59 protein-coding genes and 1 pseudogene (2 of these 60 running past the window's edge) are annotated in these 54849 nt (G+C 61.4%); 25 read left to right on the top strand and 35 right to left on the bottom strand.

What is annotated here, in order from left to right:
* The 3 genes from EXW71_RS15150 to EXW71_RS15140 all read left to right on the top strand — a co-directional run.
* A protein-coding gene (locus EXW71_RS15150) for a hypothetical protein (RefSeq protein ID WP_134659135.1) crosses the window boundary here: on the top strand, positions 1-955 show its 3' portion. Its footprint begins 128 nt before the window's first position; the window shows 955 of its 1083 coding nt (coding positions 129-1083); the start codon falls outside the window, past its left edge; its stop codon occupies positions 953-955.
* A gap of 63 nt (positions 956-1018) precedes the next feature.
* Positions 1019-1804 carry an ABC transporter substrate-binding protein gene (locus EXW71_RS15145; RefSeq protein WP_134659137.1) on the top strand — a complete coding sequence of 262 codons (786 nt, stop codon included), beginning with the start codon at positions 1019-1021 and terminating at the stop codon, positions 1802-1804.
* A gap of 239 nt (positions 1805-2043) precedes the next feature.
* Positions 2044-3921: a DEAD/DEAH box helicase gene (locus tag EXW71_RS15140; protein WP_134659139.1), complete on the top strand. Its 1878-nt coding sequence runs from the start codon at positions 2044-2046 to the stop codon at positions 3919-3921.
* 67 nt (positions 3922-3988) lie between these two features.
* On the opposite strand, the gene EXW71_RS15135 is transcribed toward EXW71_RS15140, so the two are convergent.
* Both EXW71_RS15135 and EXW71_RS15130 read right to left on the bottom strand, forming a co-directional pair.
* Positions 3989-4585, bottom strand: coding sequence for a YceI family protein (locus EXW71_RS15135; protein ID WP_134659141.1), 597 nt, complete (start codon positions 4583-4585; stop codon positions 3989-3991).
* 32 nt (positions 4586-4617) lie between these two features.
* The gene (locus EXW71_RS15130) at positions 4618-5169 is read right to left on the bottom strand and encodes a cytochrome b (RefSeq protein WP_123717201.1); all 552 of its coding nucleotides are present in this window, start codon (positions 5167-5169) and stop codon (positions 4618-4620) included.
* Positions 5170-5441: 272 nt separating this feature from the next.
* Here EXW71_RS15130 and EXW71_RS15125 point away from each other — a divergent pair, with 272 nt between their 5' ends.
* Both EXW71_RS15125 and EXW71_RS15120 read left to right on the top strand, forming a co-directional pair.
* Positions 5442-6848 carry an adenosylmethionine--8-amino-7-oxononanoate transaminase gene (locus EXW71_RS15125; protein WP_134659143.1) on the top strand — a complete coding sequence of 469 codons (1407 nt, stop codon included), beginning with the start codon at positions 5442-5444 and terminating at the stop codon, positions 6846-6848.
* A 30-nt stretch (positions 6849-6878) separates the two neighbouring features.
* Positions 6879-7598, top strand: coding sequence for a 16S rRNA (uracil(1498)-N(3))-methyltransferase (locus tag EXW71_RS15120; RefSeq protein ID WP_134659145.1), 720 nt, complete (start codon positions 6879-6881; stop codon positions 7596-7598).
* Positions 7599-7732: 134 nt separating this feature from the next.
* Here EXW71_RS15120 and EXW71_RS15115 read toward each other — a convergent pair whose 3' ends face one another.
* The 3 genes from EXW71_RS15115 to EXW71_RS15105 are packed head-to-tail and all read right to left on the bottom strand — an operon-like array spanning position 7733 to position 10262.
* Entirely contained in the window at positions 7733-8635 is a 903-nt protein-coding gene (locus tag EXW71_RS15115) for a transporter substrate-binding domain-containing protein (RefSeq protein ID WP_134659147.1), read from the bottom strand.
* A gap of 25 nt (positions 8636-8660) precedes the next feature.
* Positions 8661-9011: a RidA family protein gene (locus EXW71_RS15110; protein WP_123717197.1), complete on the bottom strand. Its 351-nt coding sequence runs from the start codon at positions 9009-9011 to the stop codon at positions 8661-8663.
* Positions 9012-9020: 9 nt separating this feature from the next.
* Complete coding sequence (locus EXW71_RS15105) at positions 9021-10262, bottom strand: D-amino acid dehydrogenase (protein ID WP_134659149.1); 1242 nt, start codon at positions 10260-10262, stop codon at positions 9021-9023.
* A gap of 106 nt (positions 10263-10368) precedes the next feature.
* Between EXW71_RS15105 and EXW71_RS15100 the strand changes: the two genes are divergently transcribed.
* A complete protein-coding gene (locus EXW71_RS15100; RefSeq protein ID WP_134659151.1) occupies positions 10369-11271 on the top strand; it encodes a LysR family transcriptional regulator in 903 nt (300 codons plus the stop codon).
* Positions 11272-11285: 14 nt separating this feature from the next.
* Here the strand turns inward: EXW71_RS15100 and EXW71_RS15095 are convergent, their stop codons facing one another.
* Entirely contained in the window at positions 11286-11903 is a 618-nt protein-coding gene (locus tag EXW71_RS15095; RefSeq protein WP_123717194.1) for a hemolysin III family protein, read from the bottom strand.
* Positions 11904-12047: 144 nt separating this feature from the next.
* Here EXW71_RS15095 and EXW71_RS15090 point away from each other — a divergent pair, with 144 nt between their 5' ends.
* Entirely contained in the window at positions 12048-12968 is a 921-nt protein-coding gene (locus EXW71_RS15090; protein ID WP_123717193.1) for a LysR substrate-binding domain-containing protein, read from the top strand.
* A gap of 49 nt (positions 12969-13017) precedes the next feature.
* Here EXW71_RS15090 and madM read toward each other — a convergent pair whose 3' ends face one another.
* The 19 genes and pseudogenes from madM to pilG all read right to left on the bottom strand — a co-directional run bounded on the left by madM (position 13018) and on the right by pilG (position 33132).
* Positions 13018-13782: a malonate transporter subunit MadM gene (madM, locus tag EXW71_RS15085; protein WP_123717192.1), complete on the bottom strand. Its 765-nt coding sequence runs from the start codon at positions 13780-13782 to the stop codon at positions 13018-13020.
* A 1-nt stretch (position 13783) separates the two neighbouring features.
* Positions 13784-14188: a malonate transporter subunit MadL gene (gene madL / locus EXW71_RS15080; protein WP_123717191.1), complete on the bottom strand. Its 405-nt coding sequence runs from the start codon at positions 14186-14188 to the stop codon at positions 13784-13786.
* Positions 14189-14255: 67 nt separating this feature from the next.
* The gene (gene mdcH / locus EXW71_RS15075; protein WP_134659153.1) at positions 14256-15155 is read right to left on the bottom strand and encodes a malonate decarboxylase subunit epsilon; all 900 of its coding nucleotides are present in this window, start codon (positions 15153-15155) and stop codon (positions 14256-14258) included.
* Positions 15152-15748 carry a malonate decarboxylase holo-ACP synthase gene (locus EXW71_RS15070; RefSeq protein WP_134659155.1) on the bottom strand — a complete coding sequence of 199 codons (597 nt, stop codon included), beginning with the start codon at positions 15746-15748 and terminating at the stop codon, positions 15152-15154. Before EXW71_RS15070 ends, mdcH begins: the two co-directional genes overlap by 4 nt.
* The gene (mdcE, locus tag EXW71_RS15065) at positions 15742-16512 is read right to left on the bottom strand and encodes a biotin-independent malonate decarboxylase subunit gamma (protein ID WP_134659157.1); all 771 of its coding nucleotides are present in this window, start codon (positions 16510-16512) and stop codon (positions 15742-15744) included. Before mdcE ends, EXW71_RS15070 begins: the two co-directional genes overlap by 7 nt.
* A complete protein-coding gene (locus tag EXW71_RS15060) occupies positions 16509-17351 on the bottom strand; it encodes a biotin-independent malonate decarboxylase subunit beta (protein WP_134659159.1) in 843 nt (280 codons plus the stop codon). Before EXW71_RS15060 ends, mdcE begins: the two co-directional genes overlap by 4 nt.
* Positions 17344-17643: a malonate decarboxylase subunit delta gene (locus EXW71_RS15055; protein WP_134659161.1), complete on the bottom strand. Its 300-nt coding sequence runs from the start codon at positions 17641-17643 to the stop codon at positions 17344-17346. The genes EXW71_RS15060 and EXW71_RS15055 overlap by 8 nt, the downstream gene beginning before the upstream one ends.
* Positions 17643-18476 (bottom strand): triphosphoribosyl-dephospho-CoA synthase, encoded by an 834-nt coding sequence (locus tag EXW71_RS15050; RefSeq protein WP_134659163.1) that lies wholly within the window; start codon positions 18474-18476, stop codon positions 17643-17645. Before EXW71_RS15050 ends, EXW71_RS15055 begins: the two co-directional genes overlap by 1 nt.
* On the bottom strand, positions 18477-20147 hold the full coding sequence (gene mdcA, locus EXW71_RS15045; RefSeq protein ID WP_123717184.1) for a malonate decarboxylase subunit alpha: 1671 nt from the start codon (positions 20145-20147) through the stop codon (positions 18477-18479).
* Positions 20148-20473: 326 nt separating this feature from the next.
* Positions 20474-20767 carry a hypothetical protein gene (locus tag EXW71_RS15040; protein ID WP_256657128.1) on the bottom strand — a complete coding sequence of 98 codons (294 nt, stop codon included), beginning with the start codon at positions 20765-20767 and terminating at the stop codon, positions 20474-20476.
* A gap of 103 nt (positions 20768-20870) precedes the next feature.
* Positions 20871-21254 carry a polymorphic toxin type 44 domain-containing protein gene (locus tag EXW71_RS15035; RefSeq protein WP_134659167.1) on the bottom strand — a complete coding sequence of 128 codons (384 nt, stop codon included), beginning with the start codon at positions 21252-21254 and terminating at the stop codon, positions 20871-20873.
* 255 nt (positions 21255-21509) lie between these two features.
* A pseudogene (locus EXW71_RS15030) lies at positions 21510-22107 on the bottom strand (nucleotidyltransferase domain-containing protein).
* A gap of 61 nt (positions 22108-22168) precedes the next feature.
* Positions 22169-22408 carry a DUF6124 family protein gene (locus tag EXW71_RS15025; protein WP_134659169.1) on the bottom strand — a complete coding sequence of 80 codons (240 nt, stop codon included), beginning with the start codon at positions 22406-22408 and terminating at the stop codon, positions 22169-22171.
* A 964-nt stretch (positions 22409-23372) separates the two neighbouring features.
* Positions 23373-23828 (bottom strand): chemotaxis protein CheW, encoded by a 456-nt coding sequence (locus EXW71_RS15020; RefSeq protein ID WP_134659170.1) that lies wholly within the window; start codon positions 23826-23828, stop codon positions 23373-23375.
* Positions 23821-29622, bottom strand: coding sequence for an Hpt domain-containing protein (locus tag EXW71_RS15015; protein ID WP_134659172.1), 5802 nt, complete (start codon positions 29620-29622; stop codon positions 23821-23823). The genes EXW71_RS15020 and EXW71_RS15015 overlap by 8 nt, the downstream gene beginning before the upstream one ends.
* Positions 29623-29727: 105 nt before the next feature.
* Positions 29728-31779, bottom strand: coding sequence for a methyl-accepting chemotaxis protein (locus EXW71_RS15010; RefSeq protein ID WP_134659174.1), 2052 nt, complete (start codon positions 31777-31779; stop codon positions 29728-29730).
* On the bottom strand, positions 31776-32300 hold the full coding sequence (locus tag EXW71_RS15005; protein ID WP_134659176.1) for a chemotaxis protein CheW: 525 nt from the start codon (positions 32298-32300) through the stop codon (positions 31776-31778). The genes EXW71_RS15010 and EXW71_RS15005 overlap by 4 nt, the downstream gene beginning before the upstream one ends.
* A 12-nt stretch (positions 32301-32312) precedes the next feature.
* Complete coding sequence (gene pilH / locus EXW71_RS15000; protein ID WP_003234583.1) at positions 32313-32678, bottom strand: twitching motility response regulator PilH; 366 nt, start codon at positions 32676-32678, stop codon at positions 32313-32315.
* A 46-nt stretch (positions 32679-32724) separates the two neighbouring features.
* Complete coding sequence (gene pilG, locus EXW71_RS14995; protein WP_134659178.1) at positions 32725-33132, bottom strand: twitching motility response regulator PilG; 408 nt, start codon at positions 33130-33132, stop codon at positions 32725-32727.
* A gap of 239 nt (positions 33133-33371) precedes the next feature.
* Between pilG and gshB the strand changes: the two genes are divergently transcribed.
* From gshB to EXW71_RS14960, 7 genes are all read left to right on the top strand, one after another.
* Positions 33372-34343 (top strand): glutathione synthase, encoded by a 972-nt coding sequence (gene gshB, locus EXW71_RS14990; protein ID WP_123717177.1) that lies wholly within the window; start codon positions 33372-33374, stop codon positions 34341-34343.
* 142 nt (positions 34344-34485) lie between these two features.
* The gene (locus tag EXW71_RS14985) at positions 34486-35391 is read left to right on the top strand and encodes an energy transducer TonB (RefSeq protein ID WP_134659180.1); all 906 of its coding nucleotides are present in this window, start codon (positions 34486-34488) and stop codon (positions 35389-35391) included.
* Positions 35392-35458: 67 nt separating this feature from the next.
* Positions 35459-36028 (top strand): YqgE/AlgH family protein, encoded by a 570-nt coding sequence (locus EXW71_RS14980; protein WP_123717176.1) that lies wholly within the window; start codon positions 35459-35461, stop codon positions 36026-36028.
* Entirely contained in the window at positions 36028-36465 is a 438-nt protein-coding gene (gene ruvX, locus EXW71_RS14975; RefSeq protein WP_003195067.1) for a Holliday junction resolvase RuvX, read from the top strand. Before EXW71_RS14980 ends, ruvX begins: the two co-directional genes overlap by 1 nt.
* Positions 36466-36537: 72 nt before the next feature.
* On the top strand, positions 36538-37044 hold the full coding sequence (gene pyrR, locus EXW71_RS14970) for a bifunctional pyr operon transcriptional regulator/uracil phosphoribosyltransferase PyrR (RefSeq protein ID WP_025857711.1): 507 nt from the start codon (positions 36538-36540) through the stop codon (positions 37042-37044).
* 24 nt (positions 37045-37068) lie between these two features.
* Positions 37069-38073, top strand: a complete 1005-nt coding sequence (locus tag EXW71_RS14965) for an aspartate carbamoyltransferase catalytic subunit (protein ID WP_123717175.1) — start codon at positions 37069-37071, stop codon at positions 38071-38073.
* Complete coding sequence (locus EXW71_RS14960) at positions 38070-39341, top strand: dihydroorotase (RefSeq protein WP_134659182.1); 1272 nt, start codon at positions 38070-38072, stop codon at positions 39339-39341. The genes EXW71_RS14965 and EXW71_RS14960 overlap by 4 nt, the downstream gene beginning before the upstream one ends.
* A 140-nt stretch (positions 39342-39481) precedes the next feature.
* On the opposite strand, the gene EXW71_RS14955 is transcribed toward EXW71_RS14960, so the two are convergent.
* The gene (locus EXW71_RS14955; protein WP_123717173.1) at positions 39482-39910 is read right to left on the bottom strand and encodes a TM2 domain-containing protein; all 429 of its coding nucleotides are present in this window, start codon (positions 39908-39910) and stop codon (positions 39482-39484) included.
* A 250-nt stretch (positions 39911-40160) separates the two neighbouring features.
* Between EXW71_RS14955 and EXW71_RS14950 the strand changes: the two genes are divergently transcribed.
* Entirely contained in the window at positions 40161-40796 is a 636-nt protein-coding gene (locus tag EXW71_RS14950) for a C40 family peptidase (protein ID WP_134659184.1), read from the top strand.
* 77 nt (positions 40797-40873) lie between these two features.
* Here EXW71_RS14950 and EXW71_RS14945 read toward each other — a convergent pair whose 3' ends face one another.
* Positions 40874-41905 (bottom strand): type IV pilus twitching motility protein PilT, encoded by a 1032-nt coding sequence (locus tag EXW71_RS14945; protein ID WP_134659186.1) that lies wholly within the window; start codon positions 41903-41905, stop codon positions 40874-40876.
* A 57-nt stretch (positions 41906-41962) separates the two neighbouring features.
* On the opposite strand from EXW71_RS14945, the gene EXW71_RS14940 reads away from it, so the two are divergent.
* The 9 genes from EXW71_RS14940 (at position 41963) to EXW71_RS14900 (ending at position 48614) form a co-directional block, all read left to right on the top strand.
* Positions 41963-42649 (top strand): YggS family pyridoxal phosphate-dependent enzyme, encoded by a 687-nt coding sequence (locus EXW71_RS14940; RefSeq protein ID WP_134659188.1) that lies wholly within the window; start codon positions 41963-41965, stop codon positions 42647-42649.
* A 33-nt stretch (positions 42650-42682) separates the two neighbouring features.
* A complete protein-coding gene (gene proC, locus EXW71_RS14935; RefSeq protein ID WP_134659190.1) occupies positions 42683-43501 on the top strand; it encodes a pyrroline-5-carboxylate reductase in 819 nt (272 codons plus the stop codon).
* 24 nt (positions 43502-43525) lie between these two features.
* On the top strand, positions 43526-44113 hold the full coding sequence (locus tag EXW71_RS14930) for a YggT family protein (RefSeq protein ID WP_060753465.1): 588 nt from the start codon (positions 43526-43528) through the stop codon (positions 44111-44113).
* 144 nt (positions 44114-44257) lie between these two features.
* Positions 44258-45397 (top strand): homoserine O-acetyltransferase, encoded by a 1140-nt coding sequence (locus EXW71_RS14925; protein WP_123717168.1) that lies wholly within the window; start codon positions 44258-44260, stop codon positions 45395-45397.
* 7 nt (positions 45398-45404) lie between these two features.
* Positions 45405-46025: a methionine biosynthesis protein MetW gene (gene metW, locus EXW71_RS14920; RefSeq protein ID WP_123717167.1), complete on the top strand. Its 621-nt coding sequence runs from the start codon at positions 45405-45407 to the stop codon at positions 46023-46025.
* Positions 46026-46046: 21 nt separating this feature from the next.
* Positions 46047-46481: a DUF4426 domain-containing protein gene (locus EXW71_RS14915; RefSeq protein WP_134659192.1), complete on the top strand. Its 435-nt coding sequence runs from the start codon at positions 46047-46049 to the stop codon at positions 46479-46481.
* Positions 46478-47074 (top strand): RdgB/HAM1 family non-canonical purine NTP pyrophosphatase, encoded by a 597-nt coding sequence (gene rdgB, locus EXW71_RS14910; RefSeq protein ID WP_134659194.1) that lies wholly within the window; start codon positions 46478-46480, stop codon positions 47072-47074. Before EXW71_RS14915 ends, rdgB begins: the two co-directional genes overlap by 4 nt.
* On the top strand, positions 47071-48273 hold the full coding sequence (hemW, locus tag EXW71_RS14905; RefSeq protein WP_134659196.1) for a radical SAM family heme chaperone HemW: 1203 nt from the start codon (positions 47071-47073) through the stop codon (positions 48271-48273). Before rdgB ends, hemW begins: the two co-directional genes overlap by 4 nt.
* 17 nt (positions 48274-48290) lie before the next feature.
* The gene (locus EXW71_RS14900; protein ID WP_122716594.1) at positions 48291-48614 is read left to right on the top strand and encodes a DUF3392 domain-containing protein; all 324 of its coding nucleotides are present in this window, start codon (positions 48291-48293) and stop codon (positions 48612-48614) included.
* Positions 48615-48693: 79 nt separating this feature from the next.
* Here EXW71_RS14900 and trmB read toward each other — a convergent pair whose 3' ends face one another.
* The 4 genes from trmB to EXW71_RS14880 all read right to left on the bottom strand — a co-directional run bounded on the left by trmB (position 48694) and on the right by EXW71_RS14880 (position 50941).
* Positions 48694-49419, bottom strand: coding sequence for a tRNA (guanosine(46)-N7)-methyltransferase TrmB (gene trmB / locus EXW71_RS14895; RefSeq protein WP_123717164.1), 726 nt, complete (start codon positions 49417-49419; stop codon positions 48694-48696).
* A gap of 9 nt (positions 49420-49428) precedes the next feature.
* Positions 49429-50223, bottom strand: coding sequence for a thiazole synthase (locus tag EXW71_RS14890; RefSeq protein WP_123717163.1), 795 nt, complete (start codon positions 50221-50223; stop codon positions 49429-49431).
* A 65-nt stretch (positions 50224-50288) separates the two neighbouring features.
* The gene (thiS, locus tag EXW71_RS14885) at positions 50289-50489 is read right to left on the bottom strand and encodes a sulfur carrier protein ThiS (protein WP_031320180.1); all 201 of its coding nucleotides are present in this window, start codon (positions 50487-50489) and stop codon (positions 50289-50291) included.
* Positions 50490-50560: 71 nt separating this feature from the next.
* Positions 50561-50941 carry a DUF423 domain-containing protein gene (locus EXW71_RS14880; RefSeq protein WP_134659198.1) on the bottom strand — a complete coding sequence of 127 codons (381 nt, stop codon included), beginning with the start codon at positions 50939-50941 and terminating at the stop codon, positions 50561-50563.
* Positions 50942-51015: 74 nt separating this feature from the next.
* On the opposite strand from EXW71_RS14880, the gene mtgA reads away from it, so the two are divergent.
* Positions 51016-51738 carry a monofunctional biosynthetic peptidoglycan transglycosylase gene (mtgA, locus tag EXW71_RS14875; protein WP_134659200.1) on the top strand — a complete coding sequence of 241 codons (723 nt, stop codon included), beginning with the start codon at positions 51016-51018 and terminating at the stop codon, positions 51736-51738.
* A 117-nt stretch (positions 51739-51855) separates the two neighbouring features.
* Here mtgA and rpoH read toward each other — a convergent pair whose 3' ends face one another.
* From rpoH to ftsY, 4 genes are all read right to left on the bottom strand, one after another.
* On the bottom strand, positions 51856-52710 hold the full coding sequence (gene rpoH / locus EXW71_RS14870) for an RNA polymerase sigma factor RpoH (RefSeq protein WP_123717160.1): 855 nt from the start codon (positions 52708-52710) through the stop codon (positions 51856-51858).
* A 129-nt stretch (positions 52711-52839) separates the two neighbouring features.
* On the bottom strand, positions 52840-53865 hold the full coding sequence (gene ftsX / locus EXW71_RS14865; RefSeq protein WP_134659202.1) for a permease-like cell division protein FtsX: 1026 nt from the start codon (positions 53863-53865) through the stop codon (positions 52840-52842).
* On the bottom strand, positions 53862-54533 hold the full coding sequence (ftsE, locus tag EXW71_RS14860; RefSeq protein WP_003176700.1) for a cell division ATP-binding protein FtsE: 672 nt from the start codon (positions 54531-54533) through the stop codon (positions 53862-53864). Before ftsE ends, ftsX begins: the two co-directional genes overlap by 4 nt.
* A protein-coding gene (gene ftsY, locus EXW71_RS14855; RefSeq protein WP_134659204.1) for a signal recognition particle-docking protein FtsY crosses the window boundary here: on the bottom strand, positions 54530-54849 show its 3' portion. 1081 nt of this gene lie beyond the right edge of the window; the window shows 320 of its 1401 coding nt (coding positions 1082-1401); its start codon lies off the right edge, out of view — the gene reads right to left on this strand; its stop codon occupies positions 54530-54532. Before ftsY ends, ftsE begins: the two co-directional genes overlap by 4 nt.

Here is a 54849-nt window from a genome sequence, read left to right as displayed (position 1 = left end):
GGCCGTGGACATCCAGGTCTTCAGTGACAACCCCGAGCCCTATCGATTGCTGCCGGTTCGCGTGCGCCCACTGGACGAAGCCACCCGCAAACGCTGGAGCGAGCCCTACGGCTATCACTTTCGCACCAAGCATGTGGTACTGCGCCAGGTACTGCAGGAATCGCCGGTGGCGCTGCTGATCGACACCGATACGTTCTTTCACCAATCGCCCATGACCCTGTTCGAACGCGTACAGCCCGGCACCCTCCTGTGCAACGCCTTCTACACCAAGTATGGCGATAACCACGAAAGCATCCTCTACACCGCGCTGTACCAGCGCCTGCTGGACATGGGCGTGGCCGACGACGACATGATGACCCTCAACTCCGGCGTCATGGGCCTGACACAACAGGATGCGCACATCCTCGATCGCTCGATCGAACTGATGGATGAACTGTTCCCCCACGCCCAAGGCGCCTACACCCTGGAAGAGTTCTGCCTGTCCATCGCCGCCTACCGCACCGTCAAGGTGCGCGAATGCCCGGACCTGATCCACCATTACTGGAGCCGCAAACAGCTGTTTCGTGCCAAGGTCAAGGCGTGGATCGCCAAGCACGCGGCGGCCCCTACCAGCGCACAAGCCCTCGCGGACACACGGCAGGTCTCCTCCCACTTGCCGCGCCCACCGCGCTTGCAGCGCTTGATGTACAAGCTGATTACGCTGCTGCTGCCCAAGCACCAGCAGCAGTTCATCCGCGAAATCCTCTACGGCTGCTATGAGCACGAGAACGAGTTTGACCAGGCGTGCGGCCCGGTTTGGTGGGACAAGGCGCGACAAAATCAGGAAGAACGCCAGAACCGTCCATTCGATGCCCACCAGTTGGAGCACTGGTTCGCCAACCCGGTGGTGCGGCTGATTCTCGGCGAGCGACGCGCTGCGATCCATGCCCACTTGATGGACGCACCGGCGAAATAGCATCCGCCGCCAATGCGCGTACCAGAGCTTCTCTTTAGGGCTGGGGCGTCGTAATCTCCAGGCATGCCTGTCTTTTTAAAGCTGTTGACCGTTGCGCTTTTCACTTGCCTGAGCCTGGCTGCTTATGGCGAGAAGTTGCGCATTGTCACCGAGCCCTGGACGCCCTACGTCTACGACGACAACGGCACCATGCGCGGGCTCGATTACGAAACCACCGTGACCGTGTTCCAGCGCCTGGGGGTTGATGTGCAATGGCAGTTCCTCCCCTGGAAGCGCTGCCTGGCAATGCTCGACCAAGGCCACGCCGATGGCGCGCTGGATATTTTCCACAGCCACGACCGCGATACCTTGTTGCTTTACCCCAGCGAGCCGCTGTCGGAGGTCGAGTTCGTGCTGTTCTACGCCAACGAACGCCCTCACCCCGTCAAGACCCTGGACGCCTTGAGTGGACTGACAGTCGGCATCTCGCCGGGTTACCTCTATGGCAACGCGTTCAGTGACTCCACGGCTTTCGACCGCGAACCAGCCCCCAGCCACGAAGCCAACTTCGGCAAACTCATGCTGGGGCGCATCGACATGCTGATCACGGATCGCCGGGTGGGCCAGCATGTGATCAAGGACCTGGGCCTGGAGGGCAAGGTCAGCCAGGCGCCACTCGTGGTCAGCCGCCAGCCGCAATTTTTGGCCGTGCGCCGTGGTGCGGGCATGGACTTGCTGGTGCAGCGCTTCGCCGCCGAGCTCAAGCGCTTCAAACAAGAGCCCGCCTATGCCGTATTGAGCGCCAAATACGGCGATGCCCACGTGCACACCACCCCCATTACAACCTCCGCAGGCACCGTTGAGCAGTAGGAAAGCAGCGCGCGGTGATTGCTCTGTTATACTCCGGCCTTTCCGCCAGGCTTACGCCCGGCCGCTGAGGTCTTGAAAAAGGCACCTAACCCAGCTACTGCGCAGCTTTCAGCCCGCGCGAGCCGGTGGAGTGCCCGCCAGACGCAGCAGGACCGGACGGGATTGCGCTCCCCTAAGCGCCATTCACGCCCGGCAAGATTATCCCTTTGGGCCAAGCCCTAACTAAAACAGGATTACTCATGTCCTTTGCTTCCCTCGGTCTCTCCGAGGCTTTAGTCCGCGCCATCGAGGCAGCGGGCTATACCGAGCCTACTCCGGTGCAACAGCGGGCCATTCCCGCCGTGTTGCAAGGTCGCGATCTGATGGTTGCGGCTCAGACAGGTACTGGTAAAACCGGTGGTTTCGCCCTCCCGATTCTGGAGCGGTTGTTTCCCAACGGTCATCCGGACAAATCCCAGCGTCACGGCCCGCGCCAACCGCGCGTACTGGTCCTGACCCCAACCCGCGAACTCGCCGCCCAGGTGCACGACAGCTTCAAGCTGTATGCCCGCGACTTGAAGTTCGTCAGTGCCTGCATCTTCGGCGGCGTCGGCATGAACCCACAGGTTCAGGCCATGTCCCGTGGTGTTGACGTGCTGGTAGCCTGCCCGGGTCGTTTGCTCGACCTGTGCGGCCAGGGCAGCGTCGACTTGTCCCACGTGGAAATCCTCGTGCTGGACGAAGCCGACCGCATGCTCGACATGGGCTTTGTCCATGACGTGAAAAAAGTGCTTGCCCGCCTGCCGGCCAAGCGCCAGAACCTGCTGTTCTCGGCCACGTTCTCCCAGGACATCACTGCCCTGGCCGGCAAGCTGCTGCACAACCCGGAGCGCATCGAAGTCACGCCGCCGAACACCACGGTCGAGCGTATCGAACAACGCGTATTCCGCCTGGCCGCCAGCCACAAGCGTGCATTGCTGGCCCACCTGATCACCGCCGGCGCCTGGGAACAGGTACTGGTGTTCACCCGTACCAAGCATGGCGCCAACCGCCTGGCCGAGTACCTGGACAAGCACGGCCTCACCGCCGTCGCCATCCACGGTAACAAGAGCCAGAACGCACGCACCAAAGCCCTGGCCGATTTCAAGGCCGGCACCGTGCGCATCCTGGTCGCCACCGACATTGCCGCACGCGGCCTGGACATCGACCAGTTGCCACACGTGGTCAACTTCGAGCTGCCGAACGTCGACGAAGACTATGTGCACCGTATCGGCCGAACCGGCCGTGCCGGTCGCTCGGGCGAGGCCATTTCCCTGGTCGCTCCGGACGAAGAAAAACTGCTGAAAAGCATCGAGCGCATGACCAAGCAGAAGATCGCCGACGGCGACCTGATGGGCTTCGATGCCAGCGCCGTGGAGGCTGAAAAGCCTGAAGCGCGCGAGCGTCCGGACGTGCGCAACCCACGCAACCCACGTGGTCCCAAGGGCGACGGCCCGAATGGCGGCGGTGGTGGCGGTGGTCGTCGCGACAAGGGCAAAGACAAGGGCAAGGAAAAATCCGCGACCACCGGCCGTGGCGAACGCCCGGCCCGCGAGCAGAAGCCTCGTGAAGGCACTCCGGCCCGCGAACAGCGCCAGCCAAGCCAGCCGCCACGCGCCGCTGCCGACCGTGCCCCGGACGAGTTCCTGGACGACGATATCGATAACTTCGGTAACCGCGTCGACTACGTGCCTCAGGCCAAACCGGCCCAAGGCCGTGGCCGCCGCCCAGGTGCTCCGGCACCGGGCGCAGGCACCGGCGCCCCACGCAGTGGCCAGCCACAGGGCGGTCGCCAGAACGGACCGCGCAACAGCAGCGGCGGCACCACCGGTACCCCACCAGCCAAGCGCACTGGCGGCCGTAATGGCGCGCCACGCGATGGCCAGGCCCGTCGCGAAGACTCACGTAACCGACGCCCGGCCCGTGATGACCAGCAACGTTCGTCCGAGCCGGCGGTGCAAAACCCGCGCGGTGGGCCGGCGCCGAAGATCATCCACAAGGAGTCGAAAGCGGATCGCTTCCCGACACCCGAGCAGTTGGACCAACTGCCAGGCCGTCCTCGTGGTGAAAAACCAGCGCTGCTGACCCGCAACCGCTGAGTTTTCAAGCCCCATAAAAAATGCCCCGCATCGAAAGATGCGGGGCATTTTTTGTGCGTGGCGAAAATTACTTCGCTTTCACACCTTCGAAAGTCACATACAGTTCAACATTGTTGGATGCCGGGCCCAGGTCCATCTGCTTGCCGAAGTCCTGGCGGTTGATGGTGGTGGTGCCTTCGAAGCCTGCACGGTAGCCGCCCCATGGGTCTTTGCCTTCACCCAGGAAAGTGGCCTTGACCACAACCGGCTTGGTCACGCCCAGCAGGGTCAGGTTGCCTGCTACGTCAGCAGTGACCTTGCCATCGGCGTTCTTGCCGGTAGGGGTGACTTTGGTGGAGACAAACTTGGCGTCGGCAAACTTGCCCACATCCAGGAAGTCTTTGCTGGAGATATGCTTGTCACGTTCAGCGTGGTTGGTGAACACGCTGGCAGTACGCACATTGACTTCGATCTTGGCGTCTTCAGGCTTGGCGGCGTCAAAGCTGAACTTGCCATCCAGATCCTTGAAGGTACCGGTGATGTAGCTGTAGCCCAGGTGGCTGATCTTGAAGTCGACGAAGGCGTGTTGGCCTTCCTTGTCGATTACATAGTCGGCAGCCATTGCCGAACCGGCAGACAGCAGGGCGGAACCGATTGCCAGAGCGGCGAGAGTCTTTTTCAACATGCTTTCTATTCCTTGTGAGTCGAGGTTGAACATCAGGCTTTGCGCCCCAGCATTCGTGTCAGGGTCACATCACGGTCAATGAAGTGGTGTTTCAAAGCAGCCACGCCATGCAAACCGGCGAAGACCACCAACACCCAGGCGAGGTACAGGTGCACCACGCCGGCGTTATCTGCCTGGTCCGGTAGCCCGGAAACCACGGCAGGAATCTCAAACAGGCCAAACACCGGGATACCGACACCGTCTGCGGTGGAAATCAGGTAACCGGCGATCATCACGGCAAACAGCCCGAGATAAAGAAACGCGTGCCCGAATGCGGCACCGATACGGGTCAAACGGCTGTAGCTGGCCAGCGGTGGCGGCGGCGGGCTGACCAGGCGCCAGACAATCCGCACCAGCATGACGGCGAACAGCGTGATGCCGATGCTCTTGTGCAAATCCGGAGCGTCTTTGCGCCAGGCGCTGTAATAGTCGAGACCGACCATCCACAAGCCCAGGGCGAACAAACCAAACACCACCAGAGCGACACCCCAGTGCAAAACGATACTGACCCAACCATAGCGGGCCGCTGAATTGCGTAGCTGCATGTACTTAATCCCGTAAGAGCTGTGCCAAGCCTAGCGATTTACCTATCGAATTAAAGCGGAAAATTTCGCTTTGAAATATCGAGAAATACGATATTGAGGGTATGAAGCCTAAATTAACAATGGATTAAGGACTATCCAGAAGAAACGTGACAGACCGTCCTGTGTTTACTGCCTATTCGCACGTAATGGGTTGTGACGCGGCCGCCCATTGCATAGGCTTGCGCGATTGTTTCGCCTGCGTGGTTCGCAGGACCGCTTCGAGGAGAAAACCGATGGGCTTGAACAACCAGTGGATGCAACGCGACCTCGCGGTGCTGTGGCATCCCTGCACCCAGATGAAAGACCACCAGCAATTGCCGCTGGTCCCCATCAAGCGCGGTGAAGGCGTATGGCTGGAAGACTTCGAAGGCAAGCGCTACCTCGATGCCGTCAGTTCCTGGTGGGTCAACGTGTTTGGCCACGCCAACCCGCGCATCAACCAGCGCATCAAGGACCAGGTCGACCAGCTTGAACACGTGATCCTCGCCGGTTTCAGCCACCAGCCGGTAATTGAGCTGTCCGAGCGCCTGGTGCAGATCACGCCCGAAGGCCTGACCCGGTGCTTCTACGCCGACAATGGTTCGTCCTGCATCGAAGTTGCGCTGAAAATGAGCTTCCACTATTGGCTCAACCGTGGCCTGCCGAACAAGAAACGCTTCGTCACCCTGACCAACAGCTACCACGGCGAGACCATCGCCGCGATGTCGGTAGGCGACGTGCCGCTGTTTACCGAAACCTACAAGGCGCTGCTGCTCGACACCCTCAAAGTGCCTAGCCCGGACTGTTATCTGCGCCCCGAGGGCATGAGCTGGGAAGAACATTCGCGCAACATGTTCCAGGCCATGGAACAGACCCTCGCGGAAAACCATGAAACGGTCGCCGCGGTGATCGTCGAACCGCTGATCCAGGGCGCCGGCGGCATGCGCATGTACCATCCGGTATACCTCAAGCTGCTGCGCGAAGCCTGCGACCGCTACGGCGTGCACCTGATCCACGACGAAATCGCCGTGGGCTTCGGCCGCACCGGCACCCTGTTCGCCTGTGAGCAGGCCGGCATCCGCCCAGACTTCCTGTGCCTGTCCAAAGCCCTCACCGGCGGTTACCTGCCGCTGGCCGCCGTGGTCACTACCGAAGACGTGTACAGCGCGTTCTACGACGACTACCCCACTCTGCGCGCCTTCCTGCACTCCCACAGCTACACCGGCAACCCGCTGGCGTGCGCGGCGGCCCTGGCAACCCTGGATATTTTCGAAGAAGACAACGTCATCGAAAACAACAAGGCCCTGGCCCAGCGCATGGCCACCGCTACCGCGCATTTGGTTGACCACCCCCACGTCGCGGAAGTCCGCCAGACCGGCATGGTGCTGGCCATCGAGATGGTCCAGGACAAAGCCACCAAGACCGCCTACCCCTGGCAGGAACGCCGTGGCCTGAAGGTATTCGAACACGCTCTGGAACGCGGTGCGCTGTTGCGGCCGCTGGGCAGCGTGGTGTATTTCCTGCCGCCCTATGTGATTACGCCGCAGCAGATCGACTTCCTTGCCGAGGTGGCCAGCGAAGGCATCGATATTGCGACCAGCAGCAGCGTCAGCGTCGCCGTGCCACAGGATTTTCACCCGGGCTTTCGCGATCCGGGTTGATTGCCGACACACCTTTTCCAGAGAACAGAAATGAGATTGTCCCGCTTTTTCACCGACACCCCGCTGAGCCTCGGCGACGTTGAGCTGCCCGAGGCCCAGGCGCATTACATCAGCCGCGTGTTGCGCATGGTCGAAGGCGACGCCGTGCAATTGTTCGACGGTTCCGGCCAGGAATTCCTGGGCAACTTGCTGGAAGTCGGCAAGAAGCGCGTCATCGTGCAACTGACCGAGAGTTTTGCGGGCCAGACCGAATCACCGCTGCACATCCACCTCGGCCAGGGCCTGTCCCGGGGCGAGCGCATGGATTGGGCGATTCAAAAAGCCACCGAACTGGGCGTCAATGCGATCACCCCCATTTTCAGCGAGCGCTGCGAGGTGCGCCTCAAAGACGAACGTGCCGACAAACGCCTGCTGCACTGGCGCCAGGTGGCGATCAGCGCCTGCGAGCAATGCGGGCGTTCGACGGTGCCGGTGATTAATCCGCCGTTGCTGTTGGCGGACTGGTTGAAGCAGACCGAGGCAGACCTGAAGCTGGTGCTGCACCCGGTGGCCGAGCCGATGGTCAGCCACGCCAAACCGTCGAGCCTGGCCTTCCTGATCGGCCCCGAGGGCGGGCTGACGGACAACGAAGTCGAAACCGCCCAAAGCGCCGGCTACCACGCCGCCCGCCTTGGCCCACGGGTGCTGCGCACCGAAACCGCGCCGGTAGTAGCGCTGGCCGTCGCCCAACAACTGTGGGGCGATTTCTGAACCCGCGCGGCAACCTCAAGCAAAAATGTGCAAGGGGCAGTGCGACGATTCGCACTGACTCCCGATAGCAGCGGGTCAGAAAAAGCAGGTGTTTGATACACCGCTAACGGGACCACGCCCTGCCCGCACTCAGATCAGTCCACAGGGTCACTGGTCGGGTTGGCGATAATCGCCTTCAACTCACGGGTCATCGGGAATTCCAGGTTCAGGCCCTTGGGCGGAATCGGCTGCTCAAACCAGCGCTGGTAAATCCCATTGATCTCCCCGCTGCGGTACAGGTCACCGAGGGTTTCGTTGACCACGGCAAGAAACTGCGGGTCGTCCTTGCGCACCATGCAGCTGTAGATTTCCCTCGATTGCTCCTTGCCGACCACCACCCAGTGGTGCGGGTCCCTGGCCTTGGCGCGCTCACCATAAAGCAGCGCGTCATCCATGTAGAACGCGACCGCACGGCCGGTCTCCAACATCTTGAACGCTTCGCCATGGTCCTTGGCGCTGATCACGAACATATTGGCCTTGTGCTCGGCGTTATAGCTCTTGAGAAAGCGCTCGTTGGTGGTGCCCGCGGTGGTCACTACGTTCTTGCCCTTGAGGTCGTCGAACCCCTTGATGCCGCTGTCCCTGGCGGTGAGCAACTGGCCTTTCACGTAGATAAAACCATAGGAAAAAGCCACCTGCTTCTGCCGTTCGGCCGTCACCCCGGTGGAGCCGCACTCCAGGTCGACGGTGCCGTTCTGCACCAGGGGAATGCGGGTTTGGGAGGTCACCAGGGTGTATTTCACCTTGAGGTCCGCCACGCCGGTTTTCTGCTGGATACGCTCAACGATCTTGTTCGCCAACTCAACCGAATACCCCATGGGTTTGCCGCTGTTGTCCCCGACATAGGAAAACGGCACAGACGCATCGCGATAGCCCAGCGTGACGGATTGGGCGCTGGCGATCTTGCCCAGCGTCCCGTCCAACGGCGCTTGGTTCGCATAAACCTGTGCTCCCAATAAAAGCCCCAAGGTGCAGCCGCTCAACAGGATCTTTTTCATTGTTATTCTCCGTTGGTTTTTCTGGTTATTTACGTACAGCGATCACGCTGATTTCCACCCGCACACTTGGCCGCGCCAGCTCCGCTTGCAGCGTGGTGCGCGTTGGCGCCCGGCCTGGCGACAGCCACGCAGACCACACTTCATTCATAGGCGCAAAACCCTCGCCGATATCTTTCAGATAAATAGTCGCATTGAGCAGATGGTCCTTGTCGCTGCCGGCCTGGGCCAGCAGCACATCGAGCTTTGCCAGGACTTCTCGGGTTTGTGTCGCCACGTCCTGGCCTTCGCCCGGCACTTGCCCCGAAATAAACACAAGGTCCTTGAAAGTGACGGCTCCAGAGAGACGCTCGTTGCTGTCGATTCGGCTGATGGTCATGGAGCATCCTCACGCAGCGCGGGGCGCCAGGCCCCGCATATCAATGGAAGGGACGTGCTGGCCAATCAACTCGGCCAGGAGTTGGCCACTACCGCTGGCCAGGGTAAAACCGAGCGCGCCGTGGCCCAGGTTCAACCATAGGTTGCGATAAACACTGGCACCGATCAGCGGCACGCCGGTCGGGGTGGCCGGACGCATGCCGGCCCATTCGAGCGCGTGGGCGTAGTCGCCGGCCAGAGGAAAAGTCTCCAGCGCCTGACGCTTCATCAATGCCAGGCGCTTGGGTTCAAGCCGGGCGTCAAACCCGACGATGTCCACCATCGCCGCCACCCGCAATTGCTCACCGATGCGTGCGTAGACGATCTTGCGGTCGTAATCGGTAATGCTCACCTGCGGCGCCTGGTGCTGTGGGCCGATGGGCACGCTCAGGCTGTAGCCCTTGAGCGGGTACAGCGGCAGCGATAACCCCGGCAAGCCCAAATCAGCACTGCGATGGCCAGCAGCGAGCACAAGCTGATCCACCGGCATCACCTCATCACCCAGTTCGACGGCCTGCACCGCACCGTTGGCGTGGCGAATCGCAGTCACCCTGCGCCCCACTAAAAACCTGCACCGGCCCGACGCCTCAAGCCGCGCGGCGAGTCGCCGGCAGAAGGCATGACAATCGGCCACTTCTTCGTTCGGTGTGTAAATGCCGCCGACAAAATCACCGCTCGCCAGGGCGGGCTCCAGGCGCACACAATCGGCAGCCGACAGCACCTGCTGCTGGAGAATGTCCGTGACTTTGCTGCGCGCGCGCTCAAACGTCGCCGCGTGGCGGAAGGTCACCAACTTGCCATTACGCCGCCAGTCGAAACCGTCCAGATGATCATCCTCGCGCCACCGCTGCAACGTGCTCTGGCTCAGGCACGCCAGACGCAGCAGGTGCGCGGCATTACGCTGGTTGACTGAGCCACGGCAGGCGCCAAGAAACGCGGCCATCCAGCGCCATTGCCGGCGGTCGAGACGCGGGCGCAGTTTCAGCGGCGAGTCACCGCGCAGCAACCAGCCGATGGCTTGCAGGGGTACACCAGCGTCGGCCAACGGCGCGACATAGCGATAGGACAACTGCCCGCCGTTGGCGAAGCTGGTTTCACTGCCCAGGCTGTCGCGTGCCTCGATCACCGTCACCTCATGGCCCGCGCGCACCAGCGCGTAGGCACTGGCCAAACCGATGACGCCACCGCCAATGATGCACACTCGCCTGGCCATCCCCGCCCCCGTCTTTGAAGTAAGAGGTTTCAGGGTAGAGGCAGGTGACAGGCCACCGACAATGAATAAAGATGGGCTACCTATAAACAAAGGTTATGGACTTGCCATGCGCCTGCGTCATATCGAAATCTTCCAGGCCATCCGCCAGACCGGCTCCATCAGCGCCGCCGCGCAGTTGCTGCATGTCTCGCAACCGGCGGTGACCAAGGTGTTGCAACACGCCGAATTGCAGTTGGGCTTTCCGCTGTTCCTGCGGGTGCGCGGCAAACTGCAGCCCACCCCGGAAGCCCTGGCGCTGGAAAGTGAAGTGGAGAAAGTCACCCAAAGCCTGCAAGGTGTGCGGCGCCTGGCCAAGAGCTTGCGCCGTGAACCCGGGCAAAGCGTGCGCATCGGTGCAATTCCGGCACTCGCATTGTCGTTGTTGCCACCGGCGGTTCTTGAATGGAAACGCGCTTACCCGGACATCGCCTGCGAACTGTCCAGCGACCATAGCCGCGAGCTGGTGCAGAAGCTGTTGATGCGCGAGATCGACCTCGCGCTGACGCTCAACTTCTCCGGCCATCCGGGGCTGACCACTCAGGTGCTGGCCAACGGTGTGCTGGTGGCACTGGCATCCAAAGGCTATTGGCCCGAAACCGAGTTGAGTCAACCGTTACCCTTGGCAGACCTGGCCGGCGCGCCATTGATTGGCTTGTCCAGCGCTGACCCGTTGGCGGCAAAACTCGACAGTTACCTGGAAAACGTCGACCCGGCGCCTCGGGTGACCCTCTCCGTACAGACCTACTCACTGGCCCGTGCCATGGTGGAGTCCGGCGCCGGTCTGACCGTCATCGACCCTTTCACCGCCCTTGGCGCCTCCACTGTCACAACCCGCATCCGCACGCTCACACCGCCGCTGCCCATCACCCTGTACGCCTTGACCCGTGGCGACGAGCCGCCGCCGCATATGTTGGCCAAGCTGCTGGAGATCTTTGGCCTGCGCGCCAGAGAGCTGCTGGAGAGACTGTAGGACCCTGCCGGCCGTCAGATCACGTAGTGCATGATCGCCACGAAGTGCAGCAGGCTGCCGCCGATCACGAACAGATGCCAGATCCCGTGGGAATGCCGCAGCCGGTCCTCCAGGGCAAAGAAGATGATACCGACGGTGTACAACACTCCGCCTGCCGCCAGCCAGGTAAACCCCGCCGTACCCAGCGCAGCGATCAGCGGCTTGACGGCCACCAGCACGATCCAGCCCATCACCGCGTAGATCACGATCGACAGGATGCGCGCCTCGGAGCGCGGCTTGATCTCCTGCAGGATGCCGATCACCGCAAGGCCCCACACGATGCCGAACAATGTCCAACCCCAGGGGCCGCGCAAGGTCACCAGGCAAAACGGCGTGTAGCTCCCGGCAATCAGCAGGTAGATCGAAAAATGGTCGACCTTCTGCATGATCTCTTTTCGTCGCCCGCGCACGCTGTGGTACACGGTCGACGCGCTGTAGAGCACCAACAGCGTAAAGCCATAAATCGCCACGCTGACAATTTTCCAGGGGCTGCCATCCAGGCTCGCCACCACCAACATCCACACTGCACCAATACACGCCGCGACTGTACCGAGCAAATGGCTCCAGGCGTTGAATCGTTCACCGTGGTACATCTGTCACCAACCTCCTATGACTGTTAACAACTGGCGGGTTAGCCTCCGGTCTTGCGCATAAGAGTGCAAGCGTCTTGTGACGTTCCGAGGACGCCACGCGGTTTTGCGGGCACAATCGAGTGCATTCGAACAAGAGTCACGGCCATGCTGATCGACGAAGAATTCACCCTCAAGAAATTGGAAATCTTCCTGGCGTTCATGCGCACCGGCAACCTGGCCCGTGCCGCCGCCGAGCTGCAAACCAGCAACGTCAGTGTGCACCGCGCCATCCATTCCCTGGAAAACGCCCTGCGTTGTCCGCTGTTCAAACACGAAGGGCGCAATCTCACCCCGCTGGAAAGCGCCTATGTGCTGGAAGAACGCGCCCAGAAACTGGTGGCCGATGTGGTCGACAGCGTGCGCCTGACCCGTGAGGCCGCTGGTTTCTCCGCCGAACGCTTCAAGCTCGGTGCGTTGTATTCACTGACCGTGAAGACCGTGCCGCAGCTGATCATGGGCCTGAAAATCCGTCGCAGCGAACTCAATATCGACCTGATCCTGGGCTCCAACTTCGACCTGCTCTACAAGCTCAAGAACATGGAGGTGGACGCGATTCTTATCTCCCTTGACGAACACGCCAACGACCCTGACTGCGAACAGATCGAGCTGTTCTGCGATGACATATTCCTCGCCACCCCGGCCGATTCACCGTTCGATCGCGAACAGCAGATCGACCTCGCCGACGTTCGCGACGCCACCTTCATCACCCTCACCCACGGCTTCGCTACCCACCAGGATGGCAACCGCGTGTTCAAGCAGGCGGGGTTCGAGCCAAAGGTGGCGATGCAGGTAAATGACATCTTCACGTTATTGAGCATGGTCAGTTCGGGAGTCGGGTATGCCCTGCTGCCGGGGCGGATTGCGGCGGTGTACGAGAACCGGGTGAAGTTGATACCGCTGCAACCCAGGTATCGGTTGCAGCAGCATATTGGTGTGGTCTTCTTGAAGGCCAAGGAGCGAGACCCGAATCTGCTCGCGTTGCTGGCGGAGTGTCGGATGTACGCCAACCGGCGGGTGACAGCCTGAGACTCCGCTATCGGGGGCAAGCCCCCGATAGCGCCAGACAAATCTGAGGTCAGCCGACCAAACCACGCACAATGAAGTACAGCACCGAAGGCCCGAGCAGACACCCAAGCCCGGTATGGAACGTCGCGGTCAACGCACCATAAGGCACCAGCCGCCGATCCGTCGCCGCCAACCCCGCCGTCACCCCGCTCACCGTGCCGGCCAGGCCGCCGAACACCATCGCCGAACGTGGGTTATCCAAGCCCATCCAACGCGCCGCCACCGGTGTGCCGACCATTACCAGGATCGCCTTGATCAAGCCGGTGGCAATCGACAACGCCATCACATCCGACGTCGCGCCAATCGCTGCGCCAGTCACCGGGCCGACGATGTAGGTCACCGCGCCGGCGCCGATGGTGGTCATGCTGACCGCATCGCGATAACCAAAGGCCCAGGCCATGCTGGCGCCGACGATAAACGGCAGCACCGTGCCCAGCAACAACGCGATCACGCCGACCAACCCGGCCTTGCGGGCTTCCGTGGCTTGTACTTCAAACGCCGTGGCAACGATGGCGAAATCACGCAGCATTGCCCCGCCCATCAGGCCAATGCCGGAGAACAGCGCCACATCGGCCAGGCCTTTCTGCCCGCCGGTGAGGGTGCCGCCGACCCAGGCCAATACCAGCCCTATGACGATCGCAATCGCCGAGCCATGAATGCGCCCGAAGGTCAGGCGCTTGGACAGCACCACGGAAACCCACATCACCACACCCACGAAGGCAAAGGCGGTGACCAGGCCGTTATGTTCCAGACCTTTCTCGATGAGATCCCACATATCAGCGACCTCCCGCCGGCGCGATCAGCGGCTCTTCATCGGGTAACGGTTCTCCCTTATGAGTGCGACTGATCAGGGCAATCGTGCAACCGCACACCACCACCGAACCAATGGCCGCCAGTACCGCCACCGGCCCGCCGTGCAGGGCCGTGACCACGTTTTGTTGCGCGGCCATCGCCACCACCACGGGGATGTACATGGCGCCCCAGAAGCCCACACCCATCTCGCAGTCCTTGGTCATGCCGCCGCGTTTTTGCATCCACAGGCGGGCGCAGATCAGCAGGATCATCGCAATGCCCACCCCGCCCACGTTGGATTTGACACCCAGCAACACGCCAAGCATGTCGCCTATGATCACGCCCGCAAGCGTGCAGATCGCCAGCAATGCCACACCGTAGATAATCATTGTTGTTGTCCTCAAAGTGCTCGATCGAAATTGTTGTTTTTGTGCTTCGAATGCCTTGGGTGGGGCTTTATCGGTGGCGGCGCTCCTCCTCTTGCAGCAGGGCCTGCAAGGTGTCCAGGCGCGCGCCTTCATAGGCGATCACCGTGCCTTGCTCGAACACGCGGCGTGACAGGCCGGTCAGCACGGAGCCCGGAGGCAATTCGATCTGCAGGCGCACGCCGCGCTCGTAGGCGCTTTGCACGGTGCCGCGCCAATCGACGATGCGGCACATGTTGAAGGCCAGGTCATCGCGCAGCTGCTCGGGGTTGTGGATAGGTCGGGCGCGGGTGCTGCTCAGGTAGGTGATGCGCGGCGTCTTGAGCGCAACGAAGGCTTGCGCCAATACCTGGGCCGGTTGCTCCAGCAGTGCGCAGTGCGACGGCACGCTCACGGCCAGGCGCTTGGCAATGCCGTTGCCTTTGATGCGTTCGGCGACACACTGCATCGCCGCATGGCTGCCGGCGATGACGGTCTGGTTGTCGGCGTTGATATTGGCCAGGTACACCGGGGTTTGCGGGCTGTGGATATCTGCCAGCAAGGCTTCGACGGTGGATAACTGCGGGCCGATGATCGCCGTCATGCCATAACCTTGAGGGTAAGCCTGCTGCATCAGTTCACCGCGCAGGCTGACCAGTTTGACCGCGTCGACAAAATCCAGGGCACCGGCGATAACCGCTGCCGGATAGGCGCCAATGGAGAGGCCCGCCACATAGTCGGGTGTGTGTTGCAACTGGCGGGCGTAGACCACGCCGGCGATCAACAGGCACAGTTGCACGGCGCGCGTCGACTCAAGTGCTTGGGCGGAGTCGAGCTGGCGAACGTCTTCACCCAAGGCATGACTGGCTTCATCCAGGACAACGCCCGGCATTTGCTGGAGCATGCCCGGCCGTTGGGCGCCCTGCCCCGGAAACACCAGCAGGCTGCTCATGCCACGACCTGCCAGGGGTTGAACACGAGGTGCGCACCGCTGGCGGTTTTCAACAACACTCGGCGTGACGGGCCAGCCCATTCGCGTAAAGCGACCGCACCGAATGGCGTCTGCAGTTGCATGTCCACGGCGCACACTGCCGTGTCCAACAACGCCAGCAGGCTCCGTGCATCATTGCGATCAAACGGTTCAGGCGTACGCAGGATCAAATCCAGATCGCTTTGGGCATGCAGCGCTTCGATGCCGGAGGCCAACTCAAAGCCGGCGCTGCCGCCGACACCCCAGTCCAACGACGCCAGCGACGGACGCAGTTGATCGAGCGCGCGCAACGCGGGCAAATCTCGCGATGAACGCACGTCACGCAGTGCTTGCGGCGTGACCCTGCGCTGCACCGATTGCCGGGGCATTACCGTCGCAAAACGTTGCTCGCGCAAACGCCCACGCACACCGACCGCCACAGCGTCCGGCTCGGTGATGGCGCGACGCACCACCACCGGATGGCCGGCGCGGATCGCGTCCCGCACCCAGGTGGGCGCATCAACGGGCAGATGCGCCGGGGTCATGCCCCAGAGCAAATCGTGAGCGTTCACCATTGCTCCCGCAGCAGTTCGCGTACATGACGGGAAGCGGCGCGATTGGCCTGGCCCAGGCGTCCACTCAAGTCGCGGCCATCGATGCCCTTGATGGCACTTACCAGGCATTCGCTGACCCGCGCCACATCCTGCTCGGTAGGCTGTTCAATCTGGCTGACCGACAAGGTCTCCCACAGCAAACCGAGGCTGGCATAACTGTCGATGTCATAGGCCATGGGCGGCACGCTGGCGGCCAGGGCTTCCAATTCTTCGACACTGCGCAGGGTCACCCGCGCGGCAGAGGCCTTGCCCATGGCATGCACCATCACACCCGGGTCGCGCAGGGCGATCAGCCGGTTGGCTTGATAACCGTGGGCGAGAAACGCGCCGGACATGGCCTTGCCCACCAGCAGCGCAATCACCGGATGCCCAGCCAACCGGGCGCGGGCGTAGCTGTCGGCGGCGGCAGCCAGGGCTTGATGAATGCCGAGTGCCTCTTCGCGACGACCGTAGGCCTGGCTGGGTACATCGACGATGGCGATGATCGGACGCTGGTCGCCACCGGCAATGGCGTCATCCACGGCTTTGGCCAGGCCCCAGCCTTCGAGCAAACCGACCTCGCCATTGCGTGCACGGGGAAAGCGGTTTTGTGGGTCGGTGACCACGGCGATAAAGCGCACGGCCTGCCCGTCCAATACGCCGTCGGCGACCCTCAATGAAGCCGGCAAACCTTCAACAGGCGTCGCCCCGGCGCTCAATGCGTTGAACCACTGCAACCCTCTCATGGGCGTTCTCCTTGATACAGCTCGCGCACCGTCGCCGGATCGATCTGCGGCGTGGCATCCAGTTCGGCCAGGCGCGCCAGGTAGTACTCGGTCTGGCGGCTGCGCTGTCGAGCGGGTAAGCCTTGTTGCAGCAGCGCGGTAACGGTCTGCTGAATCTGCTTCACATCGTCCGCGACATAGCGGTCGGCCAGGCCGCTGTTAAAGCGCTGCTCACCCCCGGTGAGGCTCCAGATGAAAGGCCGGTCGCGGGAGTCATACTCATCCAGGCCCGCTTCCTGCTCGATCACCTGCGGACCATTCAAACCCAGGCGTGCTTCGCGGGTGACCACCAGGTAGCTGCACAGCCCAGCCGCGATGGACATACCGCCAAAGCAACCGACACTGCCGGCCACCACTCCGATCACTGGCTGGTACTGACGCAGATCGACAATCGCTGCGTGGATATCGGCAATAGCGGCCAGGCCGAGGTTGGCCTCCTGCAGGCGCACGCCACCGGTTTCCAGCAACAACACGGCACGCGTGGGTACGCCGTTGCGGTTGTCTTCGGCCGCCAGCTCCAGGGCGCCGGCGATTTTGGCGCCACCGACTTCACCGAGACTGCCACCCTGGAAGTTGCCTTCGATGGCCGCAATCACCACCGGCAACCCGGCGATGCTGCCCTTGGCGATTACCACACCATCGTCGGCCTGGGGCACCACGCCCTGGCGACTGAGCCAGGGCGACATCACGCGCTGGAACGGGTCGATCAGTTCGCGAAACGAACCGGTATCCAGCAGCGCCTTGGCCCGCTGCCGAGCACCCAATTCAACGAAGCTGTGTTTAGCGAGCAAGTCAGTCATGGCCGATCTCCTCGAAACCCTGCTCCAGGCGCAAGCGCACCACGCCGGGTGTAGCGCCGAAGTCGTGAATATCAATGTTCAACGCCGGTGGCGTCTGTTCCTGGAAAATCCGCTCAAACAGATGGCGCCAACGCTGTTCAGCACCATTCACCGAGGTCTGCACCTGAATCGTCAGCTTGCCCGCCGTGCCCGGCTCCAACAGCACTTCCAGGTCTCCCGAACCGACACATCCCACCAGCGCACGGCCTTTGGGCGGCTGCCCGGCGGGGAATTCAAAGGATAAGGTTTCCATCACAACGCTCCGTCGAGGCGGTCGATAAACAGGCAGGCGGCCAACAGATCGGCAGCGCCGCCCGGGGAGGCATTCAGGGCCAGCAGTTGAAGGTCCAACTCATGCAGCCGGCGGCGCCCGGCGAGCGTGGCACTGCCACCGGCATCCAGCACGGCTCGGGCACCCCGCTGCATTGCGCTGATACCTTCAGGGCCGGCACGGTAGAGCACACAGGTGTCGGCCAGCTCGGTCATGATCGCCAACAAGGCATCCAGCCGAGCATTCTGCTCACCGACGTTTTGCAGGCGGCTTTTATGCAGTTGCGGCAGGCCGCGTTGCATCACCGAAGGGAAACCGAGTTGGGCTTCTTCACGAGCGCCGCGCGCGCCGTAGCGTTGGGCGACTTGTGCGCCGTGGCTCAAAGGCTGCGGGGCATGACGGTCGTTGAGCAGGGCCAGCCTGGCGGCATTCAGCGTTATAGCGCGTGGTTCCAAGGCTGCGGCGGCGGTGAGCAAACCGAGCGCCCAGATTGCGCCACGATGGGTATTCACGCCTTGGGTGGTAACGAGCATTGCCTGCTCACCTTCACGGCCAATCCGCCCGAGGGCTTCGCGCAGGGGCACACCGACTTCACCGAACTCGATGGCCGCCTCGGCCATCGCCTTGAACGTCGGCCACAGCGACAACGCCGAGGCATGCATCAGGCCCAAGTGCAAATCGCGGTGGGCACCGTTGCCGCGACGGTCCACCAGGGCGGGCTTGGGTGACAGGTCGGCTTCATCGATCAGCGCGTCGACGGCCAGGTCGGCCAGGCGTTCGGCGAGGCTCAGTTCATGCAGTTTGAGTGCGCGCATTTACCAACTCCTGAACTTGGCGGGCGGGTTGTACAAACCACCGGACCATTCCACCAGGTCGGCCACGCTCTTGGCGGCCAACAGTTCGCGGGTGGCGTCGGTGCGACGTATACCGAGGTCTTCGGGCAGGGCGATCAACCCTTCACGACGCATGCGTGCGGTGTCCTTGGGGTTGTGGCGCATGCCGATGGCCGTTACGCCTGCGACGGCGGCGATCATCGCCTGGCGTTCTTCCAGGGAGCGCGCCTTGTAGAGGTAGGCGATGCCTTCTTCAGTGAGCAGGTGGGTGACGTCGTCGCCATAGATCATGATCGGCGCCAGGGGCATGCCGCTTTTACGTGCGACCTCCACCGCGTCGAGGGTGTTGACGAAGGTCGGCTTGCCACCCTCCTGGAAGGTCTCGACCATTTGCACCACAAGCTTTTTGCCGCGCTCGAGCAAGGCTTCCGGCGCGTCGTCGTGGCGCATGTCCAGCCACGCCGGGGTGCCGTGACGACGACCGCGTGGATCGTGCCCCATGTTCGGCGCCCCACCAAACCCTGCGAGACGACCACGGGTCACGGTGGAGGAATGTCCATCGCCATCCACTTGCAGGGTGGCGCCGATAAACAGGTCCACCGCGTATTGGCCGGCGAGTTGGCAGAACATCCGGTTGGAGCGCATCGAGCCGTCACGGCCGGTAAAAAACACATCTGGCCGCGCGGCGATGTAGTTCTCCATACCCAGCTCGGTGCCGAAACAATGCACGCTTTCGACCCAGCCGCTTTCGATGGCCGGGATCAGGGTGGGATGTGGGTTGAGGGTCCAGTTGCGGCAGATCTTGCCTTTGAGGCCGAGGGATTCGCCGTAGGTGGGCAGGATCAGCTCAATGGCGGCCGTGTTGAATCCGATGCCGTGGTTGAGGGACTGCACATTGTGTTTTTCGTAGATGCCACGAATCGCCATCATCGCCATCAGCACATGCACCGGCTTGATGTGGCGCGGGTCGCGGGTGAACAGCGGCTCGATGTAGAACGGCTTGTCGGCCACCACCACGAAATCCACCCAGCTCGCCGGAATATCCACACGGGGCAAGTCGGTAACGTCGTCCACCAACTGATTGACCTGCACGATAACGATGCCATCGCTGAACGCAGCGGGCTCGATCAGCGCCGGAGTGTCCTCGGTGCTGGCGCCGGTGTAGATATTGCCGGCGCGGTCGGCCATGAAACCGGCAGAGAGCACCACATTGGGAATCAGGTCCACCACCAGCCGCGCATAGAGCTCGATGTACGTGTGAATCGCACCGATTTCCAGCAGGCCGTCTTCCAGCAATTGGCTGATGCGCAGGGACTGGGTGCCGGCGAAAGAGAAATCCAGCTTGCGTGCGATGCCTTTTTCAAACAGGTCCAAGTGCTCGGAACGGCCGACACTGGGCATGATCATGTGCAAATCGTGGAGCTTGGCCGGGTCGGCCTTGACCAGGGAGCGCGAGAGGAAATCAGCCTGTTTCTGGTTGTTGCCCTCCAGCACCACGCGGTCGCCGGGGAGGATCAGGGCTTCCAGGGCCTGGACGATCCTGTCACTGGGCAGCACGGCCCCGTCCGCATAATGCTTGACCAGCCCGAGGCGCCGCTGCTTCTCGTCGCGCCGCCGCGTCCAGCGCGAGTCGGGGGTAGTTGTTGTCGTCATGGTCGCTCCACGGGGATTGCTGTTGTGGGCTTACCTTAGGAGTGATTGAGGGGGCCATCAATCAAGCTAATTGGTGGATCGTTACGGCTGGAGTAACGGAAGATCAGTAAACACTGGCATTGAGACAAGTGAAGATCAAAATGTGTGTGCGGGCTTGCGCGCGGACGCGGTACATCAGAGCGCTACCGTTCGCTTGCACGCGAGTAAGGGTGGCGACCGTGCGCAGGTGTGCAAGACCGGGCCTGTTCAGGACACCCAGCAGGTCCGAAGACCTCCTGCGCGCAGGCGCCATAAAGCAGCGCAGGAAAAATCCGAAGCCAGCCGGTCTACAACTTCATGTCGATGCTCACCGCCCCCAACTCTTCAAGCGGGTAGCTACGGTATTCATAGATCCCCCCACGAACAATGAGATGGATGACTCCGTCCACCCGATTCACTTGGACCTCTGGCTCTTTGGTTTTCAGAAAAGGATGCGCCGACACCAATGTCGTGAGTATTTCTTGATCACTGCCCAGATCCTTGTGGACGTAGTACCTGTAGGAAAAGCCCGCCGTAGCGCCCCCCTGATTATTCCGCGCGCCGTAAATGGAGCTTCCGTTATTCAAGGAGTACTTGAGCACGACCTCATCCAACTCCGGTGGACCTGGGCTCATCAACCAACCAACGCCCAAGGATCCGAGACACACCACCAACAGCCCGTGGAGCAAGCCCTGGACCAACCACTTAAAACCCCTGGGTCCTGGCATATTCGATCCCCTCTTTGATCCAATGCTGGTCACTGTGATCATCGCCATACGGCGCATCACCCCACCAGTCTCCAAACTCCGCCCGGGACGTCCCCGCTGCCTTTTGCGCAGCACCAGCCGCTCTCAACAACACGCTTTCCGGTATCCCCAGCACAGTGCCGGTAACACCATAGTTGAAGTTGCCGAACGCCTCGTACTCGCGACTTTTCTGTTTGTAATCCCATGGGCCACGCCCTCTGACCTGTGAATAGAACCACGAATAGGTGAATGCCGAGCCAGGCTTCAAATGCATTCTGCGATTAGTGGCCAGGGCGATATTGTCTTGCAGCGAAACGCCTGGGGGCATTGGTGGAACAGCCATTTGCGAATCCTTGCTGATGGGTTTGAGCCTCAAAAGCTAGCACTCAAAAAACAGCAAAAGCGCCGAGTCCGCACTTACAGAAATTTCAGACAAACATTCGATCCAAGCCTTACGTTTACGAGGCCAGGACAAGAGTTTTTGTAGGATCCCCTGAGTTACCGACATTCGAAACAGAACACTCAGACAGGCTTTTCAGGTTGTTGCTCGGAACCAGCAGCTCTAGCTTTTCCTGCCCAATTTTCCAGGTTTGCCTTGCTATCCATCCGTGGGTTCCAGGGGGTTGCCCCCAATCAAACTGATCTTGTCCTGCCGCATGACCCGCTACAAAACTGTTCCCTGCATTCCATTTGCCGAGCCAGTCTTCAGGGGTGTAAAGCGTCGGGTTGATGGGGCGGCTCAGTTGCTCTTCCAAAGGTATGAGCTGCTCCATGACTTCACTGTAGTTTAGGCTTTCGCCGGTCAGCATCAGATCTATGTCACTGGATGAGTGCGCCTCGCCCTTGGCAATGGAGCCGTAGATAAAGGCCCAGGTTATGTGCTCGGCGAACGGTGCCAGCGCGTTGCACAATGGCTCATCCAGGCTCAGCGTTTTGCGCACAATGGCTAACAGTTCCGAGTAGATCGGGCAGTGGGGGTTGGCCTGGTAGTGGATTTGGTTGCCCTGGCGGGTCATGCTCAAAATACCCGCCAACTGCAGGCGTTCCAGCTCGCGGGTAAGGCTTCCCTTGCCCACCTGGGCCCACCGCGCAATTTCATTGGTGAAGAAACTTTGATCGGGCCTACCGAAAAGCAGGCCCAGTACTTTTTGCTGGGTGGCTGTGAAGAGCGCGGTGCTGAGCGGCAAGGTGTGCATGGCAGCCAACAATAAGTCCCAAAAAGGGAACGATCAGTCCCTTTTTTGGAACGATCAAGTTTTAAGCCGCTGGGGAGGGTGAAATCTGTTCCAGTGCCTGATCCACCAACAATTGCCCCAACTCGGCCATTTGCTGGATCCCGAGCATGATGGCGCGCTGGGAGGTGTTCAGGTCGAAAGCCAAATTGCAGGTAAGTGCATTGAGGGAGGACAGGGTTTCGCTGGCGTTAACCAGCAGGGTTTCGGTGTTTTGGTGAGGGTTTACAGTGAAAAGAGGCAGATTGAGTGTAGGTTTGACCATGGTTTACAGCTCCGATATGTAATGGAGACTGCCCTCTTCCGCTTGCACGCGAATTAAGGTGGCAGCTGTGCGCAGGTGTGCAAGACCGGGCATATCGGACCCCGGCAGACCCCGAAGGATCTCCCGCGCACGGCCGCCATAACAAGTACAGCAGACATAAAAAACGCCCACTGAATGGCTATGGGCGCTGGTGCGCCGACATGTAACCGGACTTGCACGTCCGTGTCACCGTTTTTTGCGATGACGGGACGAAGACTAGGCGCGCCGACTGCACTCGACAAGTTCATGCACGGCCCCAAATCTTGCAGGAAAAATCCGAGAGCCCACCCACATTACTCAAGGCAAAAGCACTTCCCGTGGCGAGGGAGCTTGCTCCCGTTGGACTGCGTAGCAGGCCCATTTTGCGGCCGCTGCGCGGCCGAGCGGGAGCAAGCTCCCTCGCCACAGTGACAGCGTTGCGCTTTAACTGACTGAAGGGCCTCAGGCCTGCCCACACCGCGACACGTTCATGGACGGCCCCAAATCTTGCAGGAAAAATCCGAGAGCCCGCCCACATTACTCAAGGCAAAAGCACTTCCCGTGGCGAGGGAGCTTGCTCCCGTTGGACTGCGTAGTAGGCCCATTTTTGCGGCCGCTGCGCGGCCGAACGGGAGCAAGCTCCCTCGCCACATCTTTAACTGACTGAAGGGCCTCAGGCCTGCCCCACACCGCGACACGTTCATGCACGGCCCCAAATTTTGCAGGAAAAATCCGAGAGCCCACCCACATTACTCAAGGCAAAAGCACTTCCCGTGGCGAGGGAGCTTGCTCCCGTTGGACTGCGTAGCAGGCCCATTTTTGCGGCCGCTGCGCGGCCGAGCGGGAGCAAGCACCCTCACCACAGTGACAGCGTCGCGCTTTAACTGACTGAAGGGCCTTAGGCCTGCCCCGCACTTTGATGCGTACAAGGCTTGAACAGAGCACGTCAGGCCAGGCCGGACTCGACCAGCAGCGCCTCCAGCCCCATCAAGTCCGGCACCTTCGCCACATGCTCCCCCACCTGCACCGCCGCCAACTCCAGGGGGCACAGCGGCACATCCACATAACTCAACTGGCTGTCGAGCTTGTACGAGCGGGGAATCCCCTGGATCACCATCGCAATGAACTTCAATGTCGGCCGCCCACCCAGCGTATTCAGCACCACGATCCGCGAGCGTTCGCTCGTGACGATGGCTTCACCGCACACCGCTTCAAAACTGATCAATGGCAACTGCCGATCGCGCCAGCTGACTTGCCGCAAATACCACGGCGGTGCATCGCTGGCCGGTTCTCCGCGTTGGAAGTCGATGAGTTCGGCCACGGCGACGTTGGGCAGCACCAGAGGGCGGTCCGCCAGGGGCAGCAGCAGGCCGGTGACTTGGCTGGCGCGGTGGTCAAGCATGGGACTTGCTCCAATAGGCGATGCTTTCCAGCAGCACCGACTCTTGATACGGCTTGCCGAGGTAGTCGTTGACGCCAATGGCCATGGCGCGGTCGCGGTGTTTCTGGCCGGTGCGCGAGGTGATCATGATGATCGGCAGGCGCATCAGACGCGGGTCGTTGCGCACCTGGATCGCCACTTCGAAGCCGTCCATGCGGGGCATTTCGATGTCGAGCAGCATCAGGTCCGGGGTGTGTTCCTCGAGCACCGCAATGGCGTCGATGCCGTCCTTGGCGGTGAGCACGTTCATGCCGTTGCGCTCCAGCAGGCGACTGGTGACTTTGCGCACAGTGACCGAGTCGTCCACCACCAATACCAGCAGCGGGCGCTTTTTTTGCGGGTCGTTGAGCATCAGCGGGGCATCGACTACCTGGGCCGGCAAGGCCGGCTGCCGGGCGCGGATATGCGCGAGCAAGTCGATGATCAGCACTACGCGACCGTCACCCAGGATAGTCGCGCCGGACAAGCCCTGCACGCCCGCAAACTGTGGCCCCAGGCCCTTGACCACGATCTCTCGCGTACCGGCCATGGCATCCACATGCACCGCCACGTGACGCTCATTGCATTGCACCAGCAGCACCGGTACCGGCTGGTATTGGCCGAGCAGCTTCGGGCGGGCGACGGTGTGCAACAGGTCGCCAAGGTAGAACAGTTCGTAGCGCTGGCCGGCGTATTCATAAAACGGCGGGTCTTGCTGATAGTGCCCGGCCAGCTCATGGGGCAGCACACGCACCAACCCTTCGATGGTGTTGAGCGGGATCGCGTATTGATCGTCGGCGCATTGCACCATCAGCGCGCGGTTGACCGATACGGTAAACGGCAGGCGAATGCGAAAGTGCACGCCCATGCCCGGTGTCGAGTCGATCACCATCGAGCCGCCCAGCTGGCGCACTTCTTCATGCACTACGTCCATACCTACGCCGCGCCCGGAAATCTGCGTGATCTTTTCCGCGGTGGAAAAGCCTGGCTGCAGAATGAACTGCAACACATCGCGGTCGCTGATTTCCTGCTGAGGGGCGAGCAGGCCGCGCTTGATCGCCTTGCGTCGCACCGCGTCCAAGGGCACCCCGGCGCCGTCGTCGCGCATGTCGAAGACAATGTCGCCACCTTCGTGGGTCAGGTCCAGGGTGATGCGACCCTTTTCCGGCTTGCCGGCCGAAAGCCGCACCTCGCGGGACTCCAGGCCGTGGTCGACGGCGTTGCGCAACATGTGCTCCAGCGGCGCGACCATGCGTTCCAGCACGTTGCGGTCCATCTCGCCTTCAGCATTGCCGACCACAAATTCCACGTCCTTGCCCAACTCCTCCGCCACCTGCCGCACGATACGCTTGAGGCGCGGCAGCATGCGTTCAAACGGCACCATGCGCGTGCGCATCAAGCCTTCCTGCAACTCGGTGTTGATGCGTGCTTGTTGTTGCAACAGGTCGTAAGCGTCCTGATTGCGGCGGTCGAGGGTTTCCTTGAGGTCCAGCAGGTCGGACGCCGACTCGGACAGCGCCCGCGACAGCTGCTGCAACTGCGAATGGCGGTCCATCTCCAACGGGTCGAATTCTTCATAGCCCAGGCGCTCAGCCTCGGCCTGCTGGCGGCTGAGGATGCGTCCCTGGGTTTCAGTGTCGAGGCGGCGCAACTGGTCGCGCATGCGCTCGATGGTGGTCTCCACCTCATTAAGGGCGATGCGCGCGTCATTGACTTGCTGCTCGATACGACCATGGAGGATCGAGGTTTCGCCGGCCAGGTTAACCAGATCGTCCAGCAGGTCGGCGGAGATTTTCACCATGTCCGCCGCCGGGTCGACGGCCGCTTCGGTCTTGCCGCCGGGCAAGGCGACCGCTACCAACGGTTCGTCGCCGGGTTGCACCAGGCTCTTGATGCGCCCGATGAGCTTGTCCACCGAGCCCACCGGCAGCCCATCCGCCACGGCGTCGATCATCTGCGCCAGCCGGTCATGACAGCCTTGCAGTAACGCGAACAGCTCGGGGGACGGCGCCAGCTGGCCGGCGGATACCCCCTCGCAGAGAAACTCCAGCTCATGGGCCAGGTCGCCAATCGGCCCGATCTCGACCATGCGTGCGCCACCCTTGAGGGTATGCAGGTCGCGCAGCAGGGTTTCCACCTCCTGACGATTATTCGGCTCGGCCTGCCAACGCGCCAGCGCACTGCCGGAGCTTTCGAGAATGTCGGCGGCCTCTTCGAGGAAGATATCCAGCAGTTCCGGGTCGGCGCCCTGGGTACGCGGCGCGGGGGCGGCAAGGGTCGCAGTACCGCCCTGGCGCAACGCGCGCAGCTTGGCGACCAGTTCGGTACTGTCGCTCAAGGGCTGGTGGTGTTGCAGCTCTTCGAGTTGCAAGGCCAGCCGTTCGTGGCAGGCCATCAGCACCTGGGACAGCTCGGTGGAATAACTGTAGCGGCGGTCCACCAGGCCTTCATAAAGGCCTTCCAGCTCATGCGCCAGGTCGCCGATCGGGCCTATTTCGGCCATGCGCGCACCGCCCTTGAGGGTGTGCAAATCGCGTTGCAATGACGACAAGGGCGCGGCGCTGCCGGGCTCCAGCAACCAGCGTTTGAGGGACTGCCCGGCGCTGTCGAGGATGTCGACCGCTTCTTCCAGGAAGATCTCGACGAGTTCATCGTCCATGGCCGTGTCGTGATCCAGCCGTGCAGTCGCGGCGCCCAGTTCGGTAATACTCAAGGCGTGGCTGCCGTCACGTTTGATCAGGCCGGTGGCGGATGGGTCGAGAGCCTCATCCAGCAATTCGCGCAAGGCTTCGACCCGTGCCGGCGCCGGGCTGATTTCCTGGCCGGCGGCCAGTTGGTCGAGCATGTTGATCAGCGCTTCATGGGCCTGCTCGGCCTCTTGGAAAAACCGTTCGCTGACCGCCAGGCTGCTCTCTTCCACGGCGCCATACAGGTCGAGCAAGGCTTCGCAGAGTTCGTCGATACTGTGCAGGTCGGCGACGTGCGCGCCCTCGCCCAGGGTGGTCAACTCGTCCAGCAGCGCCGTCAGTTCCTGACGCTCGCCAGGATGCTGCTGCCAGCGACGCAACAGGTTTTCGGCGTCGAGCAGGATATCCATGCCCTGGGCCAGGAAGTTGCTGATCAGTTGCGGGTCGCGCTTGATACGCAGGCCGGTAGGTGCCTCGAGCAATGCCTGGAGTTGATGATCGAGCAGGCTTTGGATGCGGCCGATCAGCGCCTGCGCGCCTTTTATCGGCGCCAGAGGGTCGCTGTCCAAGGCGCTCAGCCCACGTTGAAACAAGCCTTCGGCCTCCAGCAGCAACTCCACCTCGTCCAGGTCCAACGGCAGGCGATGGGCTTTGTATTCACGGGTCAGGTGGTCAAGGGGGCGCGCCAGTTCGGCGATGGGCAGCACGCCGGCCATGTAGGCGCTGCCTTTGAGCGTGTGCAGGGCGCGTTGCAACTCATCGCTGACCTGCAGCGGCATGTGCTCGGAGGCTTGTTGCAGGAAGTGGTTGAGGCTGTCCAGATGGCTCTGGGCCTCGTTGCGGAAGATTTCCAGCAACATCGGGTCATGGGGCCTGGCGCCGCTGGCCAGGGCATGGGCGCGGGCGGCCAGGGCGTCGACTTCATCGCGCTGGCGCTGCTCGTCGCTGGCGAAATCGGCGACCAATGTCGGCAACAGGGCCACCGCCTCATCCAGTACCTGTTGCACTTCAATGCCAGGGGCCACGCTGCGTTCCAGCACGCGATTGAGCAGGTTTTCCACCGCCCAGGCCAGCTCGGCGAGTACCAGGGCGCGCACCATGCGACCGCTGCCCTTGAGGGTGTGGAAGGCACGGCGCATTTCGCCCTGGGCGGTTTTGTCGGCACTGTCCGGCAGGTGGCGATGCAGTACGTCGAGCACTTCGTCGACTTCTTCGAGGAAGACCTCGCGCAGCTCATCGTCAATCGGCTCTTCGTCGGCCGGTGGCGGCAGCAAGCTACCGGGACGGTGCTGGGCCGGCGGGTTCAAGCGCGAGGCCGGGCTGGCCAACGCATCGAATTGAGACTGGCTGGAGGTGTTCTCGGCCGACAATGCCCCATCGGGCGCGGCCAGCGCCTGGCGCCAAGGCTTTTCGGCAGGCAGGTAGCCGAGCGCGGCAAGGCCTTGGGTCGCCAGCTCCAGCACCCGTTCACCCGAAGCATCAGGGTCCTGGAGCATGCGTTCCAGGTAGTACTCCAGGCTGCTGACCACCTCGGCAAAGTACCCCAGCTGCGCCTCGGAGGGTGGGCTGTCGCTGACCATCAACTGTTCATCGACGTAATTCGAGCAACCCCGCATCAGGCTGGCCGCCCGCGGCAGGGGAATCATCGCCAGCGCACCACGCACCTGGCTCAACAGTTGCGGCAGCGACTCCAGGCGCTGGCGATCCCAGTGGGCTTCGATGCAGTCGATGACCAGTTCCTGGGCTTGCCTCAGGCACTGGCAGGATTCGCGAATCACCAGTTGGTGAATCTGCGTCAGGTCGGTCGTGGGCAGACGGCTTTCTTCACGGCTTTGCGGTTCCACGGTGCCAACCATGCCTGCCAGTGTGGCTTCGACGTACAGCAAGGCGCCGGCAACGTCCATCAACACCGCGTCGTTCGGTTCGCGCTGGCCTTGGACAAGACTGAGTACTACAGCCAGTTGATCGATGATCACCTTTCGCGGTTGGCCGAAACCCAGTACCGCCAGGGTATCGGCAATCTGCCGCAGCGGCCCCAGCAACGCATCGAGGTCACTGGTGTGTTGGCGGTCGCTGCGCACGAACAGATCCAGACGTTCCTTGACCCGCACCAGCTCTTCACACAAAGCGCCGAGCACCGACCCCATGCCGTCGCGATCCGGCCCGGCCAGGCGCGCGCGCTCGGCGTCGACCACGGCGCTGTCGGGCAAGGCTTCGTCCAGGCCGTAGCGTTCCTTGAGGCTTTGCATGCGCGGCGTCGGCCGGGTGACCTTGGCCACGTAGAACAGCAGGCTCTTGAGCAGGTCATCCGGCGCCGGCTGGTTGATCCCGGCGATGCCCTGGGCCAGCAGGCGCTTGAGTTGTTTGTCACTGGCCTTGAGCAGGCTGCGCAAGGCCGGGCTGTTGGCGATCACACCGGTGAGCATGCCTTCGACCAGCGCCGAAGTAACTTGCCACAACGGCAACAACGGCGCGCCCTGGCACAACGCTTCGAGGCGCGCGAAGACGCGTGCCATGTCCACCAGGTTGCTGGGGCCGTGATCCTCACGCAGCAGGCCGGCCAAGGCTTGTTGCAGCAGTTGGTGCCACTGGCGCAGTTGCTCGTGAAGCTCAGGCGGAGCACGTTGCGCCAGGACCTCATCGGGCAACGGTGCAATCGTCAGCAGTTGCGGGCTGAACAGGCTGGTTTCCGACAGCAGGCTTTCACCGCGCGCACTGCGCAGGTCGTTGAGCAACGGCAACACCACCAATGGCAGGTCACGACGGGCGCTATGGACGCGGTCCAGATACAACGGCAATTGGCCAAGGGCCTGTTGCAGCAGGCGAATGCTTTCATCGCGCTGGCTGACACGCCCGGCCTGGAACGCCAGGGCCAGCTCTTCGAGCTCTTCGGCGAGCAAGGCGGCACCGTAGAATTCGACCATTTGCAGCGCGCCATGCACTTGGTGAATGCCGGCCAGGCACTCGTCGATCGTGTCGCCGTCGCCGGTTTCGACAAACGCGTCCAGCGCAGAACGAGCCTGTTTCAAGGTTTCGGCAATGTCGCCCTTGACCCATTCGAGGGCCACGTAGTCGTGCCGATCAACCATAACTGCTCCGCTTAGAATTCATGAATTGCTGGTGTTGCCAGGATTTCGACAGCCATGGAGAGCCCGTGTGGAAAGGGCCAAGCCCTCCCACGTGTCGGCTGCATTTCAATCATCGACCTGTTTGGCGGCGGGCAACGTGAAACCCGACACCGAGCGCCGCAACTGACTGGCCATTTTTGCCAGGTTACCAATGCTTTCCGCAGTGGCGGTGGAGCCCGACGACGTCTGGGTGGTGATCTGTTGGATCACATTCATGGTCAGGGAAATCTGCCCCGCCGACGACGTCTGCTGCTGCGCCGCATTGGAGATGCTCTGAATCAGCGCTGCCAGGGTCTTCGACACACCTTCGATCTCTTCCAGCGCCACCCCGGCGTCATGGGCCAGCCGCGCGCCGCGTACCACTTCGGTGGTGGTCTGTTCCATGGAGATCACCGCTTCGTTGGTGTCGGCCTGGATCGCCCGCACCAGGGTTTCGATTTGCCGCGTCGCTGCCGACGACCGCTCGGCCAGCCGTTGCACTTCATCGGCCACCACCGCAAACCCGCGCCCGGCATCACCGGCCATGCTCGCCTGGATCGCAGCGTTGAGGGCGAGGATGTTGGTCTGGTCGGCGATATCATCGATCAGGCTGACAATATCGCCGATTTCCTGGGACGACTCGCCCAGGCGCTTGATGCGCTTGGCGGTGTCCTGGATCTGCTCGCGAATGTTGTCCATCCCGTGGATGGTGTTATGCACCACCTCGTTGCCCTTGTTGGCGATCTCCACCGAGCGCTCCGCTACCGCCGAGGATTCGGCGGCGTTGGCCGATACCTGATCGATGGACTGGGCCATCTGCTTGATCGCGGTGGACGCCTCGGCGATCTGCTGGGCCTGATGTTCCGAGGCTTGGGCCAGGTGCATGGCAGTGGCCTGGGTGTCCTGCACCGCACCGGCGACTTGCCCGGCAGTGAGGTTGATGGTGGCTACCAGGTCGCGCAATTGGTCCACGGAGTAGTTGATGGAGTCGGCAATGGTGCCGGTGAAATCCTCGGTCACCGAGGCGGTGACGGTCAGGTCGCCGTCGGCCAAATCTTCGATTTCGTCGAGCAGGCGCATGATCGCGTTCTGGTTGCGCTCGTTTTTCTCGGCGGTCTCATGCAGTTGTCGGTTGGTTTCGCGCACCATCACCAAGCCGATCAGGATGATCGAGGCCAGCGCCAGCAGGCCCAGCACGTAGCCGCCAATGGTGTCGAGGCTGCGCCCGCCGGCGAGGTTTTCAAACCCGGTGGCCAGGTGCGAGGCTTCATCGAGCAGGGTTTGCGAGAGGTTGAAGATGTTGCTGGCCGAAGCACGCACCTGGAACAGTTGCGGCGAGGTTTCAAGGATCTCATCCACGGAGCCTGAGACGAACTCGAACAGCTCGGCAATTTCCGCCAGCCGCGCCCGGGCGTCGTGGTCCTCGACCTGGCTGATGCGCAAGCCGGGGTTGCCCTGGAGCATGCCATTGAGTACCTCGCCGAAACGGTTGGCATCACGGCCAAAGGCATCGGCGGCCTGTACCGAGGTATCGTCACCGGCCAGCACCGTATTCACTGCGCCCAGGATACGTTCAGCCAGCAGCGACTGGCGTTGAGCCAACACCACCTGGCTGGCCGGGGCGCCGCGTTGCAGAAGGATGTCGACGACCTTTTCCGACTCCATCTGCAACTGTGGCACAGTCTCGGCCAGGGTCGCGGCCACTTGGTGCAGGGACAATACGGTCTGTTCGCTGGCAAGGATCGCGTCGGTGTTTTTCAGCAGCGCTTCCCAGTCGGTCTGCACCGCGCGCATTTCGGCGTGCACCGCGTGGGGCGCCGCCGGCAGGCCGGTTTGCGGATCACCTTTTTTCAGGTAACCCCAGCGCTGGGCAAAGTCGTTGCGCGCATCGCCCAGCAGCTTGAACGCCGCCGCCTTGCCGGCAGCGGCTTCGGTGGCGTTCTTGGCGATACGCTGGGACAGCACGCGCAATTCACCGGCGTGGCCGATGTATTGCTTGTCGTAGGTGGACTGGGTGTTGAGGTACGCGAAGTTGGCAAACAGCAGCATGATGAACACGATCAACGCGATAAACAGCACGATGATCTGTGAACGGCTGCGCGACCCAGCCTCGGGTTTGGGGGTGGTGACGGTGGTCATGCGGCAACATCCATGAAACCTGGGGCCTGGGCCAAAGCGAATGGGCTGAAAACCTGCCACACCGGGTCGCCGTCGAACTGGCCCTGGATAAATGGCGCGCCGGGGTTGGCACTTGCCATTAATGCGTCTTGCGCGAAATGCTGCATGCCCACCACCTCGTCCACCAGCAGCCCGACAAACAGGTCGTTGAACTCCACCACCAGCACGCGTCGCTGCCTGGGCGCCGGGGACCGCTCAAGGCCGAGGAACCCGCCCAGATCCATCACCGGCAGCAGGCGCCCGCGCAGGTTGGCCACGCCCTTGACCCAGGGTTTGACCCCCGGCATCAAGGTGCAACGCGGCTCATGCAACACCTCGGCGACTTCGCCCATGGGCGCCACATACCCATTTGCTCCCACGCGAAAGGCGATCCCGCTCCAGCGCTGCTGGCGGGCTTCCTGGGACGGCAGGTCGGCGGCCAGCAGGCGGCAGCGGCGGTCGATGTCCAGCAGCAATTCGAAGGCGGTTTGCGACTCGGTCATGATGGTGAACCGTCAGCCGGCCAGCACCTTGTTCAGGGTGGCGATCAGAGTGTCTTCATCCACCGGCTTGGTCAGGTAATCCTTGGCGCCCTGGCGCGCGCCCCAGATCTTGTCGGTTTCCTGATCCTTGGTGGTGATGATGATGATCGGGATACCGTTGGTTTCCGGTTCCTTGGACAACTGACGGGTGGCCTGGAAGCCATTGAGGCCCGGCATCACGATGTCCATCAGTACGGCGTCGGGTTTTTCCTGGCGGGCCAGGGCCACGCCGTCGGCGCCGTTTTCGGCTTTCAGTACCTGATGACCGTGCTTTTCCAGCATGCCGGTCAGTTTGTACATTTCGGTCGGCGAATCGTCGACGATCAGAACACGTGCCATGGTTTTCCCCATTATTCTGGTGGATGCCGGCCCTTATGGGGCGGTATCAGTGTGCTTGTTCCACTGCAGCGAAGTCAGGCACGTAGGCCTTGATCGCGCTCAGTAGTTCTTCCTTGCTGAAAGGTTTGGTCAAAAACTGATCGACACCCACGATACGCCCCTTGGCCTTGTCGAACAGGCCATCCTTGGAGGACAGCATGATCACCGGAATCGACTTGAACACTGGGTTGTTCTTCACCAGTGCGCAGGTCTGATAGCCATCCAGGCGCGGCATCATGATGTCGACAAAGATAATGTGCGGGTGATGATCCACAATCCGCGCCAGGGCATCAAAACCGTCGATGGCGGTGATGACCTCGCACCCCACGTTCTTCAACAGGGTTTCGGCGGTGCGGCGGATCGTTTTCGAATCGTCGATCACCATCACTCTCAAGGCGTGGGAATGCTGTTCCATATCTGCTCTACCATCGCCACAGCGAATCGGTTTTCGGTGTGTACTGCCTGATGTTGCACAGGATGAACGCCACAAGCCTTGGAATTGGAGGGCTGCTGCGCCGTGGCAGTCTTTTTAGCACAGTCTCATGGCGCAATCTATCGAGCGGCCCGCCCAGTGGTTTTTCCTTGACCCACAACAGCCGCAGCGCCACTCTGACGCCACTTTTATGCGCCCTTATTTGCTAGAGGAAATCCCCCATGAGCGTTCGCGTCGGCATTGTCATGGACCCTATCGCCAGCATTTCCTATAAAAAGGACAGCTCGCTGGCCATGCTCCTGGCCGCCCAGGCCCGCGGCTGGACGCTGTTCTATATGGAGCAGCGCGACCTTTACCAGGGCGACGGCGAAGCCCGTGCACGCATGCGCCCGCTGCAGGTATTTGCCAACCCGCAGAAGTGGTTCGAACTCGAGGACGAAATCGACAGCCCGCTGAGCGATCTGGATGTGATCCTGATGCGCAAGGATCCGCCGTTCGACATGGAATTCGTCTATTCCACCTACCTGCTGGAGCAGGCCGAACGCGCCGGCGTGCTGATCGTCAACAAGCCTCAGAGCCTGCGCGACTGCAACGAAAAGCTCTTTGCCACGCTGTTCCCACAGTGCACGCCGCCGACCGTCGTCAGCCGTCGCGCCGATGTGTTGCGTGAGTTCGCCGCCAAGCACGGTGACGTGATCCTCAAGCCGCTGGACGGCATGGGCGGCACCTCGATCTTCCGCCACCGCGCCGGCGACCCGAACCTGTCGGTAATCCTGGAAACCCTGACCGCCCTGGGCACCCAGCAGATCATGGGCCAAGCCTATCTGCCGGCGATCAAGGACGGCGACAAGCGCATCCTGATGATCGACGGCGAGCCGGTGGATTACTGCCTGGCGCGTATCCCGGCAGCGGGCGAGACACGCGGCAACCTGGCGGCCGGGGGGCGTGGTGAAGCGCGCCCGCTGTCGGACAAGGACCGCTGGATTGCAGCCCAGGTCGGTCCAACCCTGCGCGAAAAGGGCCTGCTCTTCGTAGGGCTGGATGTAATCGGTGAGAACCTCACCGAAATCAACGTCACCAGCCCGACCTGCATTCGCGAGATCGACAATGCTTTCGGCACCAATATCGGTGAAATGCTGATGGCCGTAATTGCTGCGAAGCTGCAAGTTGCAAGCTCCAAGCCTCAAGTTTGAACGTAGCTGCAAGCGCCAAGCCTCAAACCTCAAGTTCAAAGGCAAACTGCTTTTAGCTTGCAGCTTGTAACTTGTCGCTTGAAGCTAAAAACCAACATTGCGCTATCATGCCGAACCACGAAACACGCGATGTTGGTTTTTTATGCCCTCTCCGTCCAATCTGCCCCCCGAACTCTCCCACAGCGGCGTGCGCCCGGCTGATCGGCTCGGTTTTACCCTGTTCCTCGCGGCATTGGTCCACCTCGCATTGCTCCTCGGCCTGGGCTTCACCTTCGCCGAACCCAAGCAGATCACCAAGACCCTGGAAATCACCCTCGCTACGTTCAAGAGCGAGAAAAAGCCCGAGAAGGCGGACTTTCTCGCGCAGGAAAACCAGCAAGGCAGTGGCACCCTGGACAAGAAAGCGGTGCCCAAGACTACTGAAGTGGCGCCGTTCCAGGACAACAAGGTGAATAAAGTCACCCCACCGCCAGCGCCCAAGCCCGAGGTCAAGCAAGCCACACCCAAGGCGGCCGTGACCACTGTCGCACCCAAACCGCAAAAAGCCCCGGCCCAGCGTGAGAAAACCAAGACCGAGCCGCAACCCGAACCGGTGAAACCGGCGCCGACGTTCGACAGCTCGCAACTCTCTGATCAGATTTCCAGCCTGGAAGCCGAACTGGCCAACGAACAACAGCTATACGCCAAGCGCCCACGCATTTATCGCTTGAACGCTGCCTCGACCATGCGCGACAAAGGCGCCTGGTATAAGGACGAGTGGCGCAAGAAGGTCGAACGCATTGGCAACCTCAATTACCCGGATGAGGCACGGCGCCAGCAGATCTATGGCAATTTACGTTTGCTGGTGTCGATCAATCGCGACGGTACGCTCTATGAGGTGCAAGTGCTGGAGTCATCCGGCCAGCCCCTGCTCGATCAGGCCGCCCAGCGCATCGTGCGCCTGGCCGCACCGTTTGCGCCGTTCAGCGGCGACCTGAACGACGTGGACCGCCTGGAAATCATCCGCACCTGGAAGTTCGCCAGGGGGGATCGGCTGTCGAGCAATTGACGACAATTGCCACCTGTGGCACATCACCAGCTTGTCAGTTCGCCCCTCCACCGCCACACTATCGAACATGAAAAACGTCAGCCCGACCTACCTCAAGCACCAATTCCTGATCGCCATGCCCCATATGGCCGACCCGAACTTTGCGCAGACCTTGACCTATATCGTCGAGCACACGGCCAATGGTGCAATGGGGCTGGTGATCAACCGCCCGCAAGAGCTGAACCTGGCGGATATCCTCGAGCAACTGCGTCCGGAGGTCGACCCGCCGGCCCGTTGCCAGGGCGTACCGATCTACATCGGCGGGCCGGTGCAGACCGAGCGTGGTTTTGTATTGCACCCGACCGGACCGAAGTTCCAGGCCACGGTTGATCTGGACGGTGTGTCGCTGTCCACCTCCCAGGACGTGTTGTTCGCCATCGCCGACGGCGTCGGGCCTGAGCAAAGTGTGATCACCCTCGGTTATGCCGGTTGGGAAGCAGGGCAACTGGAGGCGGAACTGGCCAGCAACGCCTGGCTGACGTGCCCCTTCGACGCCGAAATCCTGTTCAACACCCCCAGTGAACTGCGCCTGGAAGCGGCTGCGGCCAAGTTGCGGGTCAACCTCAACCTGCTGACCAGCCAGGCGGGGCACGCCTGATGGCTTTGCGTCTGATCCTCGGTTTTGACTACGGCACCAAACAGATCGGCGTAGCGGTCGGCCAGGTGATTACCGGCCAGGCCCGCGAGCTGTGCACCTTGAAAGCCCAGAACGGCGTACCGGACTGGAACCAGGTCGAAGCGCTGATCAAGGAGTGGAAACCCGACGCCGTCGTGGTCGGCCTGCCCTTGAACATGGACGGCACCCCGAGCGACATGTGCCTGCGCGCCGAAAAGTTCGCCCGCCGCCTCAATGGCCGCTACAACCTGCCTTTCTATACCCACGACGAGCGCCTGACCACCTTCGAGGCCAAGGGCGAGCGCAGAGACCGTGGCGGGCAGAAAGGCAGCTACCGCGACAATCCTGTGGACGCCATCGCCGCCGCCTTGCTGTTGCAGGGGTGGCTGGACGAAAACACCGCTTTATTTGAATCCTGACTGACGCGGCTTGCCGCGTCTTTTTACGTTTGAGCCCGGACCTTGCCAGCGCGAGGCCTAGAAGGAGCACCCATGAGCCTGCCCAATCCCGCCGAACTGATCAGCCAGATGGCGACGAGTCTTACCGCCCATCTGCAACACCGCGCCATCAGCGAGCCGCGCTTCATCGGCATCCGCACCGGCGGTGTCTGGGTGGCCCAGGCGTTGCTCGAAGCACTGGGCAGCGACTCGCCGCTCGGTACGCTGGATGTGTCCTTCTACCGCGACGACTTCAGCCAGAACGGCCTGCACCCGCAAGTGCGCCCTTCGGCCCTGCCGTTCGAGATCGAAGGCCAGCACCTGGTGTTGATCGACGACGTGCTGATGAGCGGCCGTACCATCCGCGCCGCCATGAACGAATTGTTCGACTACGGTCGCCCAGCCAGCGTGACGCTGGTGTGCCTGCTGGACCTGGATGCTGGCGAATTGCCGATCAGCCCGGATGTGGTCGGCGCCACATTGTCGCTGCAAGCCCACCAACGGGTAAAATTGTCCGGTCCCACGCCGCTCGAACTCGAACTGCAAGACCTCGCCCTTTAAACCGCCTTGTAAAGAGTCCCCGCGATGACGCCTCTAGATGCCAAGCGCCCGCTGCAGCTCAATGCTCAGGGCCAGTTGCAACACTTCCTGTCCCTCGATGGTTTGCCCTGCGAACTGCTCACCGAAATCCTCGACACGGCCGACTCGTTTCTCGAAGTCGGTGGCCGGGCGGTGAAGAAGGTCCCACTGCTGCGCGGCAAAACCATCTGCAACGTGTTCTTCGAGAACTCCACCCGCACCCGCACCACTTTTGAGCTGGCAGCCCAACGGCTGTCGGCCGACGTGATCACGCTGAACGTGTCCACTTCGTCGGCGAGCAAGGGCGAGACCCTGCTCGACACCCTGCGCAACCTCGAAGCCATGGCCGCCGACATGTTCGTGGTACGCCATGGCGACTCCGGCGCCGCGCACTTCATCGCCGAACACGTATGCCCGCAAGTGGCGATCATCAACGGCGGCGACGGCCGCCACGCCCACCCGACCCAGGGCATGCTCGACATGCTGACCATCCGTCGGCACAAGGGCAGCTTTGAAAACCTCTCGGTGGCGATCGTCGGTGACATCCTGCATTCGCGGGTCGCGCGCTCGAACATGTTGGCGTTGAAAACCCTAGGTTGCCCGGATATCCGCGTGATCGCCCCGAAAACCCTGCTGCCCATCGGTATCGAGCAGTACGGCGTGAAGGTCTACACCGACATGACCGAAGGGCTCAAGGATGTGGACGTAGTGATCATGCTGCGCCTGCAACGCGAGCGCATGGCCGGTGGCCTGCTGCCCAGCGAAGGCGAGTTCTACCGCCTGTTCGGCCTGACCACTGCCCGCCTCGCCGGCGCCAAGCCGGACGCCATCGTGATGCACCCGGGCCCGATCAACCGCGGCGTGGAGATTGAGTCGGCGGTGGCCGACGGTCCGCAGTCGGTGATCTTGAACCAGGTGACCTACGGCATCGCGGTCCGCATGGCCGTACTGTCCATGGCCATGAGCGGGCAAACCGCACAACGTCAATTCGAGCAGGAGAAGGCCCAGTGAAGCTCAGCATTCTCGGCGCCCGCGTCATCGATCCTGCCAGCAGCCTGGATCAAGTTACCGATCTTCACCTGGACGCCGGCAAGATCATCGCCATCGGTGCCGCGCCCAGTGGTTTCACCGCCCAGGAGACCATCGACGCCAAGGGCCTGGTGGCCGCACCTGGCCTGGTGGACCTGAACGTCGCCCTGCGCGAGCCGGGCTACAGCCGCAAAGGCAACATCACCAGCGAAACCCGCGCCGCCGCCGCCGGTGGCGTGACCAGCCTGTGCTGCCCGCCGAACACCCGACCGGTGCTGGACACCTCGGCCGTGACCGAGCTGATCCTCGACCGTGCCCGCGAAGCCGGCAACTGCAAAGTGTTCCCCATCGGCGCTCTGAGCAAGGGCCTGGACGGTGAGCAACTCGCCGAGCTGATCGCACTGCGCGACGCCGGTTGCGTGGCCTTCGGCAATGGCCTGGAAAGCTTTCGCAGCACGCGCACGTTGTTACGCGCCCTGGAATACGCGGCCACCTTCGATCTGACGGTGATTTTCCACTCCCAGGACCATGACCTGGCCGAAGGCGGTTTGGCCCATGAAGGTGCCGTCGCCAGCTTCCTCGGTTTGCCCGGCATTCCAGAAACCGCCGAAACCGTGGCACTGGCCCGTGACCTGTTGTTGGTGGAGCAAAGCGGAGTGCGCGCGCACTTCAGCCAACTGACCAGCGCACGCGGCGTCGCCCTGATCGCCCAGGCCCAGGCCCGTGGCTTGCCGGTGACGGCGGATGTGGCGCTGTATCAATTGATCCTGACGGATGAGGCGTTGATCGATTTCTCCAGCCTGTATCACGTGCAACCACCCCTGCGCACTCGTGCCGACCGTGAAGGTTTGCGTGCGGCGGTGAAATCCGGTGTGGTGTCGGCAATCTCCAGCCATCACCAACCCCATGAGCGCGATGCCAAACTGGCACCCTTTGGTGCGACAGAGCCTGGCATCAGCAGCGTGGAATTGCTGCTGCCGCTGGCAATGACGTTAGTCGACGAAGGTTTGCTCGACTTGCCGACATTGCTGGCACGCCTGAGCTCAGGCCCGGCCCAGGCCCTGCGCTTGCCGGCGGGCAAATTGGCGGTGGGCTCGGCGGCGGATCTGGTGCTGTTTGACTTGGCCAACTCCACGGTGGCCGGGGAGCACTGGTTGTCCAAGGGTGAAAACTGCCCGTTCATCGGCCATAGCCTGCCGGCGACCGTGCGTTACACCTTGGTGGATGGGCGCATCAGCTATCAGGCTTGATACCGCTCTGAAACGAGCACAGTAAGTGTGGGAGCGGGCTTGCTCGCGAAAGCGGTGGATCAGTCACGAAGATGTCGACTGGCACACTGCCTTCACGGCAAGCCCGCTCCCACATCTGGTTTTTGTATCTACCTGCGGACTCAGCGGCCGCCATTGCGCTCCGCATTGCGGATGGAAATCTGGGTGTTCAACGTCCAGAAGTCATACAGCACCCCCACCAGGAACAAACCACCGGTCAGCAGGTAGATCAGGCCAGTGATCCATTTGCCCTGGTACATGCGATGCAAGCCGAACACGCCCAGGAACGCCAGCAATACCCAGGCCACGTTGTATTCGATGGGCCCGGCGGTAAAACGCAGGTCGGCTTCACGGTCCATGGCCGGAATCAGGAACAGGTCGATCAGCCAGCCGATACCCAGCAGGCCGAAGGTGAAAAACCAGATCGTACCGGTGACCGGTTTGCCGTAATAGAAGCGATGGGCACCGGTAAAACCGAAAATCCAAAGCAGGTAGCCAATCACCTTGCTGTGCGTGTCTTGCTGCGAAACATCCTGTTGATAGGTGTTCATGAAGGACCTCTTTTGCCTCGATAGATAAATTTTTTCACTTTCTTTGTGACTTTTTTACGGGCGCCCGACGTACGGCAAATGGTATCTTCCCTCCCCTCAAAGCCTTGTTCTGCCTGACTTGTGTAGGACAATTGCGATAAAACGTCGCGCTTTTCCTGCATTTGACCCCAGGGTTCAGTCGACAAACGGCCTGAGAACAGCACAAAAAGCTGTTATAAAGTTGCGCGCAAACCCATATGAGCCACGCCTAATGCGACCATTTTTCAAGACATGGCTAACCATTTGCCTATTAATGCCACTGGCCGCCCACGCCACCAATCGTGAGCAACGACTTCCTAACGTCAACGGTTTCACCCCTAAAGTTCACAGCACACCCAGCACTGCCAAGTCGGCAAAGCTGACCGTCAACCGCCCGACTCAAGTGAGCAAGGCCCACGGTAAAGCGCTTCACCCCCAACTGGCCGTCAACGCCAAGCAAAGCAGTACCGTTCTCAGCCGTGCCGTCAACGTGCTTGGTACTCCTTATCGTTGGGGCGGCAGCAGCCCAAGTAAAGGGTTCGACTGCAGTGGTTTGGTGAAATATGCGTTTAATGACGTCAAAGCGGTGGATTTGCCACGCACTTCCAACGCCATGGCCGCCGGCCACGGGTTGAAAGTCGACCGCAAGGATCTGAAACCGGGCGACCTGTTGTTCTTCAAACTCAAGAGCCGCCAGGTCAATCACGTCGCCATCTACCTGGGCAACGACCGTTTTATCCACGCACCGCGTCGTGGCAAGTCGGTCAGCATCGACACGCTGAAAAAGCCGTTCTGGGACAAGAACTACGTGATTGCCAAGCGGGTTCTGCCCAAAGAGCAGAACACCTTGCGGGTAGTCCAGCGCTGATCTAAAGCTGCCATGCAGTACAAATGTGGGAGAGGGCCTGCTCTCTCCCACATTTGATTTGTGTCGCCTACAAACCCTTATATATCCCCAGGCACCCTTGCCTTCTCCCGCGCCGCTTCCCGGCTGATCACTCCTTGCGTGACCAACGCCTTCAAGCTCATGTCCAACGTTTTCATCCCCAACGCCCCACCGGTCTGAATCGCCGAAACCATCTGCGCGCCCTTGTCTTCGCGGATCAGGTTACGAATGGCCGGCGTGCCCAGCATGATCTCGTGGGCCGCCACCCGCCCACCGCCGGCCTTCTTGACCAGCACCTGGGACACCACCGCCTGCAAAGACTCCGCCAGCATTGAGCGCACCATGGCCTTTTCACCCGCCGGGAACACGTCCACCAGCCTGTCCACGGTCTTCGCGGCCGAGGCTGTGTGCAGCGTGCCAAACACCAAGTGCCCGGTCTCAGCCGCCGTCAGCGCGAGGCGGATGGTTTCCAGGTCGCGCAATTCCCCCACCAGAATCACATCCGGGTCTTCGCGCAACGCCGAACGCAGGGCCACCGAGAAGCTGTGGGTATCGCGGTGCACCTGCCGCTGGTTGATCAATGCCGATTTGGGCGTGTGGATAAACTCGATGGGGTCTTCAAGGGTGAGGATGTGCTGGTGCCGGTGCTGGTTGAGGTGGTCGATCATCGCCGCCAGAGTCGTGGACTTGCCGGACCCGGTCGGCCCGGTCACCAGTACCAGGCCGCGAGGTAATTGGGCGATACGCTGGAATACTTCGCCGAGGCCCAGGCTTTGCAGGCTGCGCACTTCAGGAATGGTGCGAAACACCGCGCCCATGCCGCGATCCTGCCGGAACACATTCGCCCTGAAACGCGCCACGCCGGGCAATTCAAAGGCAAAATCCGTTTCAAGAGATGTTTCGAAATCCTTTTGTTGGTGCTGATTGAGCAAAGGGCTTAATAAGTCCACCACTTGCGGTGGCGAAAGCACCGATTCATCCAAGGGCCAGACTTCGCCGTCGATCCGCAGCATCGGCGCCAGGCCGGCGGACAAATGCAGGTCGGAGGCGCCACGGCGCACACTGGCCGTGAGCAATTGCGTGATATCCATAGGGCTTTCCATTTCCAGTAGAATGCCGCGGACTCCATATCCACGGGTGCAGTTTGAATGTCGACGATAGCAGACAACATTGGCCTGGTTAGCGCGCGGATCCGTGCCGCGGCCCACGCCGTGCAACGTGATGAAAACAGCATCCATCTGCTGGCCGTGAGCAAGACCAAACCCGCGCAAGCCGTGCGCGAAGCCTTTGCCGCCGGAATGCGCGACTTTGGCGAGAACTACTTGCAGGAAGCCTTGGGCAAACAGGCGGAATTAACCGACCTGCCCTTGAGTTGGCACTTCATCGGCCCCATTCAATCGAACAAGACTCGCGCGATCGCCGAGAATTTCGCTTGGGTGCATTCCGTGGACCGCTTGAAAATCGCACAACGCCTGTCCGAACAACGCCCTGCCGACCTGCCGCCGCTGAACATCTGCATCCAGGTCAACGTCAGTGGCGAAGCCAGCAAGTCCGGCTGCACACCCGCCGACCTGCCGGCCCTGGCCGAGGCCATCAGCGTGCTGCCGCGCTTGAAGTTGCGAGGTTTGATGGCGATCCCCGAGCCGACTGAAGATCGCGCGGCGCAAGATGCGGCGTTCGCGACGGTAAGAGACCTGCAAGCCAGCTTGAACCTGCCGCTCGACACACTTTCCATGGGCATGAGCCACGACCTTGAGTCGGCCATCGCCCAGGGCGCCACCTGGGTGCGGATCGGTACCGCCCTGTTTGGCGCTCGCGACTACGGCCAGCCGTGAAATGGCTGACTTTTCTCTGAATAAGGACCTGTCATGAGCAACACGCGTATAGCCTTTATCGGCGCCGGCAACATGGCGGCCAGCCTGATCGGCGGCCTGCGGGCCAAGGGCCTGCAAGCCCAGCAGATCCGCGCCAGCGACCCGGGTGCCGACACCCGCGCCCGCGTCAGCGCCGAGCACGGTATCGAAACATTCGCCGACAACGCCGAAGCCATCCAGGGCGTCGACGTGATCGTGCTGGCGGTGAAGCCGCAAGCCATGAAGGCGGTGTGCGAAAGCCTGCGCCCGAGCCTGCAACCGCAGCAACTGGTGGTGTCGATCGCCGCCGGCATCACCTGCGCCAGCATGAACAACTGGCTGGGCGCCCAGCCGATTGTGCGCTGCATGCCCAACACCCCGGCGTTGCTGCGCCAGGGCGTGAGCGGCCTGTATGCCACATCAGAGGTCAGCGCCGAGCAACGCAAGCAGGCCCAGGAGTTGCTGTCCGCCGTGGGCACCGCGCTGTGGCTGGAGCAGGAACAGCAATTGGATGCCGTCACCGCCGTCTCCGGCAGCGGCCCGGCCTATTTCTTCCTGCTGATCGAAGCAATGACCGCCGCCGGCGTCAAACTGGGCCTGCCCCACGAAGTGGCTGAGCAACTGGCCGAGCAAACCGCTCTGGGCGCCGCACATATGGCCATCGGCAGCGAGGTGGATGCCGCCGAACTGCGCCGCCGTGTAACCTCTCCAGGCGGCACCACACAGGCCGCCATCGAATCGTTCCAGGCCGGAGGCTTTGAGGCCCTGGTGGAAAAAGCACTGGGTGCCGCGGCACACCGTTCGGCTGAAATGGCCGAACAGCTGGGCAAATAGTCGTCCCCTACATAGGAAACAAACATGCTCGGAATCAATGACGCTGCCATTTTCATCATCCAGACCCTGGGCAGCCTGTACCTGCTGATCGTGCTGATGCGTTTTATCCTGCAACTGGTGCGGGCAAACTTCTACAACCCGCTGTGCCAGTTCGTGGTGAAAGCCACCCAACCGCTGCTCAAGCCACTGCGACGGGTGATCCCGAGCATGTTCGGCCTGGACATGTCCTCGCTGGTGCTGGCGCTGCTGCTGCAGATCCTGCTGTTCGCAGTGATCCTGCTGCTCAACGGCTACCAGGCCAACACAGTGCTGTTATTGCCGTGGGGCCTGATCGGCATCTTCTCGCTGTTTTTGAAGATCCTCTTCTGGTCGATGATCATCAGCGTGATCCTGTCGTGGGTCGCACCCGGCAGCCGCAGCCCGGGCGCCGAGTTGGTGTACCAGATCACCGAGCCGGTGCTGGCGCCGTTCCGTCGCTTGATCCCTAACCTGGGCGGCCTGGATATCTCGCCGATCTTCGCGTTTATCGCGATTCAGCTGCTGCAAAGCTGGGTGATTCCGCGTCTGGCCTACTATGCGTTCATGCCAAAAGAGCTGTTCGGCCTGATCTGACGCGGTTCAAGTGCAGGAGGGGCGGTGCGCCGATTCGACTTGCCCCCCTCCCACACTTGTATCTGTGTAATGGCGCAGGCCTTTGCTTGCCGCTGGGTGCAGCGGTCTTTAGACTTACGCCTCATTTAAACGAGAGCAGGGTCGATGCCAACTGCCTTTCCCCCCGATTCTGTTGGGCTGGTCGTGCCCCAAGTGGCGCACTTCAGTGAACCCCTGGCCCTGGCCTGTGGACGCTCGCTGCCCGCCTACGATCTGATCTATGAAACCTACGGCCAACTGAACGCCACGGCGAGCAACGCCGTGCTGATCTGTCACGCGCTGTCCGGCCATCACCACGCGGCCGGCTTCCACGCCGCAGATGATCGCAAGCCCGGTTGGTGGGACAGTTGCATCGGCCCCGGCAAACCCATCGACACCAACAAGTTTTATGTGGTCAGCCTGAACAACCTCGGCGGCTGCAACGGTTCTACCGGCCCGAGCAGTATCAACCCGGAAACCGCAAAACCGTTCGGTGCCGACTTCCCGGTATTGACCGTGGAAGACTGGGTGCACAGCCAGGCACGCCTTGCTGACCTGTTGGGTATCGACCAATGGGCAGCGGTGATCGGCGGCAGCCTGGGCGGTATGCAGGCGCTGCAATGGACCATTACGTACCCGGATCGCGTACGCCACTGCCTGGCCATTGCCTCGGCACCGAAACTCTCGGCACAGAATATTGCCTTCAACGAAGTGGCGCGCCAGGCCATCCTCACCGACCCCGAGTTCCACGGCGGTTCATTCCAGGAAGCCGGCGTGATCCCCAAGCGCGGCCTGATGCTCGCGCGGATGGTGGGGCATATCACCTACCTGTCCGATGACTCCATGGGCGAGAAATTCGGCCGCGGCCTCAAGAGCGAGAAGCTCAATTACGACTTCCACAGCGTCGAGTTCCAGGTGGAAAGCTACCTGCGTTATCAGGGCGAGGAGTTCTCGGGACGTTTCGACGCCAACACCTACTTGCTGATGACCAAGGCTCTGGACTACTTCGACCCGGCAGCGAATCACGACGACGACCTGGCGAAAACCTTCGAAGTCGCCACGGCCAAGTTCTGTGTGATGTCATTCACCACCGACTGGCGCTTCTCGCCGGCCCGCTCCCGTGAGCTGGTGGACGCGCTGATGGCTGCACGCAAAGACGTCTGCTACCTGGAGATCGACGCTCCGCAAGGCCACGATGCCTTCCTGATCCCGATCCCGCGTTACTTGCAGGCGTTCGGCAACTACATGAACCGCATTACTGTATGAGAACGCCATGAGAGCCGACCTGGAAATCATCCAAGACTGGATACCCGCCGGCAGCCGCGTGCTCGACCTGGGCTGCGGCGATGGCGAACTGCTGAGCTGGCTGCGCGACAACAAGCAAGTCACCGGCTATGGCCTGGAAAACGACGCCGACAACATCGCCCAGTGCGTGGCCAAGGGCATCAACGTGATCGAGCAGGACCTGGACAAGGGACTGGGCAACTTTGCCAGTAACAGCTTCGATATCGTGGTGATGACCCAGGCGCTGCAGGCGGTGCACTACCCGGACCGCATCCTCGACGAAATGCTGCGCGTCGGCCGTCAGTGCATCATCACCTTTCCCAACTTCGGGCACTGGCGCTGCCGTTGGTACCTGGCCACCAAGGGCCGCATGCCGGTCTCGGACTTCCTGCCGTACACGTGGTACAACACGCCCAACATCCACTTCTGCACCTTCGAAGACTTCGAAGCTTTGTGCGGCGAGCGCAAGGCCAAGGTGATCAACCGCCTTGCCGTCGATCAACAGCACCGCCACGGTTGGGCGAGTAAGCTATGGCCCAACCTGTTGGGCGAAATCGGTATTTATCGAGTCAGCAGTCCCGGCCTGACGGATCACCAGATTGCCGTCTAACCATTTGCAAGGAGGACGTTCATGAGACGCTTGGCTGTTTTTCTACTCACTGCGTGCCTGGGCGCCGGCGCCATGGCGGCGGATGCCATTGACGCGAATCGCAAGAAAGACTTCGGCGATATCACCGTTCACTACAACACTTTCACCTCCAGCTTCCTGCAACCGGAGACCGCCCAGAAAGTCGGCGTGGTGCGCAGCAAGGATAAGGGTTTGATCAACGTGACCGTGATCAAGGGGGTCACCCCGGTGGCGGCGCAAGTAACCGGAACCATCAAGGATCTGAGCGGCAAGAGCGAAATCCTGACGTTCAAGCAGATCAACGAGAAAGGCGGCATTAACTACCTTGCGCCCTATTCGGTGACGCAACGGGAATACAAGACGTTTACCATCAACGTTGAAACCGGCGGCAAAGCCCATGGTTTCCAATTCAACCAGGAACTGTTTCCGGCCGAATGATGAAGCTCAACCAACTCGTACTGGCCAGCCATAACGCCGGCAAACTCAAAGAACTGCAGGCCATGCTCGGTGAAGCCGTACAGCTGCGCTCGATCGGCGAATTCAGCCAGGTCGAGCCGGAAGAAACCGGCTTGTCGTTCGTCGAAAACGCCATCCTCAAGGCGCGCAATGCCGCACGTATCTCCGGCCTGCCGGCGCTGGCGGATGACTCGGGCCTGGCGGTGGATTTCCTTGGCGGTGCCCCTGGCATCTACTCGGCACGCTATGCCGATGGCAAGGGCGACGCGGCCAACAACGCCAAGCTGCTGGACGCACTCAAGGATGTGCCGGACGCGATGCGTGGCGCGCAGTTTGTGTGCGTACTGGCCCTGGTGCGACACGCCGACGATCCGCTGCCGATCCTCTGCGAAGGTTTGTGGCATGGGCGTATCCTGCATGCGGCCAGCGGTGAACATGGGTTTGGCTATGACCCGTTGTTCTGGGTACCGGAGCGCAATGTCTCCAGCGCCGAACTGAGCCCGGCCGACAAGAACCAGATCAGCCACCGCGCCCGCGCAATGGATTTGCTGCGCCATCGCCTGGGCCTGAAATGACTCAAAACACCTCTGCGCAGCCGCTGATTCACGGCGGCGCGCAAACACCACGGGCGGCCCTGCCCCACTTGCCGCCCCTGGCGCTGTATATCCACATCCCGTGGTGCGTGCGCAAATGCCCTTATTGTGACTTCAACTCCCACGCCGCCAGCCCGGTGCTGCCGGAAGAGGAGTATGTGGATGCCTTGCTGGCCGACCTCGACCAGGACCTGCATGCGGTGTACGGCCGCGAGCTGAGTTCGATCTTCTTCGGCGGCGGCACGCCCAGCCTGTTCAGCGCCGCCGCGCTGGGGCGTTTGCTTGAGGGCGTGCAAGCACGCATTCCGTTTGCCGGTGACATAGAGATCACCCTGGAAGCCAACCCCGGCACCTTCGAGCAAGAGAAGTTCGTGGCGTATCGCAAGCTGGGGATCAACCGGCTGTCCATTGGCATCCAGAGCTTCCAGCAAGAAAAACTTGAAGCCCTGGGCCGTATCCACAATGGTGATGAAGCCGTACGCGCTGCCGCCATGGCGCGTCAGGCCGGGTTCGATAACTTCAACCTGGACTTGATGCACGGTTTGCCCGACCAGTCCCTGGACGACGCCCTGAGCGACCTGCGCCAGGCCATCGCGCTCAAGCCCACGCACCTGTCCTGGTACCAACTGACCCTGGAACCCAACACCGTATTCTGGAACCAGCCGCCTGCGCTGCCGGAAGACGACACCTTGTGGGACATCCAGGAAGCCGGCCAGGCGCTGCTCGCCGAACACGGTTACAAGCAATACGAAGTGTCAGCCTATGCCCAGGCCGGGCGCCCGGCACGGCATAACCTCAATTACTGGAGCTTCGGCGACTTTATCGGCATCGGCGCAGGCGCCCACGGCAAGCTCAGCCACCCGGACGGGCGCATCGTGCGCACCTGGAAGACGCGAGCGCCGAAGGATTACCTCAACCCATCCAAAAGCTTCCAGGCTGGGGCGAAAGAGCTGACGAACGAGGAACTGCCGTTCGAATTCCTGATGAACGCATTGCGCCTTACCGAAGGTGTTGAAGCCAGGCTCTATGCCGAACGCACCGGCCTTGACCTGGCAAGCCTGGACGAAGGCCGCCGCGAGGCAGAACAAAGTGGCTTAATGCAGGTCGAACCGTCACGCCTCGCTGCGACCGACCGCGGGCAACTCTTTCTCAATGACCTGTTGCAGAAGTTTCTGAGCTGACGCTCTAAGGAAATCGAATGGATTTGGTACTCGACCTGCTCGCCACCGTGTCCCGCTGGAGCCGTAGCAACCTGTCGGAAATCTCCCTGGCACTGGTTGGCTGTTTGCTGGTGCTGTTCGGCGCCGACATCAAGGGCTGGATCGAAGCGCGCCTGGGCAGCATTGCTGGCGCCTTGCGCGTACCGTTGATGGCGCTGGTGTGCATGATCGGCAGCGGTGCCGCATTGATCTATGCCACGCCGTGGATTGTGCGGGGACTGAGCCAGTTCAATAACTACAGCCTGGCGCCGGTGCTGGTGGTGGTGCTGGTACTGATCGGCGTAGTAGCCGACCGCCGCTGACCCCACCCGACACCACACTCACTGTAGGAGCGAGCAAGCTCGCTCCTACAGTGAGTTGGATGTTGAGCTTTCCAGCTGATCAAGCCAGCTTTTCGAACTTCAAATCCCACACCCCATGCCCTAACCGCTCGCCGCGGCGTTCGAACTTGGTGATCGGGCGCTCGGCCGGGCGTGGCACGCATTTGCCGTCTTCTGCCAGGTTGCGGTAGCCGGGCGCAACGTTCATCACTTCCAGCATATATTCCGCGTAGGGTTCCCAGTCGGTGGCCATGTGCAGGATGCCGCCCACTTTCAGCTTGCTGCGCACCAGTTCCGCGAAGGACGCCTGGACGATGCGACGCTTGTGGTGACGGGCCTTGTGCCACGGGTCGGGGAAGAACAGCATCAAGCGGTCGAGGCTGTTGTCGGCGATGCAGCGGTTGAGCACTTCAATCGCATCGCAATCGTAGACCCGCAGGTTGGTCAGGCCCTGGGTCAATACGCCGTTGAGCAGCGCGCCGACACCGGGGCGGTGAACTTCCACGCCGATAAAGTCCTGGTCCGGCGCAGCAGCGGCCATTTCCAGCAGGGAGTGGCCCATGCCAAAGCCGATTTCCAGGGAACGCGGGGCCGAACGGCCGAACACCTGGTCGTAGTCCACCGGCGCGTCAGCCAGCGGCAATACGAACAGCGGCGCGCCCTGCTCCAGGCCCTTCTGCTGGCCTTCGGTCATGCGACCGGCGCGCATCACGAAACTCTTGATACGGCGGTGCTTGGACTCGTCACCATTTTCCACGGTGTTTGGCGTTTCGTTTGATTCAGTCATCAATGGCTCTTACTTGATCAGACCATCCAGCGGCGAGGAGGCGCTGGCGTAGAGTTTTTTCGGCATGCGACCGGCGAGGTACGCGAGGCGGCCTGCGACGATGGCGTGGTTCATGGCTTCGGCCATCATGATCGGTTGCTGGGCATGGGCGATGGCCGAGTTCATCAGCACCGCGTCACAGCCCAGTTCCATGGCGATGGTGGCGTCGGAGGCAGTGCCCACGCCTGCGTCCACCAGCACCGGGATTTTGGCTTCTTCAAGGATGATCTGCAGGTTGTAAGGATTGCAGATACCCAGGCCGGAACCGATCAGGCCGGCCAGCGGCATCACGGCAATGCAGCCGATCTCCGCCAGCTGGCGCGCGATGATCGGGTCGTCGCTGGTGTAGACCATCACGTCGAAACCTTCCTTGACCAGGGTTTCAGCGGCCTTGAGGGTTTCGATCACGTTGGGGAACAGGGTTTTCTGGTCGGCCAGCACTTCCAGCTTCACCAGGTTATGGCCGTCGAGCAGCTCACGGGCCAGGCGGCAAGTGCGCACGGCTTCGATAGCGTCGTAGCAACCGGCGGTGTTCGGCAAAAACGTGTAGCGATCCGGCGACAGCACGTCGAGCAGGTTCGGCTCGCCCTCGATCTGGCCCAGGTTGGTGCGGCGCACGGCAAACGTGACGATCTCGGCACCCGAGGCTTCGATGGCCAGACGGGTTTCTTCCATGTCGCGGTACTTGCCGGTGCCGACCAGCAGACGGGACTGGTAGGTACGACCGGCCAGGACGAAGGGCTTGTCGCTACGAACGATGCTCATGGGAAATCCTCGAAATGGGGTGAGGTTCTGCAGAATGCGGGTTGGCGCGATGAAGCGCCGAACGGCTAGCCGCCGCCGATGGCGTGGACCACTTCGACCTGGTCACCTTCGGTGAGCGCGGTTTCGGCGTGCTGGCTACGCGGGACGATATCCAGGTTGAGTTCCACTGCGACGCGACGCCCGGTCAGGTCCAGACGGGTCAGCAGGGCCGCGACGGTTTCACCGTCGGGCAGTTCAAAGGATTCGCCGTTCAACAGAATGCGCATGCCACGGGCCGTCATCGTTTTTAGGGGCCAGCATTCTAGCGCGATTGACACCTGCAGGTCAGCTCCAAGCGTCAAGCGGTCAGTTGCAAGCGCCACGCGGCCAAGCCAAGGAAGAACCACCCGAGCAGAAACGCCAACCCGCCAAACGGCGTGATGATTCCCAGCTTGCTGATCCCGGTCAGGGTCAACACATACAAGCTGCCGGAGAACAGCAGGATACCGACGCTGAAAGAGATGCCCGCCCAGCCGACCAATCGACCCGGGATATGCGCTGCCAGCAACGCCACGCCGAACAGCGCCAGGGCATGCACCAACTGATACGTCACGCCGGTATGAAAGATCGCCAGGTACTCGGCGCTCAGGCGGTTTTTCAGGCCATGGGCAGCGAAAGCCCCCAGGGCGACACCGGTGAAGCCGAAAAAGGCAGCCAGCATCAGAAAGCTACGCAGCATGAGGAACTCCAGTCAGACTCAAAGGGCCGGGTCTGTATAATGGCCCGCTCAACGGGTTCGGCCAAGCCATCTCTATGCTGCGTCTCTTCTTCAAGCGTTTTCTAAAAGTCGTGAAATGGTTTGCCATCGGCAGTGTGTTGCTGGTGCTGCTGTTGCGCGTCGTGCCGCCACCGTTCACGGCGCTGATGGTGGAGCGCAAGGTCGAGTCCTGGGTTGACGGCGAGCCGATTGACCTGCAGCGCACCTGGGTGCCGTGGGATGAGATTTCCAATGATCTGAAAGTGGCCGTGATGGCCGGTGAAGACCAGCGTTTCCCACAGCACTGGGGCTTTGATTTCGGCGCGATCCAGGCGGCCATTGTGCATAACGAGCGCGGCGGTTCGATCCGCGGCGCCAGTACGTTGAGCCAGCAAGTCTCCAAGAACCTGTTCCTGTGGGCCGGTCGCAGTTATTTCCGCAAGGGCCTGGAAGCCTGGTTTACCGGGCTGATCGAGCTGTTATGGCCCAAACAGCGGATTCTTGAGGTGTACCTCAACAGCGTGGAATGGGATGAAGGCGTGTTTGGCGCGCAAGCGGCGGCACAGCATCACTTCGGAGTGAGCGCCAAGGCGCTTTCTCGCCAGCAAGCCAGTTATCTGGCAGCGGTATTGCCGAACCCCAGGGTGTGGAGCGCCAGCCATCCGACAGCATATGTGGCACGGCGCGCGGCCTGGATTCGGCAGCAGATAAGCCAGTTGGGTGGCGAGGGTTATCTGGCCGAGCTGAACAACTCCAGAAAGGCACCCTGGACCGACTGACACAACACAGAAACAAATGTCGGAGAAGGCTTGCTCTCGATAGCGGTGAAACCAGTATTCCGACACAAAAAAATGCCCCGGCCTTTCGACCGGGGCATTTTTCGTCATATCGCAGTTTTAGGCAGCGATCGACAACTTCAGCTTGTTCATCGCGCTCTTCTCAAGCTGGCGAATCCGCTCGGCTGACACGTTGTACTTCTGCGCCAGGTCGTGCAGCGTAGCTTTTTCTTCCGCCAACCAACGCTGGTAGAGGATGTCGCGGCTGCGGTCATCCAGCACTTCCAGTGCTTCATGCAGGTTGTGGTTGGAGTTGTCGCTCCAGTCGGCGTCTTCCAGTTGACGTGCCGGATCGTACCGGTGGTCTTCCAGGTAGTTGGCCGGCGATTGGAAGGCGCTGTCGTCGTCCGCTTCGGCGGCCGGGTCGAAGGCCATATCGTGGCCAGTCAGGCGGCTTTCCATCTCGCGCACTTCACGCGGCTCCACACCGAGGCTTTCGGCCACGCGGTGGACTTCCTCGTTGTTCAGCCATGCCAGGCGTTTTTTCTGGCTGCGCAGGTTGAAGAATAGCTTGCGCTGGGCCTTGGTGGTCGCGACTTTCACGATGCGCCAGTTGCGCAGGATAAACTCGTGGATTTCCGCCTTGATCCAGTGCACGGCAAACGACACCAAGCGCACACCCATTTCAGGGTTGAAGCGCTTTACAGCCTTCATCAGGCCAACGTTGCCCTCTTGGATCAGGTCAGCCTGCGCCAAGCCGTAGCCACTGTAGCTACGGGCGATATGTACGACAAAACGCAGGTGGGCGAGCACCATCTGCCGAGCCGCCTCCAAATCCTGCTCATAGTAGAGACTCTCGGCCAGTTCACGCTCCTGCTCGGGCGACAGCAATGGAATGCTGTTCACCGTGTGCACATAGGCCTCCAGGTTCGCACCCGGGACCAAGGCATAAGCAGGTTGCAAAGAAGTGGTCATACGAAAAAACCTCCGACTCACATAACTCGTGCAGTTAAGCACTGCGAAAATTGACCGGGAACCGTAGGACAAGTTCCCTAAACCACCAATACGGTCAATACAAACGAAACCACATTAATCTGACATTAACTACTTCGGTGCCAGCTCGCGTAAATGACGAGCGACCGCAATCCACGCACCGATATACCCCAACAAGACAGCGCCAAGCAAGAGACTCAGACCATCGGCTACCGGCACGCCAGCCAGCGCGAAATCGCTGCCGTACAAGCCGGCAAGCCCGACTACCGCGTCGTTCAGCCAGTCAAGGCCAAACGCCAGCACCCCCCAGGACAAAATCCCGGCACCAAAGCCATAAAGCGCGCCCATGTACAGAAACGGACGACGCACATAGCTGTCTGTGCCGCCGACCAGTTTAATCACTTCTATCTCGGTGCGACGGTTTTCAATATGAAGCCGAATGGTATTGCCTATCACCAAAAGTAATGCAGACACCAACAGCACCGTCAGGCCGAACACAAAGCGGTCACCCAGCTTGAGGATCGCCGCCAGGCGCTCCACCCAGACTAGATCAAGTTGCGCCTGTTGCACCTTGGGCATCTCCGCGAGTTTTTGTCGCAGGGCTTCAAGGGCCGGTTTATCCACTTCGTTCGGTGTCACCAGCACCACACCCGGCAGCGGGTTCTGTGGCAACTCTTTGAGCGCCTCGCCCAGGCCGGATTGTTGCTGGAACTCCTCAAGGGCCTGGTCACGGCTGATGTATTCAGCATCGGCTACGCCCGGCATCTGCTTGATGTCATCGCGCAGACCCTCGCCATCTTTGGCACTGGCGTCAATGTTCAGGTACAGGGAAATCTGCGCGGCACGCTGCCAGGAACCTCCCAGGCGCTCCACATTATTAAGCAGCAGCGACAATCCCATCGGCAGGCTCAATGCCACAGCCATTACCAGGCAGGTGAAGAAGCTGCCAATCGGCTGCTTGCCCAGCCGGCGCAGGCTGTCGAGCAAGCTGGCGCGATGGCTTTCGATCCAGGCGCGCAGCAAGGTGCTGAAGTCCGGGCCCTCGTCCTCGTCGCGCTTTTTCTTCTTCTGCGGTTGCGGGTCAGCCGCTTTCGGCGCCACGCGTTCGGAGACCTTGGGGCTACGTGTTGCACTCATACGCCGGCCTCCCCGTCACCGATCAGGCGGCCACGCTGCAGGGTCAACATGCGGTGGCGCATGCGGGCGATCAGCGCCAGGTCGTGGCTGGCAATCAACACGCTGGTACCCAGGCGATTGATGTCTTCGAACACACCCATAATCTCGGCCGCAAGGCGCGGGTCGAGGTTACCGGTGGGTTCGTCCGCCAGCAGCAAGGCCGGACGGTGGACGATGGCGCGGGCAATACCGACGCGCTGTTGCTGGCCGGTGGACAGGTCGCCCGGATAGAGGTCGGTCTTGTCCGACAGCGCTACGCGCTCCAGGGCCGAATCCACACGCTTGATGATCTCGGCCTTGGAGAGCCCGAGAATCTGCAACGGCAGCGCGACGTTATTGAACACCGTGCGATCGAACAACAACTGGTGATTCTGGAACACTACGCCGATCTGGCGGCGCAGAAACGGAATCTGCGCATTGCTGATGGTCGCCAGGTCCTGACCGGCCAGCAGCAGTTTGCCGGTGGTGGGGCGTTCCATGGCCAATAGCAAACGCAGCAAGGTACTTTTGCCGGCGCCCGAATGGCCGGTAACAAACAAAAATTCGCCGCGACGCACTCGAAAGCTCAGCTCATGCAAGCCCACATGCCCGTTGGCGTAGCGTTTACCGACCTGTTCGAATCGAATCATGAACGCTCCCGCTCGGCAAACAATGCCTGTACAAAGGGTTCGGCTTCAAAGGTGCGCAGGTCGTCGATGCCCTCACCGACGCCGATGTAACGAATCGGCAACCCGAACTGTTTTGCCAAGGCGAAGATCACGCCGCCTTTGGCCGTGCCATCGAGCTTAGTCAACGCCAGGCCGGTCAATTGCACCGTCTGGTTGAATTGCTTGGCCTGGCTGATGGCGTTCTGGCCAGTACCGGCGTCGAGCACCAGCAATACTTCGTGGGGCGCATCTGCGTCGAGCTTGCCGATCACGCGGCGCACTTTCTTCAGCTCTTCCA

It is taken from the genome of Pseudomonas sp. BCA17, assembly GCF_004519405.1.
Classification (GTDB): domain Bacteria; phylum Pseudomonadota; class Gammaproteobacteria; order Pseudomonadales; family Pseudomonadaceae; genus Aquipseudomonas.
Note: the sequence above shows the minus strand (reverse complement) of the source record. Positions and strands in the feature narration are given on the sequence as shown.

What these genes read in the sequence shown, in the direction of transcription:
- EXW71_RS15140 (WP_134659139.1), top strand. Translation starts at nt 2,044, where the DNA reads ATGTCCTTTGCTTCCCTCGGTCTCTCCGAGGCTTTAGTCCGCGCCATC.
- EXW71_RS15115 (WP_134659147.1), bottom strand. Translation starts at nt 8,635, where the DNA reads ATGAAAAAGATCCTGTTGAGCGGCTGCACCTTGGGGCTTTTATTGGGA.
- EXW71_RS15135 (WP_134659141.1), bottom strand. Translation starts at nt 4,585, where the DNA reads ATGTTGAAAAAGACTCTCGCCGCTCTGGCAATCGGTTCCGCCCTGCTG.
- pyrR (WP_025857711.1), top strand. Translation starts at nt 36,538, where the DNA reads ATGAGCCTGCCCAATCCCGCCGAACTGATCAGCCAGATGGCGACGAGT.
- EXW71_RS15060 (WP_134659159.1), bottom strand. Translation starts at nt 17,351, where the DNA reads ATGACTGACTTGCTCGCTAAACACAGCTTCGTTGAATTGGGTGCTCGG.
- EXW71_RS14985 (WP_134659180.1), top strand. Translation starts at nt 34,486, where the DNA reads ATGCCCTCTCCGTCCAATCTGCCCCCCGAACTCTCCCACAGCGGCGTG.
- EXW71_RS15130 (WP_123717201.1), bottom strand. Translation starts at nt 5,169, where the DNA reads ATGCAGCTACGCAATTCAGCGGCCCGCTATGGTTGGGTCAGTATCGTT.
- EXW71_RS14900 (WP_122716594.1), top strand. Translation starts at nt 48,291, where the DNA reads ATGGATTTGGTACTCGACCTGCTCGCCACCGTGTCCCGCTGGAGCCGT.
- EXW71_RS15050 (WP_134659163.1), bottom strand. Translation starts at nt 18,476, where the DNA reads ATGCGCGCACTCAAACTGCATGAACTGAGCCTCGCCGAACGCCTGGCC.
- EXW71_RS14925 (WP_123717168.1), top strand. Translation starts at nt 44,258, where the DNA reads ATGCCAACTGCCTTTCCCCCCGATTCTGTTGGGCTGGTCGTGCCCCAA.
- madM (WP_123717192.1), bottom strand. Translation starts at nt 13,782, where the DNA reads ATGTGGGATCTCATCGAGAAAGGTCTGGAACATAACGGCCTGGTCACC.
- EXW71_RS15005 (WP_134659176.1), bottom strand. Translation starts at nt 32,300, where the DNA reads ATGACCGAGTCGCAAACCGCCTTCGAATTGCTGCTGGACATCGACCGC.
- EXW71_RS15105 (WP_134659149.1), bottom strand. Translation starts at nt 10,262, where the DNA reads ATGGCCAGGCGAGTGTGCATCATTGGCGGTGGCGTCATCGGTTTGGCC.
- proC (WP_134659190.1), top strand. Translation starts at nt 42,683, where the DNA reads ATGAGCAACACGCGTATAGCCTTTATCGGCGCCGGCAACATGGCGGCC.
- EXW71_RS15035 (WP_134659167.1), bottom strand. Translation starts at nt 21,254, where the DNA reads ATGGCTGTTCCACCAATGCCCCCAGGCGTTTCGCTGCAAGACAATATC.
- EXW71_RS14915 (WP_134659192.1), top strand. Translation starts at nt 46,047, where the DNA reads ATGAGACGCTTGGCTGTTTTTCTACTCACTGCGTGCCTGGGCGCCGGC.
- ftsE (WP_003176700.1), bottom strand. Translation starts at nt 54,533, where the DNA reads ATGATTCGATTCGAACAGGTCGGTAAACGCTACGCCAACGGGCATGTG.
- EXW71_RS14940 (WP_134659188.1), top strand. Translation starts at nt 41,963, where the DNA reads ATGTCGACGATAGCAGACAACATTGGCCTGGTTAGCGCGCGGATCCGT.
- EXW71_RS14965 (WP_123717175.1), top strand. Translation starts at nt 37,069, where the DNA reads ATGACGCCTCTAGATGCCAAGCGCCCGCTGCAGCTCAATGCTCAGGGC.
- EXW71_RS14930 (WP_060753465.1), top strand. Translation starts at nt 43,526, where the DNA reads ATGCTCGGAATCAATGACGCTGCCATTTTCATCATCCAGACCCTGGGC.
- mdcH (WP_134659153.1), bottom strand. Translation starts at nt 15,155, where the DNA reads ATGAGCAGCCTGCTGGTGTTTCCGGGGCAGGGCGCCCAACGGCCGGGC.
- mdcE (WP_134659157.1), bottom strand. Translation starts at nt 16,512, where the DNA reads ATGAGAGGGTTGCAGTGGTTCAACGCATTGAGCGCCGGGGCGACGCCT.
- EXW71_RS15090 (WP_123717193.1), top strand. Translation starts at nt 12,048, where the DNA reads ATGCTGATCGACGAAGAATTCACCCTCAAGAAATTGGAAATCTTCCTG.
- EXW71_RS15070 (WP_134659155.1), bottom strand. Translation starts at nt 15,748, where the DNA reads ATGGTGAACGCTCACGATTTGCTCTGGGGCATGACCCCGGCGCATCTG.
- rpoH (WP_123717160.1), bottom strand. Translation starts at nt 52,710, where the DNA reads ATGACCACTTCTTTGCAACCTGCTTATGCCTTGGTCCCGGGTGCGAAC.
- mdcA (WP_123717184.1), bottom strand. Translation starts at nt 20,147, where the DNA reads ATGACGACAACAACTACCCCCGACTCGCGCTGGACGCGGCGGCGCGAC.
- EXW71_RS15010 (WP_134659174.1), bottom strand. Translation starts at nt 31,779, where the DNA reads ATGACCACCGTCACCACCCCCAAACCCGAGGCTGGGTCGCGCAGCCGT.
- hemW (WP_134659196.1), top strand. Translation starts at nt 47,071, where the DNA reads ATGACTCAAAACACCTCTGCGCAGCCGCTGATTCACGGCGGCGCGCAA.
- rdgB (WP_134659194.1), top strand. Translation starts at nt 46,478, where the DNA reads ATGATGAAGCTCAACCAACTCGTACTGGCCAGCCATAACGCCGGCAAA.
- EXW71_RS15120 (WP_134659145.1), top strand. Translation starts at nt 6,879, where the DNA reads ATGAGATTGTCCCGCTTTTTCACCGACACCCCGCTGAGCCTCGGCGAC.
- EXW71_RS15055 (WP_134659161.1), bottom strand. Translation starts at nt 17,643, where the DNA reads ATGGAAACCTTATCCTTTGAATTCCCCGCCGGGCAGCCGCCCAAAGGC.
- EXW71_RS14945 (WP_134659186.1), bottom strand. Translation starts at nt 41,905, where the DNA reads ATGGATATCACGCAATTGCTCACGGCCAGTGTGCGCCGTGGCGCCTCC.
- EXW71_RS15110 (WP_123717197.1), bottom strand. Translation starts at nt 9,011, where the DNA reads ATGACCATCAGCCGAATCGACAGCAACGAGCGTCTCTCTGGAGCCGTC.
- EXW71_RS14890 (WP_123717163.1), bottom strand. Translation starts at nt 50,223, where the DNA reads ATGAGCATCGTTCGTAGCGACAAGCCCTTCGTCCTGGCCGGTCGTACC.
- pilH (WP_003234583.1), bottom strand. Translation starts at nt 32,678, where the DNA reads ATGGCACGTGTTCTGATCGTCGACGATTCGCCGACCGAAATGTACAAA.
- EXW71_RS15100 (WP_134659151.1), top strand. Translation starts at nt 10,369, where the DNA reads ATGCGCCTGCGTCATATCGAAATCTTCCAGGCCATCCGCCAGACCGGC.
- EXW71_RS14955 (WP_123717173.1), bottom strand. Translation starts at nt 39,910, where the DNA reads ATGAACACCTATCAACAGGATGTTTCGCAGCAAGACACGCACAGCAAG.
- EXW71_RS15095 (WP_123717194.1), bottom strand. Translation starts at nt 11,903, where the DNA reads ATGTACCACGGTGAACGATTCAACGCCTGGAGCCATTTGCTCGGTACA.
- thiS (WP_031320180.1), bottom strand. Translation starts at nt 50,489, where the DNA reads ATGCGCATTCTGTTGAACGGCGAATCCTTTGAACTGCCCGACGGTGAA.
- mtgA (WP_134659200.1), top strand. Translation starts at nt 51,016, where the DNA reads ATGCTGCGTCTCTTCTTCAAGCGTTTTCTAAAAGTCGTGAAATGGTTT.
- pilG (WP_134659178.1), bottom strand. Translation starts at nt 33,132, where the DNA reads ATGGAACAGCATTCCCACGCCTTGAGAGTGATGGTGATCGACGATTCG.
- trmB (WP_123717164.1), bottom strand. Translation starts at nt 49,419, where the DNA reads ATGACTGAATCAAACGAAACGCCAAACACCGTGGAAAATGGTGACGAG.
- EXW71_RS14950 (WP_134659184.1), top strand. Translation starts at nt 40,161, where the DNA reads ATGCGACCATTTTTCAAGACATGGCTAACCATTTGCCTATTAATGCCA.
- EXW71_RS14980 (WP_123717176.1), top strand. Translation starts at nt 35,459, where the DNA reads ATGAAAAACGTCAGCCCGACCTACCTCAAGCACCAATTCCTGATCGCC.
- ftsX (WP_134659202.1), bottom strand. Translation starts at nt 53,865, where the DNA reads ATGAGTGCAACACGTAGCCCCAAGGTCTCCGAACGCGTGGCGCCGAAA.
- gshB (WP_123717177.1), top strand. Translation starts at nt 33,372, where the DNA reads ATGAGCGTTCGCGTCGGCATTGTCATGGACCCTATCGCCAGCATTTCC.
- EXW71_RS15125 (WP_134659143.1), top strand. Translation starts at nt 5,442, where the DNA reads ATGGGCTTGAACAACCAGTGGATGCAACGCGACCTCGCGGTGCTGTGG.
- EXW71_RS15020 (WP_134659170.1), bottom strand. Translation starts at nt 23,828, where the DNA reads ATGCTTGACCACCGCGCCAGCCAAGTCACCGGCCTGCTGCTGCCCCTG.
- metW (WP_123717167.1), top strand. Translation starts at nt 45,405, where the DNA reads ATGAGAGCCGACCTGGAAATCATCCAAGACTGGATACCCGCCGGCAGC.
- EXW71_RS15145 (WP_134659137.1), top strand. Translation starts at nt 1,019, where the DNA reads ATGCCTGTCTTTTTAAAGCTGTTGACCGTTGCGCTTTTCACTTGCCTG.
- EXW71_RS15015 (WP_134659172.1), bottom strand. Translation starts at nt 29,622, where the DNA reads ATGGTTGATCGGCACGACTACGTGGCCCTCGAATGGGTCAAGGGCGAC.
- EXW71_RS14880 (WP_134659198.1), bottom strand. Translation starts at nt 50,941, where the DNA reads ATGCTGCGTAGCTTTCTGATGCTGGCTGCCTTTTTCGGCTTCACCGGT.
- madL (WP_123717191.1), bottom strand. Translation starts at nt 14,188, where the DNA reads ATGATTATCTACGGTGTGGCATTGCTGGCGATCTGCACGCTTGCGGGC.
- EXW71_RS15025 (WP_134659169.1), bottom strand. Translation starts at nt 22,408, where the DNA reads ATGGTCAAACCTACACTCAATCTGCCTCTTTTCACTGTAAACCCTCAC.
- ruvX (WP_003195067.1), top strand. Translation starts at nt 36,028, where the DNA reads ATGGCTTTGCGTCTGATCCTCGGTTTTGACTACGGCACCAAACAGATC.